Below are 56879 nucleotides of genomic sequence, written 5' to 3' on the forward strand. Positions count from 1 at the left end.
GATCGACGAACGTCGACCGCGGCCCTTTCGGATCAACCCCAACCCCGCCAAACCGTCCTCGGCATACCGGTTGCGCCACGCCCGCACCGTGGCCGGGCGCACCCCGACCTCCTCAGCAATCCGAATGTTGGCCACCCCATCGGCGGCCATCAACAACACCCGAGCCTGCAACACCTGCTGATGCGGCACCCGCTGGCTACGGGTCAACTTCTCCAACGTCTCTCGCTCACCGGCCGACAAAGCCAACGGTGCTGCAGGCGCGCTCATACTGAAATCATACCTAACGACTAGACGATTATTTACGATACACACCACTAGGTGATCCGGCCAACCCGCCAACTCTGCCGGGGGCGAGGTAAAGCTGATGTCGAACCGGCCCACGAACCGCGAGGACGAAATCGAAATGAACCATAGACCTGAGTACCTGACTGTCACGCGTGTACGCGAACACCGAACTGCGCGTCGCGGGTGACGCACATGGACAAGCGTTTCATCGGGAAAGAGTCACCGTTCATCATCGTCGGAGCCATCGTGCTCTGCTGGCTGGCGATCCAATTCCTCTGGGGCCTGGGCTTGTTCATCGACGTCCTGATTCTTGTGGTCGCTGCGGTCTGCATGATCATTCCCGGGCCGATCCGACGGGCCGCAACTGCCGTCGTGATCGGGTGCGCGCTGACGTTGGGAGGGTTCGCCGTCGCCGTCGTGGTGTCATGAGCGGACTGAGAGCACAATGAATCCGTGCACATCCGCCCCGCCACGCCCGCCGACGCCATGCCGGTGGCGGAAATGCATGTGCGTTCTTGGCAGGTCGGGTACACAGGGCTGCTGCCCGCCGACGCACTCGCCGCCATGCGACCCGAGGACCGCGCGTCGAGTTACACGTTCAACCAGCCCCATAGTCCGCGCGCATGGGTCGGCGTCGACGGCGACGCTGTTGCTGGTGTCGTGGTCATCAGCCCGGAAGGTGACGACGAGGCCCTGCTGATGGCGCTGTATGTCGACCCCGATCGGTGGCGCTCCGGTGTGGGGACGGCGTTGATGGACGTGGCGTGTGCGCAGCTGCGCGCCGACGGGTACACGTCGGCGACGCTGTTCGTGCTGGTCGGCAACGAGCGGGCCGAGGCGTTCTACCTTGCGCACGGGTGGACGCCGACCGGCCGCACACGCCGCGACATGGTGTGGGGCCTCGAGGTGGACGAGGTCGAGTACCGGATCGACTGGCCCGAACAGCCGGGCTGACCGCTTCGCGAGAACGACACAACTTCTGCTTCCGATGCATACGGCCTGGTGACGCCTACCCTGAGGCTAGGTTCGACACCAAGGATGGCCCAGCATGAGCAAGAAGCGCGACGCAACAGCCCGCCTCGAAGACGAGATGGCACGGTTTCGGTCGGATCTGTCCCAGTTCGACAAGGTGGCGCAGAAACGGATCAAGCGGCTCGAGAGGGAGACCGCCAAGCTGCGTGCAGAGGTCGTGCGAATCGTTGGCGTGCAGCGTGCGCCCACGAGCGTCGGCGGAGTCGAACCTGTCAACGCCGACACCGGCGATTGTTCGGAGCGAGTCCACATCCCGCATGGCGCGTCGCCGCATCCGCGGGCGCACCGTCGGATGCCGAGGCGAATCGCCGACGAGTCACCGGCTCGCAAGGCCGTGGCCAACTGGCCCAGCGCGATAGCGTCTCCCGCGTTCGGGCTGCGTTCGCAATCACGGGAGACGTCGGGGATCTCTCGTCGCACCGGCTGACCACAAGATTCGTGGACCACTGTAACGGTCAGCGGGTGAGACCGGACTGAAGCTACGGGCGTGATGCGTAGCTGAGTCTTGAGCGCTTTCGCATTCTTGGGGCAGTGTTGTCGGAGGAGTGATCGTCAGCTGCCAGAAGTATTTGACGCAGAAGGAGTTCGACGCCGTCAAAGAGGTTGAGCGATGGCGGCAGCAGCAGGCGAACGAACCCCTAGATCGGCGATGAGCAGGTAGAGAAACGTGCCCTCGATCGCTACCGCGAAGGCGCAGGCAATAAGCGTGTAGCCGGCGTAGACCGCACGCCTGAGCCAATATGCGAAGCCCCTGTCATACCAGGTGGTTCCAAGACTCCTCATCGCCTTCACCGGGGGTCGTCGGGCCGTGCGCGCCATCAGAACAGCCCGTGCTAAACGCTTTCGCGCTGCGCGCTAAGTCTTTCGCGAAGCCGGCTGTGTCGTCCGCTTTCTGGTGGCCGGTATTGCCTCCGACCGACTTCATGCCATGCCCGATTCTCGCGACGACGCCATGCTCGTGAATGTCTTCGCCGCAATGCTCGTGGACTGTCTGGTACGCGAGGTCCCCGACACCCATGCCGGTAGCAGTGGCTACGACGGCCACCGTACCGACTGTCAGTGTCTCAGGCGCGGTGGCAACCAGCGGCGGTGGGACTCGTTCCACCGTGACAACAGGTAGTCCTGCTGGTCTTGGCTGAGCGCGGGCACGGCGACGTGAAAGTCATTCATGGAACTGGCCTTTCGGGAGCCGCGGCCGTGCGGCGGCGGGCCAGTCTGCGTTTGTGACGACCGTCCACGTGTCGGGTGTGGAGGTGAAGTCCATCCAGCGGCCATGACCCAAATAGAGCGAATAAAGGTGTTCATCGGGGAAGTTGCCCATTCGAAGGTAGAGCGTTGCCGCGGCTGCTCTGCCACGAAACCACCCGGTATCGGCGGGATCTGGTGTGAAGGTCACCTCTGTTGCAAGTGCGGCTTCGAGGTCGGGAACTGTGGTCGCGCGAGTCACCATCGAAAGCTCCCCTCAGTCGTCCAGGTGTGCGGACTGCACGGTCCGAATCAGCGATCCCCGGGTGTCCGTGCTCTCGGACGATGTAGTACCGGTGCACTGGAGCAGGTACACGACGTTTCCCCGTTGGTACAGAACGTATTTGTTCACCGTGAACAACCAGCGCGCAGACGTGTCCTGGAACGAGCCTGCCTGAATGGTGCCACCCTCGTTTCGGTCGGTGATGGGGAATCGCTCGGCTCGTTGTTCTGTCCAGTGAGGCAATTGACGAGCTTCGTTAAACGCTTCGTCCAGCGAATCGTTGACGTCAACACCGCAGTCAACGACGAACCGAGTGACCACCACAAAGACGTTGTCACGGAACGATGCCATCAGCGATTCGGGTGCAACCAGGGTCATCAAATAACCGAGTTCCCGGCCGCTGTGATCCTGCTGCCATTGCAGCTGATCAGAATCCAGTCGAACCTCACCGGGAATGGTCCGAGGGTCAACAACGCGAGCCGCCGATACCGACATCAGCCGTACTCGTTCATAGATATCGATCTGGCTCAACCGAACAGCCCTCCAATTTGCTTCCCGAAGCTCCCGCCGATCAGGCCGCGATACCACCAATCACCGCTCCGGCGGCAACGCCGACGGGGCCGCCGTACACGCCCACCATCGCACCGTACTCGGCTCGCGCCCAGGCGCCTGCCACTGCGCCTGTCCCTGCGCCTGCCGCTTCAGGTACCGTTTCCGTGCCTTCTTCGACCTGGTGGTACCCGTCGTAGGCCTCGTGTGCAATGGCCGCGGGCAGCGCTGCCTTGCCGACAACGCGGAGCGCGCCGCGGCCGAATTCCGGCGCAGTATCGACGGGGACACGATTCTCGGTTCGTCGCGATTGGCCGGCCGGAACCGAAAGTGCGCTGCTGATGGTGCTGTACGTCGATCCGGGTCGGTGGCGCTCCGGTATAGGGACCGCGTTGCTGGAGGTGGCGTGCGCGCATTTTCGCGCCGACGGGCACACATCGGCGACGTTGTTCGTGCTGGACGGGAACGCTCTGGCTGACGCGTTCTACCCCGTCCACGGCTGGGTACCGACCGGGGCACACGCCGCGACACCGTGTGGGGCATCGACGTCGACGAGGTCGAGCGCCTCCACTGGATACGGCGTGCCGGCGCCTACCCTGAGGCCGGGTGCAGACATCAGGGATGACCCGCAAGAGCAACAAGCGTGACGCGACCGTCCATCTCGAAGGTGAAGTGGCGCAGTTGCGTACTGACCTGTGCCGGTTAGACAAAGCGGCTCACAAACGGATCAAACGGCTCGAGAAGGACATTGCCAAGCTGCGTGCCAAGCCGGCGAAACTCTACGGCACGCGCCATGATCCGGTCATGGCCGTCGCCGTCGCCTTGGCGAGAGGCCGAACCCGCGGTTCACGCGGAGGATGCCGAGTCGTCACGTCAACGGGCGTCGCAATGGCCGGGACATCACCTGGCGAGGCGCCGCGCGGCGCTGCGGACGGTTGAAGGGTCGCCGGTGCGGAAGGCAATACCCAACTGGCCCAACGTGATAACCTCCTCGGCGTTTGGCATGCGCTCCCGATCCCGCGGGGTCTCCGACGCCCCGTCCGACCGGGCTGACTTGGGCCGTACCGTCTCCGTATCGTGGGTGTCGCCTCAGCAGGGGATGGCTGTGGCGGCGTCCTCGCAACCACGTGCGCTTCTCGTACCCGGCCGACCCCCGCGGACTGCCGAGGTGGCTGCAATTACGAGACTATCCGCGTCGCTGGGACGGCCTGCTTGCCGCGGCCAGCCGTGCACACTCTCACGCCACTGCGAGGGCACTGCACTCGCACCCCACCGGCCGCCGAGCAGTCCGCCGGCGATCGCCGCGACGGTGTCGGTGTCGTTGCCGATCCGGATCGCAGTGTTCAGGGCTTCCGTCAGGTGCGCGGAGTCCGTTGACCCGGCAACGGCGGTCTGGGTGATCGCCGCAGCAGCGGCTTGCAGAGCGGTCACGGTGAAACCATTCGGGGTGAACACCTTCGGGCCTTGGGTTTCGGCGTCGTCGAGCCACCGCACCCAACGGCCAACGCGATCGGCCGGCAGCAGGTCGAGCCCGGTGCGAAGGTCGATGTGCCCGGCGATGACGGCGACCCGGATCGCCTCACACCAAACGACGCACGTGTCGCCGGCGAGGGGATCGGCATGTGTCAGTTCTGCAACCAGGCGTGCAGCGTCGGCGAGTCGGTCACGATCGTCGAGATGGGCGAGTGCGACCGCCGCGGTCCGCATCAGGGCGCCGTTGCCCGCGGAGTGCGGGTGTGCGGCGGCGTAGCGGGCGGCCTCGTCGCGCATCACCCGGCTTACGCCGTGCTCGCCGGCCTTCAGCCGCCGGCGGGTAGCGCTGAGAACTGCGCGGGTCTGCGTGCCGACGTCGGGCGGGCCGCCGTCGAACCAGCGCAGGAAATTCATGGCGATGGCGTCGAGCGCGTCGTTTGTGGTCAGGTCGGCGCCGGTGGCCGCGACTTCGGCGATCGCCATGGCCATCGACGTGTCGTCGCTCCATTCGCCGGGGGCGAAGTCGCCGAGACCGCCGCCGAGCATTTCGGGTTGCTCATCGTCGCGGAGAATGCGGGTCTCGAACTCGTACGGGACTCCGAGGGCGTCGCCGATGGCGGTCCCGAGGAGGACGCCGGCGGCGCGGTCGAGTTGGGTTGGGTTGAGGTGCAAAGGGGGTTGGCCTTTCGGGTTCTCGTGGTCGGCGGTCTCGATACGTCCTCGCCTAGCGGCTCGGACTACTCGACCAGTGGGTGGGGAGTGCGGCTCGGACTAGTTGACCAGCGGGTGGGGGTGGGCGGCTCGGACTACTCGACCAGCGGATGGGGGAGTGCGGCTCGGACTAGTTGACCAGCGGGTGGGGGTGGCTGGGGCTGGTTGGTTTGCGGGGTCTCGATACGTCCTCGCCTAGCGGCTCGGACTACTCGACCAGCGGTTGGGGGAGTGCGGCTCGGACTACTCGACCAGCGGAGGAGGCACGGCTGGGACTACTCGACCAGCGGGAACGGTGTGGTTGCGAGGTCGATAGGTCAAGGGCGCCGGCGGCCGCGCTTGCGGTTCTGCTGGTGGAACGAGTCGCGGGTCATCTTGGACATGTAGGCCGCGCCGTTCGTCTGGGACATGTCGCCCATCCGGTCGACGTCGGTGAGTTCGGCGCGGATCGCACCGACGATACCGGCCGGGGCGATGCCTGCGGCGTCGGACAAGCGGCCGCGGGACTCGGCCAGTAAGGCGTCGCCGGCAGCCAGATCGCCGGACTCGTAGGCCCGCGACGCTGCCAACTTCGCCGACTGCGCCTCCTGAAACAGCTTCTCCGACTGCACCGTCGGGTCGGGGATACGATCGCCGAGTTCGTCGCCCGGCACCACATTGACCGCGATCGGCAACGACACGGTGTGCTCCACCGGATCGGGCATGTCCACGTATTGCAGCTCCAGGCGCGCCACCTGGGCCAGGCCGAGCGCGGCCATGTTCTCGATACCCAGGCGCAGCAACAGCTTCCGCTCCTCCTGGGCATAGAAGTCGCCGAGCTCGATCATCACCGTGCCGTCGGCGATCTGATGCGCCGGCAGGTCGTTGTAGAGCTGCACCATCTGCACGTCGGGCTCGCAGTGCACGGTGACGCTGACCGCTTGCGCCACTTTCGACAGCAGGCCGTCCACCTCACCGGCGATCGCCGTGCTCGCTGCATCCGGGTTCTCGGCGAACACATGATTGCCGTTGCCGGAGCGCGCCATCGCCGACAGCATGGTCTCGTCGTAGCCCCGCCCATAGCCGAGCGCGGAGGTGATGATGCCGTCCTTGGCGGCCTGCGCGGTGACGTCGGCCATCTCGTCGGCATCACGGATACCCGAGTTGACGTGGCCGTCACTGATGACGAGGACCGTGCCGCCGTGCACACCGGCGTCGGCGGTGGCCCGTCGCATCTCGCGCAGCCCGCGGAGGTAGCCCGACGAGAGGTCGGTGCTGCCGCCGGAAACCACTGCGTTGATGCGGTCGGCGACTGCCGCCTTGTCGGTCAGCGGACCGGCGGGCACCACGACTTGCGCTTCGTTGTCGAAGGTGACCAGACCGAAGATGTCGGCCGGGTCGAGGCGCTGCACCAGCGCCAGCAGCGACATCTTCGCACCGTCGAGTGGTGCGCCGGTCATCGAGCCGCTGCGGTCGAGCACGACCTGCAGGGCGGTGGGTGCGCGGTGCTCGGTGACCGGTGCGGCGGGCGCTTCGATCTCGAGTAGAACGGTCACCTCGTCGGTGGCCTCGTGGGCGACGACGTTGACATCCAGAGCGGCGGAGAACTTCATCTAGTAACTCCCTTCTCCGCCGAGCTTGCAGCCAGCGGCTTTTCGTGAAAGCAAGAATAGCACTTTGCGCGTGACCTCGAAAAGGTCGTCGCTGGCCGAGGCCCGGCTGACATCCTTGGGCGTGGTCTCAACGACGTTCACTGACACCACCGGATGTCAGTGAACCTGATCGAGAACGGTCATAGGACGATCTCGATCGAACGTTCACGAGCGCTGCGGGTCATCAGCCGCGCCGTGTGTTCATATGGTGGCAGAGGGCACCGACAGAAACGCGCAGTCGACGGAAAAGCCAGTTCAGGAGGGTTGGGGCGGACTGTGCGACTGGGCTCGTAGGGCGCGCCTACGACCGAACAGCGTCGTAGAACGCCCGGGAGCTCGGGTGATGCAGCAACACGATGATGCCGAGCGCGAGAACGGCCATGACGAGGTTGAGCGCCACGGTGAACCCGGTGTCGGCGCGTATCGCCGAGAAGGTCGCAAAACCGGCGCCGAGCACCCCGAGAGTCGTGGCGACGGTCCGTGCCCAGCGCAGTCCTCCGCTGTTGGCGCGTGCCATCCAGAGCCACAGCCCTACAGCGACCACACTGAGGGCGATGGCGATCGCGATGCCGACACCCAGTCCGGTGTCGACGGCGTCGCCCACATCCGGCGGTAGGCCTTGCGATCGTGCCCACTCCTCATGGGCGGTGCGCAACTCGAGGGCCGCCGAGTTCATCATCACAAGCGCCGACACCAGCCCCAGCATCTGTACGAAGGCTCCGCAGTACATGAGAACGACCGCGGCCAAGACCGGAACGGGCAGTTCATGTGCCGCATAAGACGCGCGTGTGTGTAACGCGCCGCTTCCGCTGACCCCCGATGTCATGCGTCGAGGGTAACGGAGGTGGTCCTGCGCCGGGAACGTCGTCATTCGCGTGACCGGTTCTTCGGGTCGGAGGACGGGATGCCACGATCTGACGGCAGGACGTCCTGTCGAATGGGATGGCGTGCGTCCGACGGGTCGATGGCCTGCACATGTCGAGAATCGAGGTGACCTGTGAAACCGGTGGACCGGTACTTCTCCCGAGAGCATCGGGTATGCGCTGGGGCTGGTGCCGACACCGACAGTGTCTATATCGACCACTCGCAACTGGGATTGACCGGTCGATGAGACCTCTCGAGTCCGGCTGGGACAGCATCCGCGCCAAGACGAGAGTCCTCGCGGTCCTCGCCGCGCTCTTCGCTGCGTTCGGGGCCTTCTGGGTCTATCACGGCATCCGTGCGCTCATCGACGCCCGATTCCTGTACGCGCTGTTCTACTTTCCGGCTGCGATCGGCTGTTTCGTCGTATCGATCCTGACCGTGGTCGTCATGCGTCAACGGCTGAGCAACTCCGCTGTGCCTCGATCGGTGATCACCCTGGGCCCGAGCTCGATCTCCTTCGCGATGCCGAGAACGCTGGTCTGCGGGTACTGGCTCATCTTCGGACTGGCGTTCGTCGCGAGCATCGTGCTGGCGGTCGGCATGTGGACGGATGCGTTGACATTACCGATGAGCGCGGGTTTCGACGTGGTGTTGCCCTTCGTGGCGCTGGCATTGGCACTCTATGCCGGACTGGCGTTGATCTGGTTCGCCTTGGGCTACGCTCGCTTTCCCCGAATCGACTGCACACCTGAGTCTCTCGTTGTACAGGGATTCAAAGCGCGCCAGCAGATCGGATGGTCCGATCTGGCCGCCGTCGAACCGGTCGGTGTCAACAACAACCTGGGCCTACTGATCACGCTGGCCGACGGCGCCCGCGCACAGGTCGACATCAACTACGTCGGCCCGCTCGCGCCGACGGAACGCGATCTTCGGCAGTCGATCACCGTTGCCGCCGACCTGTTCGCCGTCGGTGCCGAACAGCTGCTCGATTTTCTGTCGTTCTACGTCGAGAATCCCTCGGCACGAGACGAACTGGGGGATGGGCGGGCGGTTGACCGGTTGGGTGTTTGAGGGAGCTGAGCGGAATTCTGCGCAGACGGCGTCATCGGCCAGGCAACCTCTGTTTCATGTGAAACCGACCTCGGCTGGGCCGCGCGGAAACCCGGCCGGCGTGGAGGTTATTGATCCGCGAGACGTCGATTCAGATCCGCAGACCACGCGGCGGCATCTCGGGCCGCGCTCTCGACACGCCGGTCATGCTCTGCCTGCAGATTTGCCCAGAAGGTTGGCGACTGCCCGAACAGGTTGCCGAGCTGCCGAGACATGACCGGTGTGATGCGCTGACGGCCTGCGATGAGGTCGGCGACCACTCCCGGGGATACGCGGAGCTGACCCGCGGCACTTTCGATCGTCAGTCCGAGGTCGTCCATGAAGTGGCGGAGCTGCTCGCCGGGGCGAATATTCGTTGGTTCATCGCACATGGTCAGCACCGTAATCCTGGGTATGGGTCGGCTGCGACAAGTTTTCGCCGAGACAACATCGATGCCTCGCTGAGCACCGGAGTCGGTGTCCATCCTTATGCTGGGCACAATCGATCACCCGACGAAGGAGCACCCATGGCAGGGCATCGAATCTTCACCACGAGCTTCGCCAGCATCTACCCGCACTATGTTGCGAAGGCCGAGCGCAAGGACCACTCCAAGGACGAGGTCGATCAGGTGATCTCGTGGTTGACCGGCTACGACGCGGCCGGCCTGCAGAAGACCATCGACGACGAGATCGACCTCGAGACATTTTTCGCCGATGCCCCGGCCTTCAACCCGAACGCCAAGCTCATCACCGGTGTCATCTGTGGGCACCGCGTCGAGGACATCGACGAGCCGCTGATGCAGAAGATCCGGTACATGGACAAACTCGTCGACGAGGTGGCCAAGGGCAAGAAGATGACGTCGATTCTGCGGGGGTGACGCGCCGGCTCGGTGAGCCGGTCACATCGCGGCGCGCTGCCACAGCAGCACCGACAATCACTCCGGACGCACCAGTCTCATCCCCACCGTCGGACGTGGCCAACATGGTGCCTGACCTGTCGAAACGCCTACACAAGTCCCGACATTCGTGAGCGGGGAACGTAGTCTCGTCGCGTGAGGAACGGTGCCCTGCAATTCCACGACGCCGAGCTGAATCGGATGTTCAGCGGCCCCACGATCGTGCGCGGCCGCAGCTACGCCAAACAGCGCAGGATTCTCGACCATTCCTGGACCGAGAACGGCACCACGCTGGCCGGGGCGTGTCTCGGCAGTCGCGGTGAGCAGTATCGCCAGCACGTCCGCTTTCGTGGAGAGCCGACGATAGCGGGCATCGCGCACGCCGTATGCACCTGTCCGGTTGCGGCCAATTGCAAACATGTTGTGGCGCTGCTGTTCACGGTGAGGGTTGCGACCTCTGAGCCGTCCGCGACGCCGACGCCGATGGCGTCCGTTGTTGCTCCCGTTTCGACGACCATCGCCACGGATTCGGCACCGATCCCACCGTCGTGGCGCACGACGATCGCCGCCATCCTCGACACCCCGACTACCGCGACGACCCGGACAAAGCCGCTGGCCCTCGCGGTCGGTCGGGCCGCGCCCACCCGGTATTCGCGGAACCCATCGCTCACGCTGCGGCCCATGATCCAGGGGAAACGCGACAAGTGGATCAGGACCGGTGCATCGTGGCGGGAGATTGCCATGCCGGATCATCCCGCCGCCGACCCCACCCACCATGCGGGTTTGCGCGCGATCCATCGCATGGTGGTGGGCAGCGTGTACTCGGCGAACCACGACTACATCTCGCTGGCATCACCTCCCGCGGCGCTGTGGCGACTGCTGTCCGAGGCGATCGCCGACGGCGTCGCACTGATCGCCGACCCGAACCTGCTCTCCACCACCGTCCGCCTCGGCAGCGCCGACGTGCGCTATACCATCACCGCGCATCCCGACGGTGCGCACCTGGCAACCGAGGTCGTACTCGACGATCACCCCGTAGACGCATCCGACCTCAACTTCATCGGCGCGCCCGACGCGCACGGGCTGTGGACCGTCGGCGACGGAGTGCTCACACTGGCGCCCTTGGAGCACCCGATCCGACGCGACGAACTCACTGCGCTCCGGCACGACGCCGACATCGTCATCCCCACGGCCGACCTGCCCGAGTTCTCGGTCGAGGCGCTGCCACGACTGACGCAGCAGCGCACGGTGCAAGTGGACGAGGGTCTGCTGGAACCTCCGAGCATTGATGGTCCGGAAGCGGTACTCACGCTGAAGGATTCGGAGCGTGGCGCCCGCTACTACTGGAGCGTCGGGTATCGGGTCAACGATGTGCCCGTCGTCTTCGACCCGTCGGAACCGACGGGAACCACACCCTATCGCGAAGCGGGCATCGAGAATCAGCTGTGGTCGGAGCTGCTACCGCAGATGCGGACCATCGCGCGCCACACGGCCACCTGGCGACACGACGCCTCCCTCAAGCTGGTCGCCGAGTTCCGGCGCCACCCGGGGTCACGGGATCCCTACGATGCCCATGAACGGCTTCTCGCCGCCGCGACCAACGACGACGCCATCGACGACGCACCATTCTTGGCGCTGCGGCAGCCGGCCACCTTCTCGATACCGGAGCTCGCCATCGTGTCCGGTGAACTCCTCCCACAATTGCGCACCCACCCCGGCATCCGTATCGACTACCAGTGCACCGACGAGTTCCATCCCGCCACCGACCTCCCCGAGATCGCCTTCACCTCCGGTGAATCCGAGCGCAACGACTGGTTCGGCCTCGAGATCACCGTGACCGTCGGAGACGTGCAGGTCCCGATCGCCGATCTCATCTCCGCGCTGTCGGCGGGCGAGAAGCACATGATCTTGCCCAGCAACGCGTACTTCTCGCTGGACACACCGGAATTGCAGAAGCTGGCCGACCTGCTCGCCGAGGCACGCACGCTCGGTGAGATCGACTCCGGTCGCGTCAGCAGACACAGCCTCAATGCGACGTTCTGGGAGGAGCTCCTGGCTCTGGGAGTCGTCGACAAACAGCTGACCCAGTGGCGTAAACACATGGCGCAGTTGGCCAAAGCGGCGCCACCGCGGCCGGTGAAACCGTCTCGCCGACTCAAGGCAGAGCTGCGCGACTACCAGCACCACGGCCTCAACTGGCTGACGTTCCTGTGGAAGAACGGACTCGGCGGCATCCTGGCCGACGACATGGGACTGGGCAAAACGGTGCAGACGCTCGCGCTGGTCGCGCGCGCCGCCGACGCCGACCGAACGGCACGATTCCTGGTGGTGGCACCCACCAGCGTTGTGCCCAACTGGGTGGCCGAATGCGGCAAATTCGTTCCCGGACTGAGGGTGTCGGCGATCACGGCCACCGAGGCGCGGACCGGCATCCCGTTCGCCGAGCAGGTCGAGGACGCGAACATCGTGGTCACCTCGTACACATTGCTACGCTTGCTGTTCGACGATTTCGACGCGTACGCGTGGGACGGCGCGGTCTTCGACGAAGCCCAGTTCATCAAGAACCACACCGGCAAAACCCATCAGTGCGCACGCCGCCTCGACGCGCCGTTCAAGCTGGCGATCACGGGCACGCCGATGGAGAACAACCTGATGGAGCTGTGGTCGCTGCTGTCGGTGACCGCTCCCGGGCTCTTCCCGTCACCGACCGCGTTCGCCGACTACTTCCGCAAGCCGATCGAATCGGGCTCGGCCCCCGAACGACTCGACACCTTGCGACGCCGGATCAAACCGGTGATGCTGCGGCGCACCAAAGATCAGGTGGCCATCGACCTCCCCGCCAAGCAGGAACAGGCGATGGTGCTCGACCTGTCGACCAAACACCGCAAGATCTATGACACCCGGCTGGCCCGGGAACGGCAGAAGGTGCTCGGCCTGCTGGGCGACTGGGAGAAGAACCGCTTCCAGGTGTTCCGCTCGCTCAGCATGCTGCGGCAGCTGAGTCTGCATGCGGCGCTGGTGGATACCACGCACAATGCGGTCAACTCGGCCAAGGTGGACTACCTGTCCGACCAACTGCCCGCGCTGATCGACGAGGGGCACAGCGCACTGGTGTTCAGCCAGTTCACCGGATTCCTCGATATCATCCGGGCCCGCCTGGACGAGGCGGGCATCGTCTACAGCTACCTCGACGGATCGATGACGACGCGCCAGCGGGACACCGCGGTGCGACGCTTCACCTCCGGTGCCACCCAGGTGTTCCTGATCAGTCTGAAGGCAGGCGGATTCGGGCTCAACCTCACCGAGGCCGACTACTGCTTCGTCTGTGATCCCTGGTGGAATCCCGCTGCCGAGGCGCAAGCCGTCGATCGGGCGCACCGCATCGGCCAGCAACGCCCGGTCAACGTCTACCGTCTGGTCTCCGCGGACACCATCGAAGAACGCGTGGTGCGGCTGCAGGACCGCAAACGTGCACTGTTCGACGCCGTCGTCGACGACGGCGAACTCTTCGGCACTGCCCTTAGCGCCGACGACATCCGGGAGATGCTGGCGTAGCCGGTGGCGCGGTCACCGCGGACCTGGTTCGACCGAGATCATCGTGTGTGAACCCGTTGACGGCCATCGCTCCAGCGTGCGAACGGATTTCGCCGACCCCGTCCCCGAGCGATGCTCGGCACATAGCATTGAGTCGGTGTCGCGTGCACGCGCGATTCACGCCTGGCCCGGTTCGGCCAGGTCGGCGACCACCTAAGCGCGAATCGAGAGCGATCATGCCTGAGCCGAGCGACGAACCGCCCGCCGACCCGAACGCGACGGCCGGGCAACCGCAGTTCGCCGAGCCGAACATCGTGCCACCACCGCCCACCGAACAGCCGGGCTACCAATCGGGCCCGACCGCCGCGATGCCGCCGCAACCGCCGCAGTTCCAACCATCACAGCCGCCGCCGTTCCAGCCCGTCGCCTCCGGGTTGGCGATGAAGCGCCGCAACCCTTTTGCCGCCTGGATCGGGTTGCCGCTCATCACCCTCGGCATCTACTTCTACGTCTGGTACTACAAGATCCACAAGGAGATGGCCGAGTTCGATCCCCGTCGCGAGATTCCGGTGGTCGGGCCGATGTTGGTGATGCTGTTCCTGTTCTGGACCGTCATCTGCCCGCTGGTCAGCTTTCACAACGCGGGCAAACGCATCCAGGATGCGCAACGTGCCGCCGGTCTTCCGCCCACGTGCTCACCGACGTGGTGCTGGGTGCTGGCCTTCCTGGCGAGCACCAACATCTTGTACATGCAGTTCGAGCTGAACAAGGTCGTCGACCGCTATGCGGGCGCGCCCCCGCAGAGCCAGGTGCCGCTGTTCGTGTGACCACGGGAGCGGTGCCCCCGTGCGGTCGAACCGGGCGCGACCTGCTCACGCCCACGGCTGCCGCCGGTGCCACCACGGCAGTGTCCTCGGGGCATCGGTCGGCACGGTGACGTCGCGATAACGTTCATCGAGGTGGGCGACGGCCGCGCGCAACTGCCGAGCTCGGCGTCCACGACGTCGCATGAAGGTGTCCAATCGTGCCCGGGGCTCGGTCCCGAGGGAGGCCATCACACACGCGGGATGGGTGCACCACAGCGGTTGCGGGCTGCCCTGCAGGACGAGACTGTGAATGTCCACGGGCATCCGATAGTCGCCCAGCCGGACTCGTCGTTCGAGGTATTCGACCTGCCGACGCCACTGCTCCAGGCTGCGGGTGGCATGCGATTCGCGGCGCCGTCGGCGACGGCGGTGCGGGTTCACGAGAACCGAAGGGACGACGCCCTTTCATCTGAGTGATTCATGATCTCCATGCGTCGTGACGTGACGCCGACGGTGTGTATCGGCGGTGCGCCGACCGTTGAGATTCTACCCGGCGACCACTTGTCGGTACCCGTGAACGCAGCCGGCGCAGACTCAGCGTCGCCACGATGACGAACATGACAATTGCCACACTGGGTAACGCCAGCCACAGCATTGCCGAATTACAGCATGGACCTGCGACAATCCCCGGGGGCGAAATCCCGGAAGCGGACCTTTCCGGCGCGCCCGGTGACTGTCGGACCCCACCTCTACGTTGCGTGTGGGCGTGATGGTTCGGACAGTCACGTATGCACTACTTGATCGGGGACACACATGGGCGACTTCGATGTCGACGCGTCGATCGACGACGCGTGGCGACTGTTTCGCAACGACTTGGCCGACCGGCTCGCAATCCTGCAGGTCGGCGACCGATTTGTGGTCGAGCAGGTCCCTGTCATCCCTGATGGACCCCGCGTAGTCCTGACGTTCACCGTCACCGGCGCGCGCCGTATCCGCTGCACGGTCCCCGACGAAGCGCTGCGCACCACCACCGCGTCCCACGACGAGCAGATCGAGGCGATGACCGCCGGCGGGTGGCGCAGGCTGCGGGACGGCCGGTTGATCTACGAGGTGAGTCGTCGCCGCGTCGATGAAGTCGCCCACATCGCGGTCGACATGCTGCGAGACATCGGGGAGGTCGTGCACCCGGCGTTCCTCGGCGACTCCCGTCCGGTGCGACGGGAGGCGACCATCGCGGTCGGCGCGGTCACCCAATCCCGCGATCACCTGCTGAACCTGATCACCGACGTGCTCGAGGGCATCGCCGGGCGCCGCATCGCGGCCGACGGCGACGGTGACATCCCCCTGCCGACCAAGCACGCCCCGACCTGGCTACGCGTCCTCGACGGTGAGGCGACCATCGAGTTCTTCGGCACGCTGGTCGATGAGGTGGCCGACGATGCCGTGGCCGCCGAGTTCGTCGCCCGGGAGTCGGTGCGCTGGCCCGGCATCACACTGATCCTGCACGAGTCGGCTCTGATGGTCTTCCATAGCATCGACATGCCGGCCTTCCATCGGGAGAACCTCGTCGCCGCGCTCGGTCGCTGGTTCGACTTCATGCACACCTGCGCCGCAGACGTCATCTCGGCGATCGCCAGTGCGGACGCGAATCCGCCTGCGCCCGAACGGGATCAGTTGCCTGATCCGCTGCAGACGCTCATCGTGCTGGACGAAGACGGCACCCTCGGCGCGCACGAGGTCGCCAAGATCTGCCGCTTCGATCAGTCGGCGATCCTGCAGTACATCCGCACCACCCAGGAGCAGTACCTGGAGTGGATGAAATCCGCCTTCGAGGCAGAGGCGGCCGGCGACTCGGATCATGCCGAGGCATGCCGTCGTGAGGAGCAGGTGTGGCGCGCGACGACCCGGCAACTGCAGGACGCGCTGCGGGTCGTCGTGTTCCGCGACGACGACGGACCGGTCACCGACCGCAGCGGACGGCCGTCGGCCACGTAGGGAACATTCCCGCCACCCGGGTGCATCCCACTCATGACCGCGCGAGAAACCGAGCTCGCGCACCACTCATGAAGGACCGCCCGCCATGCGAACCAGCACCCTCAAGCGCATCTCCGCCGCCGGACTACTCGCCGTCGCCACCGGCGCGACCCTGCTCACCGTTCCCGCCGAGGCCTCCGCGGACACCGGCCACATCTTCGGTGCCATCGCGATCTCACCGCGCACCGGCAACACCGCGTACGCCATCAACTACTCGACGGCCGGTGCCGCCCATCGCGCCGCGGAAGCCAAGTGCGCCGCATCCGACTGCCAGTGGGTGGTGCAGATGGACCGCAGCTGCGGGGCCGTCACCCAGAACCCGGTGACCCGGCGCTGGGGGTGGGCCTATGCGCCCACCAAGCGTCGAGCCGAGGTCGCGGCCGCCGGCAAGTCGGGACCCGGGTCGCGCACCATCATCTGGGCCTGCACCGTAGGCGCGTGACTCGCCGGGCGCTACTGGTGCCGTTCGCCGACCGGCGTCCGCAACGTCCCGATTCCGTCGATGCTGATGTCCACCACGTTCCCCGGCCGCAGCACCGCGGCCGTCTCGCCGGGCGGGAGATAGTCCGGCGTGCCCAACAGCAGCAGGTCGCCGGCATGCAGCGTGAGCTGCCGCGACATCCACAGCACCAACTCCTCGGGACCCACATACGCGTCTGACACCGGCGACTCCTGGATCAGCACGCCGTCGACGCGGGTCCGGATCATCGCCTCCGACCAGGGCGGCGCGTCGGCGGGGGCCACGATGCGTGAGCCGAGCGGGCAGAAACCGTCGAGGCCCTTCCCGCGCGACCAGTGGTCGTCGATCCGCTGCAGGTCGCGGGCGGTCACGTCGTTGGCGACGGTGTAGCCGGCGATCACCGCACGGGCGTCGCCGACACTCTCGAGCCCGCGACAGTCGGCGCCGATGACGATGGCCAGCTCGCCCTCGCACACCACCTCATCGGCGATGTCGGTCGGCAGGTGCAGAGTCTCACCGTCACCGATCACCGCATGCGGATTCTTCAGGAACAGCTGCGGACGGTCGGGCTTGCTGGGTGCGCCCGGGGCCGGAAAATTGCGCCCGGTACCCCAGATCGCCGACGGCCGATACGGCTGGGTCATGCCTCTCACCTCGTGGTTTCGATCGTTTACCCAGTGGTTACAGCGAACGCTTGTGGTTGTGGACGTCGCCATCTAGGTTCTTGGTATACCGACTTGGTATACCAAATCTTGAAGGAGTTCTCGCGATGTCCAACACCCGTTGGCGGATGTTTGCCTTGCTGCTCCTCTTGGTCACCGTCAATTACGTCGACCGCGGGTCACTGTCCGTGGCGCTGCCGATGATCAAAGAGGACTTCCACATCAGCGCCGAGGTCACCGGTCTGTTGCTGTCGGCGTTCTTCTGGGCCTACGCGGCGATGCAGATCCCGGCCGGCTGGCTGATCGACCGCTTCGGACCCCGCAAACTGATCACCGCCGCCTGCATCGGCTGGGGTGGGGCGACGGCGGTATCGGGCATGGCACCCAACATCGGCACCATGGCCATCGCCCGCGGCGCCATCGGCATCGCCGAAGCGCCCATCATGCCTGCCGGCGGCAAGCTCAACGCGGCGTTCCTGACCGAGAAAGAACGGGGCCGCGGCGCCACCATCCTCGACGCCGGCGCACCGCTCGGCTCGGCCATCGGCGGCATCGCCATCGCCGGACTCATCGCCTTCACCGGCAGCTGGCGCTGGGCCTTCCTCGCGGCCGGGGCGGTCACCATGCTGCTCGGACTGTGGGCGTGGCGCGCGATCCGCGACACCCCGTCCGAACATCCCAAGGTCGACGCCGCCGAGCTCGACTACCTGGAAACCGCCCACGCCGACGAGAACACCCGGCACTGCTCCACCGGCCAGCGCGCCGGCCTGGTGCACTACCTGAAGTACCGCAGCTTCTGGGCCATGTGCTTCGGCTGGCTCGGGTTCAACGGCGTGTTCTACGGCCTGCTCACCTGGGGACCGCTGTTCCTGTCGGAGAGCAAGGGCTTCGACCTCAAGACGATCGGCTGGTCGACGTTTGTGATCTTCGGTGCCGGGTTCGTCGGCGAGATCATCGGCGGACAGCTCGCCGACCGCCTCAAGGAGCGTGGCTACCGCACCAACCTCGTGATGCGTTCGCTGCTCGGCATCGCCGGCGTCTGCGTTGTGCTCGGCCTGCTCGGCGTGGTGCTCATGCCCGGCCCGGTCGCGGCGATCGCGCTGTTGTCGGTGGTGCTGTTCTTCCTGCGCTGGGTGGGCCTGTTCTGGTCGGTTCCGGCCATCCTCGGCGGCCGCGAAGACGCCGGCGTCCTGGGCGGCGCCATGAACCTCGCCGGAAACATCTCCGGGTTCATCACGCCGATGGCGGTCGGATTCATCGTCGGCGCCACCGGCGGATACACCTGGGCGTTGCTGTACTTCGTCGGGGCAGGCATCGTGATGACCATCGCCGTGCTCACCCTCGACTACGCGAAACGCCTTGCACCCCGAGCAACCCAGCCGACCACCACGACACCAGGAGTGAGGGTATGACCCGCATCGGCATGATCGTCCCGTCGTCGAACACCACCGTCGAGGACACCACCACCCGACTACTCGCCGGCCGCGACGACGTCACGTTCGTCTCCACCCGCGTCCGCGTGCAGGCCATCAGCGCCGACGGCACCGGGGCGTCGTTCGACGTGGACTCGATGGTCGCCGCGGCCGCACTGCTCGCCGACGCCAAGGTCGACGTCATCGTGTGGAACGGCACCGCCGGATCCTGGCTGGGGGTAGAGCACGACAACGCCATCGTCGCGGCCATCACCGACGCCACCGGCATCCCGGCGACCACCTCCACGCTGGCTCTGCTGCAGGCCTGCCACGACTTCGGCGTCAGCTCGCTGGCCGCCGCCACCCCGTACACCGGCGATGTGGTGGAGAAGATCGTCGCCGAATACCGCAGGCACGGAGTCGAGATCGTCTCCCACGCGGAATGGCACCTGACCGACAACTTCTCGTTCGCCGCCGCCACCGAGGACGCCGTGGCCACGCTGCTGACCGACGCCACCCAGGCCGGCGACGCCCAGGCGGTGGCGCTGATCTGCACCAACGTCGACGGCACCGGAGTGACCGCGGCGGTCGAGCAGAAGCTCGGCGTCCCCGTCATCGACAGCATCGCCGCAACGTTGTGGTGGGCCATAGAAACCGCCGGGGGCGACGGTCGCATCCGCGGCTGGGGCAGCTTCGGCGACCAGGCATCGTTCCGGCATCGCGCCAAGCGGATCGTCACCGGACTGCGGGAACGCACCGGTTGTGATCGCACCACCGTTCGCGTCGACGACGGCGATCTTGGGCTGCACGTCGACCTGTGCGTCGCCGAATCATGCGGTGCCGGAATCCGTTCCATCCAGCACGATCCGTCGCTGGATCAGCGTGCGCTGGAAACCGTACGCTGGCTTGACGAGACCCGTCGGGTGCTGGTCCAGCCCGCGTTCGTCGAGCCGCCGTTTCCGCCGCAGGCGCTGCGTGATTTCTACGGGGTGAGCGCCCAGGTGCTGGGGCCGGTGGAACGCGACGGTGAGGTCGCGGCCTGGTTGTCGGCGCACAGCATCGCCGAACGGGATTGGAGCGATGGCGATCTGGCTGCGATGGACGATGCGCGGGTTGCGATGGGGGAGTTGTTGGGGCGCCCTTCGTGACGGCCCTCCGCTAGCGCTCCGGGCCTCCTCAGGGGGCGGGAAAGGACACCCCCCTCCGCTAGCGAGCGTCACCACCCGATCCCTGAGGAGCGAGCTTGCGAGCGTCACGAAGGGAGCCTCCGAGCTTGCGAGGATGCGTCACGAAGGGAGCCTCCGAGCTTGCGAGGATGCGTCACGGTACGCCCAGCATGGGCATTCGCTTGGAGGTGGAAGTCCTCCGGAGGGGAAGGTGGTTTAACTCTTAGTCGAGGGCAACTGCGTCATCGTGAGGTGGGGTGGGAAGGAAGCCGGAGACGAAATCCTGCACCGAGGTATACGAATCGCATGTGAGGCATGCCGGTTGGGGTGAGTCAGCCGTGTGTGATGAAGCCCGTTCCACCGAAACGGCTGGTGTGTATATGCGGCGGTTGTAGGAGGACAGTGGATGTTCTTATCTGGGGAGGTCTGTCTTGGTGCGTCGGCGAGGGTTGTCGGAGCACGGCTGTCCGGGAGGGCGGTCGGTGACGGGGCAGAAGTCAGCAGAGGTCGTAGTACCAGTGGGAATCGGGTGTGCTGGGAAGGGCTGAACGTTGGGAATTGATGGTGTGAAGCAGTGTTTCTCGGAGGGTGCGGTGATCGCAGCCAACCCCGTGGTGGGGCAGACGAAAGGGGTTGAGCGGTGAATCCGCGAGAGCCGTCGTCTGTGCGTAGTGACCGTCCGGCGGATGCTGGGGAGGACCTCAGGGGCAGCGATGATTTGTGGGGGCAGGTGTTTGACTCGCAGAATCTGGCTGCCGCGGTGAGACGTGTCGAACGTAACAAGGGCGCGCCTGGTGTCGACGGGATCAGCACGGATCAGTTACGTGGCTGGTGCGCTGAGCATTGGGGTGAGGTTCGTGCGGCGTTGGATGCGGGTACCTATCGGCCGTCGCCGGTGCGTCAGGTGATGATTCCCAAACCTGATGGTGGGCAGCGGAAGTTGGGGGTACCGACGGTGTTGGATCGGTTGATCCAGCAGGCTGTCGCGCAAGTGTTGGTCCCGGTGTTTGATCCGGGGTTCGCCGAGGTCTCGTATGGGTTTCGGCCGGGCAGAAGCGCTCATGATGCGGTGAAAGTCGCTCGTCTGCTCATCGAGCAGGGTTATGCGTGGGTGGTCGAGGTGGATCTCGATGCGTTTTTTGATCGGGTCAATCACGACATGCTGATGTCGCGGGTTGCGCGGAAAGTCCAGGATAAGCGGCTACTCAGGCTGATCCGTGCCTATGTGCAGGCGGGGATCATGGTAGACGGTGTGCGGCATCCGTCGGCGCAGGGCACCCCGCAGGGGTCGCCGTTGTCGCCGTTGTTGTCGAATATCATGCTCGATGATTTCGATCAGGAGATGTGGGCGCGGGGGCATCGGTTTGTCCGCTACGCCGACGATATCCGGATCTTTGTGAAATCCGAGCGGGCTGCCGAACGGGTGCTCGTATCGAGCACGGTGTTGCTGGAGAAGCGGTTGAAGTTGAGGGTGAACCGCAGTAAGTCCTCGATCCATCCGGCGTTGGCAGCAACGTTGTTGGGGTTCGCGTTCTTTCTGCGTGACGGGGCGTTCGAGATTCGGGTGGCGCCTACGGCGTGGGCCCGGATGTTGGCGCGGGTCCGCGCGTTGACGTCGCGGACGTGGAGTGTGTCGATGGGTTTCCGGATCATGCGGCTCAACCAGTACATCCGAGGGTGGATGGGGTATTTTCGCCTCGCCACGACACCGGGAAAGTTTCGCGGACTCGATGGCCGGCTGAGGCGACGGTTACGGCAGATCCGTTGGGTGGAATGGAAGGGTGGCCATACCCGGGCCGCGCAGTTGCAGGCTCTGGGTATCGCGGCTCGCGAGGCTCAGCGCTGGGGCCACAGCAGTCTCGGGTATTGGCATGTGGCCGACACCTTCCTCAACCTGGCACTACCCAACAGCTACTGGCAACGCCAGGGGTTGCTCACCTTTCACCAGGCCTGGACCCGATTTCACTGACCCAGCGAACCGCCGTATGCGAGACCCGCACGTACGGTGGTGTGAGAGGAGGGCCGGGAAACCCGGCCCTCCTACTCGATAAGGGCGGCCCTTCGTGACGGCCCTCCGCTAGCGCTCCGGGCCTCCTCAGGGAGCGGGAAGGACACCCCCTCCGCTAGCGCGCGTCACCACCCGATCCCTGAGGAGCGAGCTTGCGAGCGTCACGAAGGGTCGACCACAACACAGAAAGACAAACACCATGACAAACAAGAAGATTCAGGTCAGCGTCGGTATCGACGTGGACTCATGCGCCGGTTGGCTCGGCTCCTACGGCGGGCAGGACTCGCCGAATGACATGCAGCGCGGCGTGTTTGCCGGGGAGGTCGGGGTGCCGCGGATGTTGCGGCTGCTGGAACGCCGCGACATCCGATCCACCTGGTTCTGGCCGGGGCATTCAATCGAGACGTTCCCCAAGCAGGCGCAGATGTGTGTGGATGCCGGTCATGAGATCGGGGCGCACGGCTACAGCCACGAGAACCCGCGATCCCTCACGCTCGAACAGGAACGCGACGTGATGGCCAAGAGCGTCAAGCTGATCGAGCAACTGAGCGGGGAGCGCCCACAAGGCTATGTGGCGCCGTGGTGGGAGATGAGCGAGCACACTGCGTCGATCCTCGCCGAATACGGTTTCGCCTACGACCATTCGCAGAACTACAACGACTTCGTCCCGTTCTATGCGCGGGTCGGTGATGAGTGGACGCCGATCGACACGTCCAAGCCGGCGGCGCATTGGATGACCCCGCTCAAGCACGGGCACGAGATCGATCTGGTCGAGTTCTGCGGCAACTGGTATGTCGATGATCTGCCGCCGATGATGTTCATCAAGGGTCACCCGAATTCGCACGGTTTCGTCAACCCGCGTGACATCGAGCAGCTGTGGAATGACCAGTTCGACTGGGTGTACCGCGAGCTCGACTACGCCGTCATCCCGATGACCCTGCACCCGGACGTGTCCGGTCGCCCGCAGGTGCTGCTGATGCTGGAACGTCTGCTGGACCGGTGGGGCTCGTTCGAGGGCGTGGAGTTCGTGACCATGGCCGATGCCGCCGACGAGTTCCGCCGTCGCTTCCCGTTCGGCGGGACCGAGCGGCCGGAGTTCGTGGGCCGTTGACGTGAGGACGAGTGGCGTGGCCGGGGGTCGTAAGCTGTGAGCGTCATGGCACCCACCACCCCCGAGGCATCGCCGACCAGCGCCACCGACAGCGTCTCGCTGAGCGGCCGGCTGCTCGATGCCCTGCGCTCGGACGTGATGACCGGTCGGTATCCGCCGGGATATCGGCTGGTGGAGCGTGACGTCGCTGACGCGTACGGGGTGTCGCGGCTCCCGGCCCGCGAAGCGCTGCAGGCGCTGCGCACCGAGGGTTTCCTGGAGGTCCGCAAGACCCGCGGGCTGGTGGTGCGGTCGTGGACCGAGCGGGATGTCGCCGAACTGTTCGACATCCGGCAGGCGCTCGAGGCGATGGCCTGCCGCGAGGCCGCCGATAACCGTACCGACGAGGACGTCGCGGCTTTGCGGGCGGCCGTGGTCGCGGCCGACGATGCGGTGGCGGCGGGTGACACGGCAGCGGCGCACGACGCGAACGCGCTGTTCCATCAGCTGCTGGTGACCACGTCGCACAACCGTACGTTGGGGGAGATCATGTCTCCCATTCTGTTTCGGGTGCAGTGGCTGGTCCGTCAGATCCCCGACCCGCAGACGGTGTCGCACGATCATCATGAGATCGTCGACGCCATCGCCGACGGTGACGGCGAGCGGGCCGAAACGTTGGCGAAAGAGCATGCCGAGCGGAACCGGTCGACGACCCTGACGGCCATGTTCGGGACGGGACAGTAACGCGAGGAAGGGGATCGCCCGATTCTCTGGTCTGCGGCCGGTGAGGCGGGGAGACTGACCCTGACACCGTCGACCGCCGGAGGGAGGACGCATGCGATCCGTCCGATCGGTAGCCGTCCTCGTGATCGGGCTGATGGTGGGGATCGGCCTGACCGCCTGCGCGACCGACGGTGAGCCGACGGCCGAGCCGGTACCGGTGACCAGCACGGTCACTGTGCAGGCGCCGAGCCAGGCGACGCCGGCACCCACCTCGGTCCCGACCATCACCGCAACCGAGACGCCGGAAACGTGCTCCACCGACGGCAGCGCGGCCATCTCGGCGGCGATGGCGCAGATCCCGCCGCCGTTGCCGTCGCTGCTCGACGCGCAATGGATCTTCCAGGGCAACACCAATTACAACACCTGCAACGACCTGAGCTACGCCGTGCTGGAAACGTCACGGGGCACCGCGTCCTCGCCCTCGCAGCTGCTGATGTTCCACCTCGGCCAGTTCGTCGGCCCCGCCATCGCCTGCAACCTCGGATTCCAGACGGTGACCGGATCGTCGCCGACCAGTGTCGACGTCACCTACCGCTGGCCGCTGCCCGGCGAACCCAACGCGGACCCGAGTGGCCGGGTCGACGTCTCGTTTGTCTGGGATGGCTCGCGAGTCGTGATGAACGGGTCGCTGCCGTACGAGGTGACGCGGGGGCAGTGCTGAGTCGGTGAATGGCGTTGGCGCAACGAGTCACCCGATTCGTGGAACAGTTCACCCGAGACGTGCGTCCGAGGAGCTATGACGCCGGACCGCTTGGCTGTGCTCGGGGAGTCGCTCTTTGACGTGGACAGAATGGCGCAATTCGACGTCGAACTGCCCGACGCGGTGGACGCCGATCTCCGTCGCGCTGCCGAGTTGCGGGCAGAATCGCAGCGGGCCAATCGTGAGGTCGCCCTGGCACAGCGGCGGCGCGGCGCGAGGTCTGCGCGATAGGGGACTGACCGTGCGGGATATCGGTGCAGCACTGGGCATCAGCCACCAACGTGCCGCCCAACTGCTCGACGATCGCGTGGCGGCGGAGGCCGGCGCCGGGACCTGAGCGGTTCCGGCCCGGCATCTCGCCGACCATTCGTCCGATCACCACTGATCGAAGCCGACGTTCACGTTCGGGTAGCGGCTGCTGATCTGGTGATTCATCCAGTAGTTCTGGGCGTGCGGTCCCCAGATGCCGCTCATCGACGTGTTGGTGTTGCCCTTCATGTCCTCGATCTCGTAGTTGGCCGTGGGTCCGAAGTGGCCGATCTTGTACTGGGCGTTGACGGTCAGGTAGTTGCTGAACGGCGCGACGGCGGTCACGGTCTCACTGGCGCCGGGGTAGAGCACCCGTTGCGGCGCGTTGACCCACTGGCCGGTCGAGCCGGTCGTGGCGCCGAGGAGGTATTCGGGCTTGTCGGTGTGGTTGGTGATGGTCATCGCGACGGTCGGCTCGCCGGGACGGGTGACGGGCATCGTGCCGGCGTGGGCGGCGCCGGCGACGGCGAGTCCGACGCCTGCGGTGGCGGCAACGGCAACGAGTCCGGCGGTGATGCGGCGGCTGGTGGTGTTCATCGGTATCTCCTGGGTGTGGGGCCGGGACGCTGTTCGTTCCGGCGACACCCATGACTTTGCCCTGGTCAGGGGCACGGCGAACTCCGCCGACCGGGTGATCCACCGGTGGACTGTCGGGTCCACCGATCGGGGGACACCGGGCGCCGACTTAATCACGTGACCGCACAGACGGCGACTGTTACTGTGACTGTCGACCGTGCAACACCGCGAAGGGAGGTGGTACCCGTGATCGGTTCAACCCAGTGGGTACTCCCTTCGGTTCGCGGTCGCCGCTGACACCAGGTGTCGCCGGGAGTGCCTCCACAGCAAGGCATTTCGAAAGGCAACACCATGCACTTCACATCAACCGATGACACGACGGCCGGCATCGTCGAACGCTCCTTCACCGTCGACGACATCCCCGGCGTCCTCTGGTCACCCGTCGACACACCGCCGACCCCGGCCCTGATCCTGATGGGCCACGGCGGCAGTCTGAACAAGCGGCATCGCGGCATCGTCCACCGCGCGCACCACTACGTCACGAACCACGGATTCACGGTCGCGGCGATCGATGCCCCCGGGCACGGCGACCGTCCCCGGTCGGCCGAGGATCAGCGTTGGGTCGCGGCGTTGCGTACCGCCCGCGCCAATCGCGAACCCATCGCCCCGATCATCCCCGACTTCAACGCCTCGCTGGCCGAGCGCGCTGTGCCCGAATGGCGGCGGGTGCTCGACGAGTTGTGCGCCCTGCCCGAGATCGCCGGATACCCGATCGGATACGCCGGGCTGACGCTGGGCACCGCCATCGGAATTCCTCTGACTGCAGCCGATTCACGAATCTCGGCGGCGGTGTTCGGCGGCTACTTCGCCTACGCGTCGCTGCTCGACGCGGCGCGGCAGATCACCGTGCCCATCGAACTGTTGCTCTCCTGGGACGACGTCGAGATCCCACGTGACGAGGGTCTGCTGCTGTTCGACGCGTTCGCCTCGGCCGACAAGACGTTGCGGGCGCACGTCGGCGGGCACAAGCGGGTACCGGCAATCGAGGCGGACAACACGGCGAGATTCTTTGCGCGGCAATTGATGGATCAGCCAGTGCGGGCGTAGCCGGACAAGTACCGGCGTCGCGTGACATCACGCGACACGCGACGCCGGTGGGTCGCCGCGTCGATGGTCATTAGGATCGAGGGATCGGACCGAACACCAGAGAAGGCGGCAACGATGGCGCATGCGGACCGGATCGACCCAGCAAGTGGGGCAGAGTTCACCTTTGCCCCGCTCAGTCCGGTCACTTTCCTGGGCAGGGCGGCGGCGGTGTTCGCCGACCGCACCGCCATCATCGACGGCGACCGCACCTTCACGTACGCGCAGTTCCACCAGCGAGTCGGGCAGTTGACGGCGGCGCTCGACGGGCTGGATATCCGGCCGGGCGACCGGGTGGCGGCCTTGTGCGCCAACAGTCACGTCATGCTCGAGCTACACAACGCGGTCCCCGGCATGGGTGCGGTATTGGTGCCCCTCAACATTCGGCTCTCCGAGGCGGAGCTGACCTACATCCTCGAGCACAGCGGCGCCACGTTGTTGATCGCGACCGTCGAATTCGCGGAGCGGGCACGCTCGGTTGCGCAGGCGGCCGGTATCCGGGTGATCGTGGCCGGCGACGCGTCCGACGAGTATGAGAACGCGCTCACCGGCGGCGGCGAACCCGTCTGGCGAGACGCGGAGGAACGCGGCCTGCTGGCCATCAACTACACGTCGGGCACCACCGGGCGTCCCAAAGGGGTGATGTACCACCATCGCGGCGCCTACCTGCAGTCGTTGGCGATGGCCTATCACTCCGTACTCGGACCGGCCTCCAACTATCTGTGGACGCTGCCGATGTTCCATTGCGACGGTTGGTGTTTCACCTGGGCGATCACTGCCGCCGGTGGCACCCATGTGTGCCTGCGAAGCATCGACACCGCGCAGATCTGGCGGCACCTCACCGATGACGCCATCTCCCACTTCAGTGCGGCGCCCACGGTGTTGACGATGATCGCCGAGGACCCCGCCGCGGCACCGCTGGAACAGACCGTGCAGGCGGCCACCGGCGGCGCACCGCCGTCACCGGCATTGCTGGCTCACATGGCCGATCTCGGCATCGAGGTCACCCATCTGTACGGCCTGACCGAGACGTTCGGCCCGATCGCCGTCAACCAATGGCAACCCGAATGGGATACCGGCAGTCCCGACGAACGCGCAATCCGCAAGGCCCGGCAGGGGATCGGCAACATCTCGGCCGGGGTGATTCGCGTGGCGGCACCGGACGGCGACGACGTCCCGGCCGACGGCACCACCGAAGGTGAACTGGTGGTGCGCGGCAACAACGTGATGCTCGGCTACTACCGCGATCCGGAAGCCACCGCCGCAGCGACGCTCGACGGGTGGCTGCGCACCGGTGACGTCGCCGTCATGCATCCCGACGGATATGCCGAGATCCGTGACCGCAGCAAGGACGTCATCATCTCCGGTGGTGAGAACATCGCCTCGGTGGAAGTCGAGCGTGTCCTCGACGCCCACCCCGACGTCATCGAATCCGCGGTGGTGGCCCGTACCGACGAGCGCTGGGGTGAGGTGCCGATCGCGTACGTGACCGTCCGCGCCGGTGCCGAGGTGACCGCCGCCGACCTCGTCGAGCATGCACGGAAAACGCTGGCACGGTTCAAGGTTCCCAAGGACATCGTGTTCGCCGAACTCCCCAAGACGTCGACCGGCAAGATCCAGAAGAACGTGTTGCGGCAGCGAGACACCGGGCCTAAAGAATGACAACTGTCAACTAATTGACAGTTGCAATTAATGTGACCTGGATCTACTGTCACTGACATGCGGGGGCAGGTCACAGTCGATTCCACGGTTGATCGCCGTGTCCGTCGTTCCCGTGCCGCGTTGTTCGACGCCGCGGTGCGGGTGGTATCGGAGCGGGGAACGACCGCGGTGTCACTCACCGAGCTGGCCGAGGCTGCCGACCTCAGCCGGCAAGCCGTGTATTCGCATTTCACCGACCGGGATTCGCTGATCGTCGCTGCCGGTGTCGACCTGATCGAGCGAGAGGTGTTCCCGCAGTTAATCGACTGCGACGATCAGGACTGGCGTGCGATGACCCTGTTGGCGACACGTCACCTCGCGCACTATCGGCAGTTCTACCGTGCCGTCGGCACCGGCCCGTGCGCCTACCCGGCGAAGCAGGCAGTGCTCGCGGCCGTCGCCGCCCTGCGGGATCGTCCCGGCGGACACCTCATGGTCGCGAGCGGCGACGACGCCACCTTCGTTGTCGGTGGATGCTTCTCGGTGTTCACGCAATGGCTCGACGAGAGCGACGATCCTCTCGACCCGGAGGCGATGGCTGATCGACTACTCGCCATGGCCGACCGGCTGCTCGGCGGGATGCTCTCCGATTAGTCGGGTGCACAACAGAAATCAGAGGAGGCCGACGATGTTCAGGTACCCGATAGTGCGCGTCGTGAGCGTGCTCATCGCGGTGGTCGTGGCGGTGATGACGACGCATGCGTCCGCGTCTGCAACTCCGGCCGGCGGCACCAGTGCCGATGCCCCGGTACCGTCGTCGGGGTGCCGAACCGCCACTCCGGCGGGGACGTCCATACACGCCTTCTCGGCCGCCGGCAGATCGGGCGACTATCTCCAAGAGGTTCCCCGCGTCGCGACAGGAACTCCCATGCCGGTGGTGTTCGATGTCCACGGCTATCTGCAGCCCGGCATCATGCAGGACTCGTGGAGCGGGATGGGGGAGTACGGTGCGCGGCACGGCTTCGCGGTGATCGTGCCGGAAGCCCATGTCCTGCCACCGAAATGGGACTACCGAAAGAACAGCGGCGACATCCGGTTCTTGTCCGAGATGCTGACCCACGTCGAGCAGACGCTGTGCGTCGACAAGCGTCGGGTGTACATGACCGGACTGTCGATGGGCGCCTTCACCACTTCGTCGGTCGCCTGCCAACTCGCCGACCGCTTCGCGGCGGTCGCGCCGGTGTCCGGACTGCAGAACTTCGCGTGGTGCCGGCCCGCCCGGCACGTCCCGGTGGTCGCCTTCCACGGCACAGGTGACGAGATCCTCTCCTACACAGGCGGAACGGGACCACGAGGCATGCAGCTGCCGGCGTCGGACGGAACGCTGCGAACCATCGGCCAGCAGATGCGTGAAGACAAGCATCCACAACTCGTCCCCAACGCGGCAAGCATTCCGGCCCAGACCGCTGCCTGGGCGCGGCGCAACGGATGCGCACCCCGTCCGATCACGAAGCAGATCACGCATGACGTTGCGCGAACGTCGTATTCGTGTGCACCCGACAGTTCCGTCGAGCTCTATACGATCGACGGCGGTGGCCACACCTGGCCGGGCGGAGACCCCGCTCTCGTCACCACTCAGATCACCGGGCCGATCACCCAATCGATCAGCGCCACCGCGATCATCTGGGATTTCTTCCGGGCGCATCCGCTGCGCGGCCCGTTACATGGGTGACGGTTGTGACGACTTGCGACGTCGGGCTATGCGTCCAACTGCCGCAATGCGTCCGCCGCATCCAGACTGCCGGCCGGACGTTGTTCCCGCACCAGTCGCGACGTTTCGGTCTGCACGAGCTCGTTGACCGGCGTCGGCACACCGTGCAGCCGCCCGAGCAGCACGACCTCGCCTGCCAGATAGTCGATCTCGACATTTCCGGCGCCGCGGGTGACGCTCTGCCACGTCGAGCTGCTCACCGCACCGGCTTCTTCCGGGCGCAGATCAATATGGGAACCCCGGCGTTCGCGGTCGGTCGCGTCGCTGACCACGTCGATGGCAGCTGCCGCGAGCACCGCCTCGCCCTCGGCGCGTGCCCGTTTCACGAGTTCGCGGTAGGCCTCGCCGTCGCGCCGGAAGGTGGCATCGACGCCGTTCACCAGATTCATGATGAGCTTGCGGTATTTCCACGCCATGATGTCGTCGCGGGTCTGTGAGACGAACCCCGCGGCCCGTAGGTCGGTGGAGATCGCTTCGGCGACATCGTCGACGCCGCTCGGGAACCGGCCGACGTCGAGAATGCCGGGCGCACCGGCAGATCGTTGCACCACCACACCCGGGTCGAGGTGACGCGCCGGCAGCATCACACACAGCGAATAGACGTGGCCGAAGCGCCGCAGGATCTCTCGCTCGTTGGCGACGCCGTTCTGCGCCGACACGATCGGCGTGGTGGGCGGCGCGTGTTCGACGAGGTCATCCAGCGCGGCGGCGGTCTGCTGCGACTTCACGCACAGCAGCACCACGGTGTCGTCGGTCCAGGCCACGTCGGCCGCTCCGGACACGGCCGGGACCTCCAGGGTGTGCGTTCGGGCCGCGGTGTCCAGGACGAGCCCACGATCACGGATCGCCGCCAGATGTGCGCCGCGCGCGACCAGCGTCGTCGAAACTCCGGCCCGGAACAGGTGACCACCGATCACACCGCCGACCGCGCCGGCGCCATAGATGACGAAGTGCATGCCGCCCAGGGTAGGCGCCGATGGCCGACGCACGAGCCTTGACCTCAACTGAACTTGAAGTTCTAGCGTCGACCTGTGACCAATGACATGCAGCCGCCCCTGCGGCAACCGATCGGATTCTGGACGGCCCGCGCAGGCGAGGCCATCCGCTCCCGAACCCGTTCTCGTCTCGCCGAGGCGGGCATCACGCAGCCGGAATGGTGGGTGCTGCACCAACTGTCGCTACACCGAGACGGTGTCGCAGAGCACGATGTGGTGGCGACGGTCGGACCGAACGAATCCGACACAGCGATCACCACAGCCATCGACGCCGCGATCGACAAGGGATGGATCGTGCGGGACGCCGGTGTGCTGACGCTGACCGCAGCAGGTGACGAGCGGTTCACGGCCGGGGCCGGCGTTCAGGGTGAGCTGGAAGCCGAACGTCGCCAGGGTATCTCCGATGACGACTTCGCGACCACCATCACCGTGCTGCAGCGCACCATTCGCAACGTCGGCGGCCAGGCGTGGCACTGGTGAGTGACGCCCGCGCCGGACACTGAACGTCCGGGAAGCAGAAAAGGTCCACCAACTCGCCCGTTGTTGTACGTTGGCCTACGCGATGTCGGCGACACAGTGGTCTGGTGAACCTGTTGTCCGTCTCTGATCGGTGAGTACATGCACCAGATTCATGATGAGCTTGAGGTACTTCCACGCCATGATGGCGTCGCGGGTCTGTGAGACGAACTCCGCGGCCCGCAGATCGGTGGAGATCGCTTCGGCGACACCGTCGACGCCGCTCGCGAACCGGCCGATGTCGCTCGTTGGCGACGCCGTTCTACGCCGACACGATCGGCGTGGTGGGCGACGCGCGTGACCAGCGTCGTCGGAACTCCGGCCCGGAACAGATGACCACCGATCACACCACCGACCGCGCCGGCGCCATAGATGACGAAGTGTATGCCGCCCAGGGTGGGCGGGGTGGCTGACGGGACGGTTACTCGGCGAGGGTGCGCCGACCGATGGCCGCCGAGAGCGAGTCGAGTTCCGCGAGGACGTCGGTGGCCGCCCAGATCTGGTTGCGGCGACTCGATCTCAGCGGCTCCAGGACTCCGGCACCCGTCAGTCGGGCCAGGGCGCGGTAGGTGCTCACGTCCGATGTCATCGTGATGCGTTGCGCAGTGTCGGCATCCATGACAGGTGTCGCGAGCAGCGCGTCGATCAACGCGGCATCGGCCGAATTCGCGCGAGGCCGGGCCCGGTCACGCCACTCGGTGGGGAGTTCGGCAAGCACGCGGGCGGTCTCCACGGAACCGGCGACCGCATGCACGGTCCCGGATGCCACATAAGCGACGAAGCCATCGACATCCCCGGTGCGATAGTCGTCGAGCTTCGCGAAATAGCGGGTCGTGTTCGCCAGCATCGCCGACGCCAGGGGAATCGTGACACGCTCGGTGAGACCTCGGCGTCGCAGGATCGCGCTGATCACTGCGCGACCGATACGGCCGTTGCCGTCGACGAACGGGTGGATCGAGTCGAATTGTGCATGGGCAATCGCGGCTTGGGCTAGGATCGGCAGATCACGCCGATCGCTGAATCTGATCAGATCGTCCATCAGCGGGGCAACCGCTTCGGGCGGGGGAGGGACATACCGCGCACCGAGCGGTGAATGATCGCTACCGCCGATCCAGTTCTGCACATCGCGAAGAGCCCCGGCCTCGCGAGCCTGATAGTAGTCGGGCGCCATGAGCGTCCGGTGCGCCCGAAAGAGAAGATCAAGTGTGATGGGGCCATCGTTCGCCGCGTCGACCATCGTGATCAGGGCTCGCACTGCGGCGAGCTGCGATTGTGCTTCAGTACCGGACTTCGCCCCCGCCAGAGCCTTTCCGAACGCGCGCAGTCCCGCGTCGATATGTTCGATCTTCGATGACGCGATCGCTTCGCTGCGGAGCAGGAAGTCCGCGAGCGGCGCCAGGTGACCGCCATATCCGGCCTCGAGTCGGGCGACCGCGATGACGGCATCCTCGTGACGTCTGGCCACGGCGGCAGTGGGGTTGTAGTCGAGGTCCGCGATCATCGGTGGGATCGACACATCGATGGCACGCAGCGTGCGGTCCGCGCGTGATCCCGACCGCCCGCGGGGCTCCCATGGACGTTCCTCGATGCGGCACGCGGGCCAGGTCACGGAATCTCCCAGAACTAGAAAAGTACACCAACGTGCCTGATATCGTACTTTGGTACCTATAAAGTTAGCTATGCGGCTGTGTGGGTGAACCTGAGCCCCTCCATGATCGGTGACTACATGACCTCGCGTGTCCGCCTGCCACGTCGGTGGCCGCTGTGGGGTATCGTCATCGCGGTCGTCGTGGTGATCCTGGTGATCGCCGCACTGCATGGGCGCACCACGATCCAGAATCGCGAAGACAGCGAATCCGCAGCCACCGATCACTGCGTCACCGCGATCCGCGACGACGTCCGTGACCGACTCGAGAGCAACGGCGGCAGCGGAACCCAAGCCGACACCGCCGAGTTCTCCGACGTCAAGACACGCACCTCGGGTCTCCGCGACGCCGAGCTGACCGCGCTCCGTGAGGCCGGGCGTGACCGGTCGACGGTGGCCACGAGCTGGGCGGTCACCGGAACCGTCCGCATCGAGGGCGATCTGCCGAGCGGTTCCGGCCTCGGACCCAACAACACATTCCGATGTACCGCAGCCGTTTTCAAGGACGGCGCCTTGCTGGTCACCGGTCGGCAGATCAATTGAGCGCGGAATTGCGCACCACTTCGACCACCCGCTGCGCGGCCGCAGAGATCCGATCGGCGCGCCACGCCAACGCGATGCGCAGCTCCGGAACGTCGCCGTCGATGGGGCGGTAGACGACGCCGTCGACCGTGATGTGAGTGGTGGCCTCCACCACCACCGCCACCCCGATCCCGACGCCGACGAGCGCGAGCAGACTGTACGGATCCGGAGCTTCGCGCGCGATCTGCGGGATGAAGCCGGCGGCCGAACACAGCGCGAACGCGGCGTCGCGCACGCGGGAACCATGTGCGGAGGGGTACACGACGAACGGGTCGTCGACGAGGTCGGCAACCGACACCCGCTCGTGTGCGGCCAGCCGGTGCTCGGCGGGTAGGGCCACCACGAGCGGCTCGGTACGTACGGTCACCGTGGACAGGTCCGGCGCCACCGGCAAGGCGACGATCCCCATGTCGATCGCACCGTCGTCGAGCAGGTCCACCACCTCGCCGGAATAGGTCTGCGGCCGCAGGTCCAGATGGATGCCGGGATGTCGTTCGGCCATTTCGCGTGTCAGCGCGGACAGCGCCACATAGCCACTCGCCCCGCCGAACCCGATCCGGACCACCCCCGTCTCACCGGCCGCGGCTGCCCGGGTCACCGTCCGCGCCGCCTGTATCTGTGAGTCGATGATGCGGGCCGGGCCGAGCAGGGCCGTCCCGGCGGGGGAGAGCTGCACCGACCGGGTGGTGCGGATGAACAGCTCGACATCCAGTTCTTTCTCCAGGGAACGGATCAGCTGACTCAGCGGTGACTGCGCGATGTGCAGCTTGGCGGCCGCGCGACCGAAGTGCAGCTCGTCGGCGACCGCGAGGAACGCCCGGATCTGACGCAACTCCACAGGTCACCGCCTTTATGTATCGATCACCACATAGTCATGTGGAATTAGGTCCTGGACTTTACATGATGCTGGTCGGAGAGTGATGGGAGTCTCACCACATCGACGCGAACCGGCGCGTCACACGAGAGGAGCACGAGTGACCTCGACAGTCCCGAGCGCGGACCCCGGCGGCGACGCCGACCAGCCGCCGTACGACGTCCGGCAGGCCCGCAAGGCCGGCATCACCGCCTTCGTCGGCACCACCATCGAATGGTTCGACTTCTACATCTACGGCACCGCCTCGGCACTCGTCCTGGGGCGCCTGTTCTTCCCCGACGTCTCGCCCGCCATCGGAACGCTGGCCGCGTTCGCCACCTTCGCCGTCGGATTCGTCGCCCGTCCGCTCGGCGGCATCATCTTCGGTCACTTCGGTGACAAGTTCGGCCGCAAGAACGCGGTCATCATCACCCTGGCGTTGATGGGTGCCGGCACCATCGGCGTCGGGCTGCTGCCCACTTACGCGACCATCGGTATCTGGGCACCGATCCTGTTGGTGCTGCTCCGGGTGCTGCAGGGCATCGCGATGGGCGGCGAGTGGGGTGGCGCGGTGCTGATCGCCACCGAGTTCGCACCGAAGGACAAGAAGGTGCTCTACGGCGCGTTCGCCCAACAGGGCTCTCCTGTCGGCAATCTGCTCGCCACGCTGGCCTTCTTGGCGCTGTCGGTGCTGTCGGACAACGTCTTCGACACCTGGGGCTGGCGACTGCCGTTCCTCGGCTCCGCAGCCCTGGTCATCGTCGCGCTGTACATCCGGTTGAGGATCAGCGAGACGCCGGAGATGCAGAAAGCCGCAGCGGCGCAGGAGCGCAACCGCATCCCCATCGTGGAGGTACTGCGCTCGCACGGCGGCAAGGTGTTGCTCGGTATCGGCGCGGTCGTCGCCGGCGTGGCCATCACCTACATCAAGACGACCTTCGCGCTCAGCTGGGCGACATCGGATCTCGGCTTCGGCCGCAGTGAGTTCCTGCTCGTGGTCACCATCTCGCTGGTGGTGCAGGTGCTGGTGCAGCCGTTCGGTGCTGTGCTCGCCACCCGCATCAACCCACGTCGCGCCGTCGCCGTGATCCTGCTGCCCGAACTCGTGCTGCTGCCGATGATGTTCCTTTTGGTGAAGACCGGGTCGTTGACGTTGGCGATCGTGGGTATGGCGCTGGCCACCGCACCGCACGCCATGTACTACTCGGCACTCGCCGGTATTCTCGCGCAACGGTTCCCGACGCACATCCGCTACACCGGCATCTCCCTCGCCTATCAGGTGTCGACGGCGATCTTCGCGGGAACGGCGCCGATGATCAGTCAGTTCCTGCTCACCAAGTCCGGATCGATCTGGCCGGTGGTCGGTCTCGCGCTCGGCTACGTGCTGCTGTCCCTGATCTGCATGCGCATCCTGCTGCGGCCGGATGGGGTTGAGGCGGTGGATGAGGTGCCGGAGCGGCTGGAAGCGGTTGCGAGTACGTCGTGAAGTGTCGCCCCTTCGTGACGCATCCTCGCAAGCTCGGAGGCTCCTCAGGGAGCGGTGAGGTGACGCTCGCAAGCTCATCGGCGCACGGGGAGGGCGTTACCCGATCCCTGAGGAGGCCCGGAGCGCTAGCGGAACCGTTACCCGATCCCTGAGGAGGCCCGGAGCGCTAGCGGAACCGTTACCCGATCCCTGAGGAGGCCTGGAGCGCTAGCGGAGGGCCGTCACGAAGGGCGCCAACAACAACTGACCTGAAAGGCATTTGATGAATTACGCACACACCGATCCCGCACTGACCGCGGTCGTCGACCGGTGGATCGACGCGGACGACCGCGACCGTACCGACGCACTGCTCGACCGACTGGGCGCCGATGCCGCCGAGCGGCTCACCGATCTGGCCGCCATCGCCGATCAGCATCCGCCGGTACTGCGCCAGTTCGACCGGGACGGCAACCGGATCGACGAGATCGACTATCACCCCGCCTACCGCGAGCTGTGCGCCGCCGCCTACTACGAGTACGGGCTGTCGGCGCTGTCGCACAAAGCGATTCACGGATGGACCACCAAGCCACCGCATCTGGTCAAGTACCTCGCGTCATACCTGTTCGTGCAGTCCGAATTCGGTTTGGCTTGCCCCGTGTCGATGACCGACGCCGCCGCTCGCACGCTTCGCATGTTCGGGGACCCGGAGATTTTCGGGCCGTGGATCGACGGGCTCATCTCCTCCGACCCGACGACGTCGCTGACCGGCGCCATGTTCATGACCGAACCGCAGGCCGGCACCGACATCGCGCAGACCTCCACGACGGCGGTCCGCGACGGTGGCACGTGGAGGTTGTCCGGGAAGAAATGGTTCGCCTCCAATCCCGACGCCGACGTCATCATCACCCTCGCCCGATTCCCCGGCGGAGCCGAGGGTTCCACCCGCGGTGTCGGAATGTTCATGGTGCCCAAGCACCTTGCCGACGGCAGCCGCAACAGTTACACCATCGACCGGCTGAAGGACAAGCTCGGCACCCGGTCGATGCCCAGCGGCGAGGTCACCCTCGACGGGGCCGTCGGCATCCAGGTCGGAGCGCTCGACCGCGGTTTCCGACAGATGGCCGAGATGGTCAACACCTCGCGGCTGTCCAACGCGATGCGTTCGACTGCGCTGATGAGACGGGCCGTGCGCGACGCCGTCGCGCACACCCGCGAGCGGGTCGTGTTCGGCCAGAACCTGTTCGATCAGCCGCTCATGCGGGCCACCCTGCTACCACTGTTGCTCGACGCCGAGGCCGCGCTCGCCCTCGTCGGCTACAGCGCCGACTGCCTGCGCCGCGCCGACGACCAGGACAGCGACGCACGCAACCTCATACGCATCCTCACCCCGATCGCGAAACATCATGTCTGTAAACGTGCCCGGCACGTGACCGGCGAGGCGATGGAGATCCGAGGCGGGAACGGCTACATCGAGGAGTGGGGATTCGCGAAGCTGCTGCGCGACGCCCATCTCGGCTCCATCTGGGAGGGATCGTCGAACGTCATCGCCCTCGATGTCCTGCGTTGTATGCGCAAGCAGAACGCACATCGGCACCTCGCGGACACGATGATTGCCACCCTCGCCGGCCTGGGCCCCGACTGCACGCCCGGAGCGGACATGTTGACCGAGCGATGGCATCGGCTCGTCACACGCGGGGACGATCTCCTCGCCGCCGATGACGCATCCGCTCAGATCGCCTGTGCCCGTTACGCCGACGACCTTGCGCAAGCGGTGCTGGCGACCCAGCTGTTCGACATCGCCGCCCACCGCCTCAGCGCCGGCCGCGGCTACCGTTCGCTGCTCGTCGCCAACGCGTATCTGGCCGGCCTCGACGGCGAACACTCAGCCTCCGCCATCGAGCACCTGGGCGCCATCGCCGACGGCACCGACGTCACGCCCGAGGTGGCCCACGCCGCCGCACCCCGCACACTCGCAGGAGCAGACGCATGAACACCGACGCAACCACCAAGTCCGGTCCGGCGCCACTGGCCGGGATCAAGGTCATCGACCTGTCGAAGATCCTGGCCGGCCCGTACGCCACCATGTCGTTCGCCGACCTCGGCGCCGAAGTCATCAAGATCGAACACCCCGACGGCGGCGATCCCACCCGCACCTGGGGCCCGCCATTCGTCGGCGACGACGCCACCTACTACCTTGCCGTCAACCGCGGGAAAAAGTCCGTAACCGTCGACCTGAAAAGCGAAGAGGGGCAACAGCTCATCGACCGCATGCTCGCCGACGCCGACGTGGTGGTGGAGAACTTCCGGCCGGGCAGCAGCCTGCAGAAGATCTTCGACTACCGGGATCTCTCCGCCCGCCACCCGCACCTGGTGGTGTTGCACATCTCAGCGTTCGGCGAGGAAGGTCCGCTACGCGACGAACCCGGCTACGACATGATCGCCCAGGCGGCCGGCGGACTGATGTCGCTGACCGGTGAGCCCGGCGGGGCGCCGATGAAGGCCGGCTATGCCATGGGCGACCTCGGGGCCGGGCTGTTCGGTGTCATCGGGGTGCTCTCCGCGCTGGTCGAGCGAGCCCGCACCGGACGCGGCCAGTACGTCACCACGTCACTCTATGAATGCCAGCTGGCCATGCACGTCAACTGGGCGACCAACTACTTCGCCGACGGTCACCGCCCGCACGGCATGGGCTCGGCGCACCCCAATCTGGCTCCTTATCAAGCGTTTCCGGCCTCTGACGGGTACTTCGTGATCGCGGTTGGCAACGACGCCCTGTGGGATTCGTTGTGCGCGGCCATCGGACGCCCCGAGCTGGCACAGTGCGAGGAGTTCTGGCGCAACCGCGATCGTGTGGAGAACCGGGAGAAGTTGGAACAGGTCCTGTCCGAGGTGTTCGCCGCCGGCACGGTGGTGCACTGGTGCGCGCTTCTCAAACAGCACGGGGTGCCGGTCTCGCCCATCCGTCATCTCGACGAGATCTACGCGGACCCGCACACCGAGGCGATCGGAATGATCGGCACCGTCGCTCATCACACGGGAGAGCTGCGGCAGATCGGCTTTCCCGTGAGCTACTCCGGTGTAAGGCCACCGCTACGGACCGCGCCGCCGCAACATGGCGAGCACACGCGTGAGGTGATCGACCGGTTGCGCGACGACGCCGAGGACCAGTCCGCGTTGATGGCGATGTGACGGTCGAGCAGGCCTCATCGTCGGCTCATTCAAGGGGCGTGTGATGTCACCGATGTCCTGATGCAGAACTGTCACCGATGTCCTGAGAGATGACACTTGCGGGACGCCCGAATGAGGTCTACTCTCGAACGTATATTCGAACGATGGTCCGCTGGGGGGTGGGTATGGCCGAGCCGAACACGCAGGACGCGCAGGAGTCGTTGTCGGAGGTGCCGGGTCTGCTCACCGAGTTGCATGCGGTGTTGGATCGGTTGGCGGCGGCGGATCTGACGCGCTGTAGTGATGCGGAGGTGCTGGCGGTGGCGCGGGCCTCGGAGCGGGCGGTCAATCGGCAGTTGTTCGAGGGTAATCGCCAGATTCTGGAGTTGTCGGATCGGGGTGTGCCGCGGGCGATGGGGTTTCGGAGTTTGACGAACTTCCTCAATGTCGAGGTGCGGGTCTCCGAACCTGGTCGGCGGAAGGATCAGATCGCGGCGACCGGGCGGATGCGGCAGTTGGGTGGGCAGTGCGCCGAACCTCGCTTTCCGGAGTTGGCGGCGGCGTTCGCGGCCGGTGAGGTCGGGCCGGCGCATCTGAGTACGGTGATCGACATTCTGGAGACGATCCCGCAGCAGGCGCCCCACGACAAGAAGGTGGCCGCCGAGGCGTCGTTGGCCGAGTTGGCGGTCAAACACACCCCGGATGAGATCGTGATCCTGGGTCAGCGGGTGTTGGCGCATCTGGATCCGGATGGCGAGTTGACCGACGACAGTGATCGGAAACGTAAGCGGAATCTGTGGCTGAATCGGCAGAACGCGCAGCAGATGTCGAAACTGACCGGCCATCTGGATCCGGAGACCCGGGCGTTGCTGGAGATGATGCTGGCCGCGTGGGCCAAACCCGGTCTCAACAACCCCGAGGATCCCGACGCCCCTTCGGGTGCCGAGGAGGACGCCGACCCCGAGGCGTTGAAAGCGGCCGCCGCCCGCGACACCCGCACCCAGGCCCAACGGAATCATGATGCGTTGGCGGCCTTGTTGCGGGCAGTGTTTGCAGATGGGTTGCTGGGCAAATCCCATCGGGGGTTGCCGGTGCAGCTGATCGTCAAGGCCGACCTCACCGATCTGATCCGGGAGACCGGATTCGGCACCACCGCCACCGGGTCGCTGTTGCCGATCACCGATGTGATCCGGTTGGCCGCCGAGGCCCAACAGTATTTGGCGGTGTTCGCCGACGCGAGCCCGCAACCCTTGTATTTCGGGCAGGCCAAACGGTGTGCCACCCGGGCTCAACGGTTGGCGTCGTTCGCCCGCCCGGACGGGGAGGTGTGCTCGGCACCCGGCTGTGATCAGCCGGCCTCCCACGTCGAACTGCATCACGCCCGCCGCGACTTCGCTGATGGCGGACTGACCGACATCATCGATCTGACCCCGGCGTGCCCGAAACACAACCGGATGGTCGGACCCGGGATCGGCCAATTCACCACCGGCATCTACGAGGACGGCCCCCACACCGGCCGCACCTGGTGGCGCCGCAACAGCGCCGACGGCGCACCGCCGAACCCGCAGCAGTTCAACCGGCGCCCCGACATCGCCGTGCTGTATGCGCAGCACCTCGAACAGGTCCGCGCACAACTCCACCCACCACCGCAACCAGACGCGCCGCCGCCCGACGACGGCCCGCACCTGCATCTCACCGAGACGATCCCCACACCGATCTCGGTCATCGAAGCACGCCTCGCACTCGCGCTGCTCAAGGCTGCGAACTGAGGCGGGGCCTCCTGGTCCCCGTGTTGCGGCTTTCCGACTGCCCGGTATTCTGCTGACGGCATGCGCTGGAGGGTGCGATGCCGGCCAACGGTCGTTGGCGTCGGGGTTTTCGGGTCGGGGGCTGAAGAATGGTGGAATACGCGGAGAAACACGGTGGCCGTCATCGTCTGCAATCAGAGGACCGGCGTACATCGTTGAAGCTCACCGTGACGTCGGCCGCATTGGCGGCGTCGATCGCCACCGGTGTCGGGGCCGGCCTCGCCCAGGCCGCACCCGAGCAGGGCGGAACCAGCCCGAGTGACACCGCGCCGCAGCAGGGCGGAACCACACCGGGCCAGGCGGCACCCGAACAGGGCGGCACGACTCCCACCCCCGAGATCGCACCCGTCGCAGTTCCCGGTCCGGGCACGCTGCCGGCACCGCCGCAGGAGGCCCCGTACCAGCCGTACGTGGAGCCCAGCACCTATGACGCGCCGACCTATGACAACGCCTACGATCCGGTCCCGGCTCGTCCGCTGACCGCGCCCAAGCCGACCGCCCCGGTACGGCCGATCGCGCCACCGCCGGACAAGATCCGTGTCGGCAACTACATCACCGACATCCCGGCAGGCATGTCCGACAAGGACGTCAACTCCATCAACGCCTGGTCGGCCTATGGCGAGGCGAAGATCGCGCAGGGGTTGATCTCCGTGGGCGTGCCCGCGGACGAGGCGTCGCGGCAGGCGGCGTCGACGATCATCGGCGTGATGACCGGCGCCACAGCGGGTGCGGTGACCCTGGGTATTCCAGCAGCGGCCATGGGCGCAGTGGGCGGTGCGATCATCGGCGTTCCGGTCGGCGCGGCCATCGGTGCCGTCTACAACGGCGTCACGTTCGCCTGGATGTTCGCGGCGCCACCGCCATTCGGGGAGGCAGCCTGGCTCAACATGGTTGGCGTCGGTGCCGGAGCCGGCGCTCTGATCGGCATCCCCGCGGGCGCTGCCGTGGGGGCCGTCGCCGCAGGCGCCGCCGGTGCGGCCATCGGCGCCGTTGCCGGTGGGATCGCCGGTGGCGCATTGGCCTACGCCCTCGGCGCGGGCGACCCCGGCGCCAACCCGGACGAGCCGTGGAAACAGGATGATCCCGAGGCCAAGCCCCTTCCGAATCCGGGTGCCAATCAGTTCGAGCTGACACTCTCACCAGCGGACGCGCAGAAGGCCGGGCTGCCGCCCGTCGACTACATCGTCAACGCACGTGGCGACGTCCACCTGTCGGTGGCCGGTGTGCAGGCGAACTGGTCGGTGGAGCAGGCCATGGCGCCATACGGTCTGCTCGGTGCCGGGGCCCACGGGGCCGAGGACTCTGCGCGGCAGGGCACCAAGCAGCGGACCGGCGAGGCCGGGGACGCGATCCGTGGTCTGCACGTGGCATGGCCGCAGGAGACCGCGCCGACGGTCTGATCGGTGCCCTCAGCAGGCCTGCACCGACAGCACACTTTCCCGGTGGTACCGCGCCAACGACTCGGCCACCTCCGTCGCCACGACCGCGTGCCCGGCCATCGTCAGATGGATGTAGTCCTGACTCAGCCAGCTCGGTCGCAGCCGCGCCGGATGTTCCCAGAACTCGGTGAGCACCGCATCGTGACGTCGGGCCACGCGACGCACCACGTCCGCGAACTCCATGAAACGTGGCCGCATCCAGAGGAATTCGCCGGTGAACGCATCGGCGAGGGTGAACAACGACAGCGTCGCGCCGGTCGCGCCCAGTGCCGCACACAGATCATCGAGGTCACCCTCCAGGGTCCCCAGGGCGGTGTCCGAGCGCAGCAGGTCGTTGCCGCCGCACGACACGTGGATCAGGTCGGGTCGGAAGTCGAGGACGGACTGCAGCTGCTCGGCGTGCACCTGGCCGATCGTCGCGCCGATCTTCCCGGTGTTCAGATAGCCGAGGTCCGGATGAACGGACTGCAGCATGCCGGCGACCCGGTCGGCCCACGGAACGTCGGCGTAGCCCGGCCATGAATCGCCCGTGCCGGCCGCGATCGAGTCGCCGATCACCGCGAATCGCTGCCACGGGACACCGACCAGCATGTCTCGGGCGGCAGCCGGCGACAGCACCATGGGATCGTCCTTCTCGCAGTCGATTTCGGTGGCAGTGAGGTCGTAGTTCATGACGGTGTCTCCTCGTTGCGGGTGGGGATGGCTGCGCAGGCGGCGGCCGCGAGAGCGATGGCCGAACACACGGCGAACAGGGTGTGAAATGCGGTCACCGGCTGGTCGGGGATCGCGGCGAAGACGGCGGCGAGCACGGCGATGCCCAGTGCGCCGCCGGTCTGGCGAGCGGTCACATTCATCCCGATGCCGGCGGCGAACTGATGTGGCGGTGAGGATTTCGCCACGGCCGTGCCGAGGACGGTGATGATCATGCCGATCCCGGCGCCACCGAGGATGCCGCCGGGCACCCACGCGAGCCAGAACGCAGGATCGGTGCTCCAGACGTCGGTGCTCATGTACAACGTCGACGCGGCGAACAGGACGGCGCCGACCACAGCGAGGCTGCGCTGCAGATGCTCTGGTGCCCGTCCGGCGGCCACCGCCGCGACCATCGACGCGAAGGCGCCGATCGTCATCGCACCCGCGGACTCCAGCACTGAGTAGTGCCAGATCGTGTCGAGCCACAACGGTCCGGCCAGGAGCCACGCGAACATGGTGACGCCGAAGACGAACGAGGCGGCGTTCGCGAGCGCATAGTCCCGATTGCGCCACAAACCGACCGCGATGGCCGGCCGCGGATGCCGACGGGACCGCAGCAGGGCCACCGCCAGCAGGGCCGCTCCGCCCATTCCGCACACCAGCGCCCGCCAGTCCCAATCCCAGTGCTGCCCTTCGGTGACGGCCGCGACCACGGCGCCGATCCCGACAGCCGTGGCGACGGTGCCGAGCAGGTCGGGCCAGCCACGATCACCCGTCCGCGTATCGGGCACGGTGATGATCGCGCCGAGGGCGATGAGGACCGCGGCCACCGGAACGTTGATGACGAACACCGACCGCCAACCGAACCACTCGACCAGAGCACCGCCGACCGCTGGTCCCACGGCTGCGGCCAGCCCACCGGCCGCGGTCCACGCCGCGATGGCGGTCCCGGCCCGCTCGATCGGAACCGCGCTGAGAACCAGGCCCAGACCCGCCGGGATCATCAGCGACGCCGATGCGCCCTGCATAACTCGACCGGCGATCAGCCACCCGATGTCGGGTGCGAATGCGCACAGCAGTGATGTCAGCGCGAACCCGGCCAACGCGCCCAGCAGGATGCGCCGCCGACCGATCACATCGGCCAATCGCCCTGCGGGCGTGAGGAACGCGGCGAACGCGATGGCATACCCGCTGACCACCCAGGTGAGTGTCGCCGAGGGGGTGGCGGGGAAATCGCGAGCGAGGACCGGGAACGCGATGTTGACCACGGACAGGTCGAGAAACGAGACGAACGCAGCGCCGCATGCGACTAGCAGCGCGAGCCGGGCGGTCCGGGGATTCGAAGGGTGTGTCGTCGGTGCGAGACCCGACACTCGCACGTCGGACGCAGGGACATCGGGCGGAGGGGCATCAGGCGGAGGTGTATCGGTCAGGGGGAGATCGGTCATCGGACTTCCTTCGCGACGATAATAGTCAACGGACGGTCGTACGTTTTGTTCGAGATGTGGAAAACAATACGACCGATCGTTCGCCTTTTCAAGACCGAAGTGTCACGATGGAGGGGTGAGTGACATCGAGCAGACCACCGACAAGCGACTGATAAAGGGGCAGCGAGCTCGCGCGACGATCGCGCGCCACGCGGCCGACGTGGCTTCGGCGGAGGGCCTCACAGGTCTGAGTCTCGGTCGGCTGGCCGACGACCTGGGGATGAGCAAGAGCGGTGTCTCGACCCTGTTCGGTACCAAGGAGAAGCTGCAGCTGGCTGCGGTGCAGTCGGCCCGCGAGGTGTTCATCGACAATGTCGTGACGCCGTCGTTCACCGAACCGCGAGGCATGCGGCGGCTAACGACACTCATCAGCCGGTGGCTGGATTACGTCAGCGAGCCCGTCCTGTCCGGGGGATGCTTTCGAGTGGCCACCACGGCCGAATTCGACAGCCGCACAGGCGCGGTGCACGACGCCATCCAGGCTGACAACCGAGAGTGGTCGGACTGGTTGGAGAACGAGATCCGCGAGGCGCAGGCCCAGGGGCACCTCGAGGGGCGTGACCCCCACGAACTGGCCTTCGAACTGAACGCGCTGGTGACGGCTGCCAACACGGGCGCGCAGATGGGTGACGACACCGCCCTGCCCACCGCCCGATCGATCATCGACGGGCTGTTGGCAGAAGCTAACTGACGTTCCGGTTTTCCGCGAGGGCCCGCAGATACACCGACGCCCACGTGCGGAACGGGCGCCACAACTCCGCGACGTCGGTCAGGGGACGGTCAGGACCGTAGAGGTGCGCGACCTCGGCTTCGAGCCGTCGTTCGTGGGTGGGCACCACGTCAGGTGCGTTGGCGCCGCGCAGGACGATGAGCTCGGCGGCGAACGGGCCGATGCCGGTGATCTGCTGGACGCCGTCGATGGCCTCCTCGGGCGGTTGCGCGCGCAGTGCCGCGGTGTCGAGGATGCCGGCGAGCGCGGCCTCGGCGACCGCACGCAGGTACTCGCCCTTGCGGCCGGGCAGATCGAGCTCGGCGCGTGCCAGCCGCTCGGGCGCCGGAAACGCGCCGTCGTCACCGTGATTCGCGATGAGGGTCTCCCGCAGCTGCGCGGCCTGCACGATCCGCACCCGCTGGCTCAGTACCGACCACGCCGCAGCCTCATAGGCCGAGTGAAATCCACACGGACGCAGCCCGGGCAGCTGATGCTGCGCGCGGCCGATCACCGGATCGCGCTCACCGACGCCGGGCCAACTCCGGGCATCGACGTCGAGGGCGAGAAACCGTGCGGCCTGAACGGCGGCGGCATCGAGATCGCCGTCCCCGTCGACCGACAGTTCGGCCACCTGATCGCGCTGCATCGCCGACAGGTGAGCCACCGACCAGTCGGCGTCGACCCGGAACACCGTGGTCAACGTCGCGTCCTTCTTCTGGTCCCGCAGCGCCGCCGGCGTGAATCCTTCCCAGAACTCGCGACTGGTGTCCAGGGACCACGGTCCGAGGACCTCGCGCCGCACCGTGTGCGTGGTCATGTTCTCGAGTATGCACCCCGTGCCCGACAGTCCTCCTATCGTGAACCCATGGGTTCCACCGACGACCTCGCCCGCCGCCTCGACGACCTCGACAGTATCGACGCGATCAAGCAACTCAAACACCGCTACTGGCGTGCGTGTGATGCCAAGGACCCCAAGATGTTCCGTGAATGCTTCATCCGGTCCGGCGCCCGCATCGACTACGGCCCGCTCGGCGCCTACGACGACGTCGAACCGATGGCGAAGATCTTCGAGCAGGTCGCACTGCACACCGTCGACGGCGAGTACGTCATCTTCGACATGCACCACGGCATGCATCCCGACATCACCCTGACCTCCGAGACCACCGCCACCGGACGGTGGACGCTCAAGTTCCGGCAGGTCAACCTGCTCGACCGCACCGAAGCGGTCATGACGGGGGAGTACAGCGACGACTATGTCGTCGAGGACGGTGTCTGGAAGATGGCGGCCTCCACCCTCACCGAACGCTGGTCCATCCGGAGACCACTGGGCGACGGTGCCGAGGTACGGGCCGGGGCGTTCGACCCGCCGCGCCAGTAGGTCCGGGCCGACTCAGGGCGCGGTGGCCAGCCCCGCGCCGGCGTCGATCTGCGGAAGGGGCAGGACCTCCGCATCGGTCACGAGCGCCTTCCACAGTTCCTTTCCGGTCTTGCCGGTGCTCTGTACCACGAGCGCGGCGATCCCGGCGACGTGCGGTGTGGCCATGGAGGTTCCGCTGATCGTGTTGTACCGGGTCGGCATCGGCCAGGACGAATAGACGTCCAATCCGGGTGCGGCGATGTCGATGGCCCCGCCGGGTACCACGGTTGCCCGCGCCGAGAACGCCGCCATCTTCAGGTCCGAGGCCAGCGCGGCCACCGACATGATCGACGGTGAATTGGCCGGACTGCCGATGAACCCGGGGTTGGCCGGGCGCTGGGCGTTGTTCCCGGCCGCCGCGATGATGAGCGTGCCCGCGGCCAGCGCACGCTGCCCGACGACCTCATAGGCGAGTACCGGTTGAGCAACGTTGGCGCCCAGGGACATCGACACCACCTGGCATCGGTTGGCGATGGCCCACTCGATGCCGGCCAGGATTCCGGCGTCGGCGCCGGAGCCCTGATTGCTGAGCACCTTGCCGGCGAAGATCGCGGCATTCGACGCGATGCCGTAGCCACGCGCGTTGGTGATCCGCCGCGGACCGCAGGACGTTCCGATGCAATGGGTGCCGTGCCCGTTGCCGTCCTGGACGTCTTGCCCGGCGACGAAGGACTTGGTGGTGATCGACCGTCCCGCGAAGTCCGGATGAGTCAGGTCGAAACCGGTGTCGAGCACCGCAACCCGGACGCCGGTGCCGTCGAACTGGGAGAGCAGCGCACGGGTCGCCTGGAGGCCCCAGGTGTAGAGGCGTCCGTCGGCCAGATGCGTCTCGAGCGCCAGTGGCGCGGCGAGGGCGTGCACGACGTGTTCGGGTTCGACGGCCACGATGGCCGGATTCTGGTCGGCCACCTCGCTGAGAGACTCGAATGCGGTGCCATCGACCGTCGCCACCGCCACGCCCAAGCGCTCGAAAATGGTGGCGTCGGACGCGTCGAGGTCGTCGGCGGAGGTCGACTCGATGCCGGCTTCGTCGCTGGATGCGATCGAACTGATGCCGCTCACGGAGTTGAGTGCGGCTACGCGTTGCTCGTGGGTGCTGTCCTCGGTGAACGTGATGATCTGACGCCCGGTCGTTTCTGCGGCGTCGGGTGTGCTGGTGTCGTCGTCGGAGATCATGGTGGGTCCTTGAGATATGTTGGGGTGGAGGCGAAGCTGAGCGAGCTCCGCGCACGTCAGAATGAGCCGCGGGTGGCTCGATGGCACGAGTAGCCGGCTACGCCAGATTGCTGCTCGGAAATGGGGTAGCCGACCTGCGGCTAATCGGGTAGCCGGCTACCCGGGTGGTCGAGCGCCCGAGTGTCTAGGGTCAGCGGGAGGGGTGCTCGGGATCGAGGTCTGGTGTGGTGGTCTCGATACGCGACTCACTGCGTTCGCTGCTACTCGACCAGCGGCGGGTTGGGTGTGGTGGTGTCGATACTCGACCAGCGGCGGGTTGGGTGTGGTGGTCTCGATACGCGACTCAGGCAGTTGACCCCGGATCTTGGACACGTTGAATCCCGCATCTGTGCGGGAGGAAGCGAGATGATCAAGAGATGGCCCGAAAGCACTATTCGGAGGAGTTCCGCAGAGACGCGGTCGAGTTGTATGAGTCCACGCCGGGCGCCACGGTCCGCGGCATCGCCGCCGATCTCGGCGTCGAGCGCGGCACGTTGCGTGGGTGGTTGACCACCTACGGCACCGGCCGCAAGAGGGCCGCGGACGGCAGCGCGACGCAGAGCCCGCTCAAACCCCGTCAGGAGCCGGTGGTCACCGAGGATGGCCCGGAGACTGTGGAGGCCAAGGTGAAGCGTCTGGAGGCCGAAAACGCCGCGCTGCGCAGCGAGCGGACGAAGTTGACCACCGAACGCGAGATCCTGCGTCAGGCGGCCAAATATTTCGCCGGGGAGACGAACTGGTGAGCCGCTTCCAGTTCGTCGCCGACCACCTCGACACCTACCCGGTGAAGTGGCTCTGCGAACTCCTCGAGATCGCATGTTCGTCGTTTTATGCCTGGCGTAAAGCTGCGCCGACCCGGGCGGCTCGTGAGGAGTCTGATGCTGTTCTGGCACAACGTATCCGCGAGATTCACGATGAGGACCGCACCTGTGGTGCGCCGCGGATCACTGCCGAGCTCAATGATGGTGTGCCACCGCAGGAGCGGGTCAATCACAAGCGGGTGGCGCGGGTGATGGCCGAGCACGGCATCGCCGGCTATCGCCGGCGCCGTCGGGTGGTCACCACGATCCCCGAGCCGTCCGATGCCAAGGTCGCTGACCTGGTCAAACGGGACTTCACCGCAGATGCGCCCAACGAAAAGTATGTCGGAGACATCACCTACCTGCCGTTGGAAGATGGGACGAATCTGTACCTGGCCACGGTCATTGACTGCTATTCGCGGCGTCTGGCCGGCTGGGCGATCGCTGATCACATGCGTACCGAGCTGGTCACCGAGGCGCTGATCAACGCCGCGTTGACCCGGGGTAGTTTGGCTGGCGCGATCTTCCACAGTGACCATGGAAGTGTCTATACCAGTAGGGATTTCGCGAAACACTGCGCCAGGCTGGGGGTGACCCAGTCGATGGGGGCGGTGGGGACAAGTGCCGACAACGCGTTGGCCGAATCATTCAATGCGACTCTCAAGCGGGAGGTCCTGCAAGATGACCGCTTCTGGCCGGATGCGGTGACGTGCCATCGCGAAGTGTTCGGCTGGCTGGTGCGGTACAACACGCGCCGCCGCCACTCCTGGTGCGGCTACATGTCACCCATCAACTACGAAAAGCACTCTAGTGCTACACTATTGACCGCTGCATGAATCCCACCCAGTGTCCAAGATCCGGGGTCAAGGCCCTCACTTCGTTCGCTGCTACTCGACCAGCGACGACGGGGCTGGGTTGTGGTGGTGTCGATACTCGACCAGCGGCGGGGCTGGGTGTGGTGGTCTCGGTACGCGAGCAGCGGCCGGCTGGGTGCGGTGGTCTTGATACTCGACCGGCGGCGGGTTGGGTGTGGCCGGTCAGCCGGCGTCGATCTGCGCGAGACCGCGTCGGACCTTCGCGTCCAACTCCGCCGCCACATCCCGGTGGCGCTGGGCCGCTGCGGGATCGCCGATGAGGTCGGCCAGCTCTGCGAGGACCACATCGACAGGACCGAAGGTGACGCTGCCCGAATCGAATCCGGCGATCACGCCCGACCAGTTCTGCAGCACTGCATAGAGATCGCGCGCCTCGTCGACCATGCGCAGGCGCACCAGGGCCCGCGCGTGGAAGACCTCGACCGTCGTCCAGTAGTAGTCACGGGTCACGTACGGATCGGTATCGGCGATGGCACGGGCCTCGTCCTCGCGGCCCGCGTCCAACAGGGCGACGACGTAGATCCAGGCGACGGAGTGCGGTGCCCGTTCGTACCAGCGTGCGGCGTGATCGACGACGTGCTCGATCGAGCCGCGGACCCAATCCACCGACAGGCGACCGACCTGGGCGAAGTCCTCCCCGGACGGTAGCCCGGCGGCCGAGAGCTGCATGGCCAGAACAGTGTAGGACTGCTCCGCGGCCTCCAGTCGGCCGCGCATGACGTCGAGGACGGCGTTGAAGGCCGACAGCACCACCACGAGTTCACCGACGCGCCCGCTCGTCGCGCACGCCATGGCTCGCTGCACCTCGGCGGCCGCACCTGCGGGATCGATCGCGCGGGTACGGGCCAGGAACATGAAGAATCGCGCTGCCGCTTCGTATTCGAGGCTGCCCGCCTCTTGCGCCGTCGCCAGGAAGGTGTCCACCAGCTCGGGATAGTCGCCGCGGTGGTCGGGACCGAGTGAGGCGTACACCAGACCGTTCAGTGCGGCGCAGCGCAATTCGATGTCGCCGAGTGTATCGGCCAGGTCCATCGCCGCGCGGGCGCATTCGTACGAGCGATCCTCGTTGATTCCCTCGTGCTCGAACACTGCCGTGACGAGCAGCCGCACCCGATCGGCGCCGGTGCTGGTGGGCAGCGCGCGATCGAGTGCTTCGACCATCACCTCGTCGGGCACACCCTTGGTGCGGGTGGTCCAGATCGTCGGAGTGCGCCAGCAGGTCAACGCCGATACCACCGTCGCCTGATCACCGGTGGCCTCCGCGAGCCGAACCGCATCGGTCCGCCGGCTCCGCGCCAGTGAGATCTCACCACGATGGGCGAGGGCGGTGACGAGGTCGCCGAGCGCGTGCACCATCGCGGAACGATCGGCCAGCGGGGCCGTTGGCCGATCGTGTCCGGCCAGGGCATGGAGATCCACGGCGTACTGCCACAGCTCGGCGGAGTCGGCGGCCAGGTCGCCCGAGCGGTGACGCGCTGCCGACTCGACGACCTCGAGGGCCTGTTCGGCGGTGGCCCCGGCCGCTCCCAGCGCGGCATGGATCGCGAGCTCGTCGGCAGCCGAGATGGCACTGTGCTGGAGGAATTCGAAAGTGCGCCAATGAAGTCGGCGCCGCCGCAGTACCGGGATGCTGTCGTAGACGGCGTCGCGCATCAGGACGTGATTGAACCAGACCGTGTCCACCTCGGCGGTGAGCAGACCGGCCACCACCGCGGTGTCGATCGCATCGAGCACCGTGTCCTCGGCGTCGGACGCATCCGGCCAGAGTGCGATGAGGGTGTCGATGTCGGCGCGCCGACCGCAGACGGCGAGCAGTCGGAGCACTGAGATGGTGTCGTCGGGGAGCCGTTCCACCCGCCGCAGCAACACTTCCCGGACACCACTCGGAATCGTCTTCTGCGCGTCCCGCGTCCCCCGTGACGCAACCAGTTTGGCCAATTCCCGCACGAACAGCGGATTCCCGTCGGTCCGGGATCGCAGCAACGCGAGGGTGGTGTCGTCGACGGGGTCCAGGCCGACATCGGCGGCCAGCGCCCGGATACCGTCGTCGGAGAGACCGGCGAGGGCGAGGAGGTCGGCGGTGGCCGACACCAGCGAGGCACCCGTCGCCAGCAGTTCGGTACGTGCCTCCGACGGCCGGTACGTCGCGAGGATCAGCACCGGCCGGTCGGCCAGCCAACTGACCGTCTGCCGCAGCACCTGCAGGGTGGCGCTGTCGGCGCGGTGGACGTCGTCGAGTGCGATGACGATGCCGGCATCGGCCGGTCCCGACTCGCAGGCGCTGCGGATCTGTCGGGCGATGAGGAACGGGTCGTCGAGTTCGTTGTCGCCGCCCAGTTCCCCGACGATCTCTCGCCACGCCCAGGCGGTGGGCGCACCCTCGACCTCGGGACAGTGTCCGATGGCCGTGGCCCACCCGGCCGCGCGGAGCCGACCCACGGCGAGCTGGGTGAGTGTTGACTTGCCGCCACCGGCCTCGGCGGTGATCCAGACGACCCGCAAACCGGTGTGGCGCACGGTGTCCGCGTGCTCGAGCAGTTTCTCGATCTCGGCTTCTCGTCCGGCGAATGCCGGATCATGCGCGATGTCGGTGCGCAGGGACTCGGCGGGCTCGGATCGGTGCACCGGCGCCGACGGCGCGGCCGGTAGCTGCAGATCCGGATCCTGCTGCAGGATGGCCGCTTCCAACTCCCGTACCGGCGGGGACGGGTCGACGCCGAGTTCGTCGGCCAGATACTCACGCACCGTCCGGAGCGTTTGCAGGGCGTCGGCCTGCCGGCCCAGACGGTATTGCGCCAGAGCGACCAGCCGAAACAGTTCTTCCCGTGCGGGATGACGCTCGCACTGCCCGGCGAGCGAGGCCACCACCTCGGCTGGACGGCCCAGTTCGAGTGCGGCCGCGGCCCGTTGTTCGATGGCGGTCAGATGCAACTCGTCATACCGCGCCACCTCGGCGCGGGCCCAGTCGTCGGTGGCGTGCGGCCCGAACGGCTCCCCACGCCACAAGGTCAGCGCATCACCCAGCCGTGCATGGCGGGTGGCGGCATCGCCGTCGACGGCGTGGACGATGTCGGCGAATCGCCACAGGTCCACCGCATCCCGTGGCACGCGGAGTGCGTAACCGGGCGGCTCGCTGACGAGGATGCGGGCCGGCGACCGCGGGGCCCGGCCCGGTTCGAGGATTCGACGAAGATTGGAGATGTGGACCTGCAAGCCGCCCAACGCTTTCGGCGGAGGCTCGCCGCTCCACAGGTCTTCGATGAGCCGGTCGGTGGACACCACGTGGCCGTCGGCGGCGATCAGGCGTGCCAGCACCGCCCGCTCGCGGCGCGACTTCACCTCCGCCGGGGCCCCGTCGAGGTCCACGCGGGCCGTGCCGGACATCCACATCGTCACGGCCGGGCTGGTGCTCACGCGATCTCCGCCAGACCGCGCTGCAGCTGCAGTTCCACCTCGGCGGCGATCTGCCGATGCCGCTGTGCCGCAGCAGAATCGCCGAGTAGCTCGGCGACCTCGGCGAGAACCGTGTCCATCGGACCGAACGAGACGCTGCCGGCATTGAGGCCGATCACGGTTCCCGACCACTCACGCAGCGTCGCATAGACTTCCGCGGCCTCGGCGACCATGCCGAGCCGCACCAGGGCGCGGGCGTGAAATGCCTCGAGTGACGTCCAGTAGTAGTCGCGACAGATCGGCACCCCTGCGTCGACGAGAGCGCGGGCCTCGTCGACCCGGCCGGCATCGATCAGTGCGACGACGTAGAGCCATCCGATCGCCCGCGGGGACCGTTCGTACATCGGCCGGATGTCCTCGACGAGATGGCCGATCGATCCCCGATGCCAGCCGATGCAGAGTTGACCGATGTTCCGGAAGTCTTCTCCCGCCGGGATACCCGCTGCCAGCAGTTCCCTGCTCAGCGCTTGATAGGTGTGATCCGCTGCTTCCAGATCTCCGCGCAGGACATCGGTGACGGCCGCGAACGCCGACAGCACCACCACCAACTCGCCGACCCGGCCGCTCGTGGCGCTCTGCAACGCCAACTGCATCTCGGTGACGGCGCCGGGTAGATCGTTCTCGGACATCCGCAACATGAACAGGTAGAACCGCGCCGCAGCGACATACTCGAGGCTGCCCGCCTCCTCCGCGACGGCGAGGAACTCCTGCGCCAGGCCCGGATACTCGTCCCGACTGTCCGGACCGAGCGCGGTGAAGACACGGGCGTTGAGGGCAGCACAGCGCAATTCGATGTCGTTGATCCCGGAGGCGATCTCGACGGCCTCACGCGCGAGATCGATGGCGAGCTGATCGTCGCTGCCCTCGTACTCCATGACCGCCGCGGTCAACACGTAGGCCCGGGCCGCGCCGGAGATGGTCGGCAGGACTGCCTCGATCGCGGCCGCCATCACGTCGTCGATCACCCCCTTGCTGCGCGTGCTCCAGATGAACGGAGTGCGCCAACAGGACAGGGTCGTGACGACCAGTGCGGGGTCGCCGATGTCCTCGGCGAGGTGCATCGCCCGCTCCCGGCACTCACGTGCGGCTGTGGTCTCGCCACGATGTGCCAGTGCCGTGACGAGGTTGCACAGCGCGTCGACGAGGGCGACGCGATCGTCACGGGCCGCGGTCGCGTCCTCATGCCCGGCCAGCAGGTGCAGGTCCACCGCGTGCTGCCACAAGGGTGCCGAGTCCGCCGCGAGGTCGGCATCGCCCTTGGTCCGAGCGGCCGCCTCGACGATCTGCAGAGCCTCGGTGGCGGTCGGCGCCGAGGCGCCCAGCGCCGCATGCACCGCGAGCTCGTCGGGCGACGATCGGGAGCTCGACCGGAGGTGTTCCAGTGTGCGCCAGTGCAGCCGCCGCCGACGAAGCGCCGGAATGCCGTCGTAGACGGCGTCGCGCATCAGCACATGGCTGAACCGGGCCCGTTCGATGTCGGTGGTCAGCAGGCCGGCGACGACGGCGGAGTCGATCGCATCGAGCACGGTGTCCTCGGCGTTCGCGTCGTCCGGCCAGAGCGCGATCAGGGTGTCGATGTCGGCGGTCCGGCCGCACACGGCGAGCAGGCGCAGCACCGAGACGGTGTCGGTCGGTAGCCGCTCGACACGTTGCAGCAGCACCTCGCGCACGCCGCTGGGCACCACGGTCCGGGCGTCACGGGAACCGCGGGAGGCCACCAACTTGGCCAGTTCCCGCACGAACAGCGGATTGCCGTCGGTGCGGGACCGCAACAGCGACAACGTCGAATCGTCGACCGGCGCCAGCCCGGCCTGGGCCGCGACCTCCCGGATGCCGTCATCGGACAGGCCCGACAACGTGAGATGGTCGGCGGTCACCGAGATCAGCGACGCCCCGGTGGCCATGAGTTCGGCGCCCGCCTCCGACGGACGATAGGTCGCCAAGACCAGAACCGGCCGATCGGCCAACCAGGTCACCATCTGCCGCAACACCTGCAGGGTCGCGCTGTCGGCGCGGTGCGCGTCGTCGAGCACCACCATCGTGCCGGTCCCGGTGGGGCCGGACTCGCACAGGCCCCGCACCTGGCGGGCGATGAGGAACGGGTCGTCGAGCTCGTTGTCGCCGCCGAGCTCGCCGACGATCTCCCGCCACGCCCACGCGGTGGGCGCACCCTCGACCTCGGGACAGTGCCCGATCGCTGTCGCCCAGCCCGCGGCCTGCAGATGTCCGACGAACATCTGTGCCAAGGTCGACTTCCCGCCGCCGGCCTCCGCGGTGATCCAGACGATCCGAAGTCCGGTGCGCTGGACCGACTCCGCGTGCACGGCAAGCTTCTCCACCTCGGCTTCGCGCCCCGCGAACTCGTGGCTGGGACGGTCGACGGCCGCCCTGAGGTCGGCGGTCCCGGCCGGGGCCGGCGCGTCGATCGACCCAGCGGTCGCCTCCAGCGACGGATCCTGCTGCAGGATGGCCGCTTCCAATTCGCGGACCGGCGGCGCCGGGTCCACGCCTAGTTCGTCGGCGAGATAGCCGCGGAGCGTACGCAGCGTCTGCATCGCATCGGCCTGCCGGCCCAGTCGGTACTGGGCCAGCGCGAGGAGCCGGAACAACTCCTCGCGTGCCGGATATCGTTCGCATGCCGCGGGCAGCGTGGCCACCGCCTCGGCCGGCCGTCCCAGGTCGAGCGCGGCCGCAGCGCGCTGCTCGACCGCGATCAGGTGCACCTCCTCGAGCCGCGTGACCTCGGCGCGGGCCCACTCGTCGGTGGCGTGCGGGCCGTACGGCTCGCCCCGCCACAGGGCGAATGCTTGCCCGAGCCGTTCGTAGCGGGCTGCGGCGGTTCCGTCGGCGCCGGTGACGAGATCGGCGAACTGCCAGAGATCCACCACATCGCGCGGTAGTCGCAACGCGTACCCGGGTGGCTCGCTCACCAGGATTCGTGCCGGGGTGCGCGGGGCACGGTCCGGCTCGAGGATGCGCCGCAATTTCGAGATGTGCACCTGCAGGCCGGCCAACGCCTTCGGTGGGGGTTCGCCGTTCCACAGGTCGTCGATCAGGCGGTCCGTCGACACGACATGCCCGTCGGCAGCGACCAGTCGGGCCAGGACCGCGCGCTCACGCCGGGACTTGACCTCCGCGGGGTGGCCGTCGACATCGACACGGACGGTCCCGGACATCCTCACCGAGACCGTTGGTCGGGTGGCCTCGACGCGTGCCGACATCTCGCTCCCGTTTCTCGCGCCCAGATCGTGTAATCGTCTGAGCTGAGATTAGCGTCGTCATGCGAGGTCCGTGAGGTTTGCGAGCTGTTTGGACGACACGTCGTCACGGCAGCAGCATCGACGCGAACACCCGAGGGATACGTCCCCACCCGGGCTTGGCCGCGTAGTGGGTGAGTGCCTTCGACGCCGACGTGTTCGCTTTGGACGTCACCAGCCAGGGCGCCTTCGGTGCCATCGAGGCCTCACCGCTCATCCACGAGCGGGGGAACGGGCGGAACGGGCCGCTCACCACCGACCGTTCGGGGTCGGCGATCAGGTGCGCGTTGTGGACGACGCCGATGCCGCTGCCCACATGCCCGATGGTGTTGCCGGGGTAGGCGCCCCACGGCAACGCCGGAGCCAGATAGGCGGTCGCCGACCAGCAGTTGATACCGATCGCACCGTAGCGCAGGTCGGCGATCGCCTCGCCGAACCGTACGCCCATCTCCTTGCGGTCATGGGG

At 66.7% G+C, this 56879-nt stretch carries 55 protein-coding genes (2 of these 55 cut by a window edge); 32 read left to right on the plus strand and 23 right to left on the minus strand.

What is annotated here, in order from left to right:
• Positions 1-267 carry the beginning of an IS630 family transposase gene (locus AC4AMJ_RS26040; RefSeq protein WP_489895452.1) on the minus strand. 819 nt of this gene lie to the left of the window's left edge, so 267 of the gene's 1086 nt are visible here — the first part of the coding sequence; the start codon lies at positions 265-267; its stop codon lies off the left edge, out of view.
• A gap of 210 nt (positions 268-477) precedes the next feature.
• Here AC4AMJ_RS26040 and AC4AMJ_RS26045 point away from each other — a divergent pair, with 210 nt between their 5' ends.
• The 3 genes from AC4AMJ_RS26045 (at position 478) to AC4AMJ_RS26055 (ending at position 1744) form a co-directional block, all read left to right on the plus strand.
• On the plus strand, positions 478-714 hold the full coding sequence (locus AC4AMJ_RS26045; RefSeq protein WP_489898286.1) for a hypothetical protein: 237 nt from the start codon (positions 478-480) through the stop codon (positions 712-714).
• Positions 715-738: 24 nt separating this feature from the next.
• The gene (locus AC4AMJ_RS26050; protein WP_489915727.1) at positions 739-1239 is read left to right on the plus strand and encodes a GNAT family N-acetyltransferase; all 501 of its coding nucleotides are present in this window, start codon (positions 739-741) and stop codon (positions 1237-1239) included.
• Between the two features lie 94 nt (positions 1240-1333).
• Positions 1334-1744 (plus strand): hypothetical protein, encoded by a 411-nt coding sequence (locus tag AC4AMJ_RS26055; protein WP_489915729.1) that lies wholly within the window; start codon positions 1334-1336, stop codon positions 1742-1744.
• Positions 1745-2071: 327 nt separating this feature from the next.
• Here AC4AMJ_RS26055 and AC4AMJ_RS26060 read toward each other — a convergent pair whose 3' ends face one another.
• The 3 genes from AC4AMJ_RS26060 to AC4AMJ_RS26070 all read right to left on the minus strand — a co-directional run bounded on the left by AC4AMJ_RS26060 (position 2072) and on the right by AC4AMJ_RS26070 (position 3316).
• Complete coding sequence (locus tag AC4AMJ_RS26060; protein ID WP_489915731.1) at positions 2072-2362, minus strand: hypothetical protein; 291 nt, start codon at positions 2360-2362, stop codon at positions 2072-2074.
• A gap of 117 nt (positions 2363-2479) precedes the next feature.
• Positions 2480-2767: a hypothetical protein gene (locus AC4AMJ_RS26065; RefSeq protein ID WP_489915733.1), complete on the minus strand. Its 288-nt coding sequence runs from the start codon at positions 2765-2767 to the stop codon at positions 2480-2482.
• 12 nt (positions 2768-2779) lie between these two features.
• Positions 2780-3316: an LpqN/LpqT family lipoprotein gene (locus tag AC4AMJ_RS26070; protein WP_489915735.1), complete on the minus strand. Its 537-nt coding sequence runs from the start codon at positions 3314-3316 to the stop codon at positions 2780-2782.
• 230 nt (positions 3317-3546) lie between these two features.
• Between AC4AMJ_RS26070 and AC4AMJ_RS26075 the strand changes: the two genes are divergently transcribed.
• Together AC4AMJ_RS26075 and AC4AMJ_RS26080 are read left to right on the plus strand one after the other, a co-directional pair.
• Positions 3547-3981 carry a GNAT family N-acetyltransferase gene (locus tag AC4AMJ_RS26075; RefSeq protein ID WP_489915737.1) on the plus strand — a complete coding sequence of 145 codons (435 nt, stop codon included), beginning with the start codon at positions 3547-3549 and terminating at the stop codon, positions 3979-3981.
• Complete coding sequence (locus tag AC4AMJ_RS26080) at positions 3956-4273, plus strand: hypothetical protein (protein ID WP_489915739.1); 318 nt, start codon at positions 3956-3958, stop codon at positions 4271-4273. The genes AC4AMJ_RS26075 and AC4AMJ_RS26080 overlap by 26 nt, the downstream gene beginning before the upstream one ends.
• Before the next feature lie 150 nt (positions 4274-4423).
• On the opposite strand, the gene AC4AMJ_RS26085 is transcribed toward AC4AMJ_RS26080, so the two are convergent.
• The 3 genes from AC4AMJ_RS26085 to AC4AMJ_RS26095 form a co-directional block, all read right to left on the minus strand.
• Positions 4424-5479 carry an ADP-ribosylglycohydrolase family protein gene (locus tag AC4AMJ_RS26085; RefSeq protein ID WP_489915741.1) on the minus strand — a complete coding sequence of 352 codons (1056 nt, stop codon included), beginning with the start codon at positions 5477-5479 and terminating at the stop codon, positions 4424-4426.
• Between the two features lie 356 nt (positions 5480-5835).
• Positions 5836-7110, minus strand: a complete 1275-nt coding sequence (locus AC4AMJ_RS26090) for a vWA domain-containing protein (protein ID WP_489915743.1) — start codon at positions 7108-7110, stop codon at positions 5836-5838.
• 340 nt (positions 7111-7450) lie between these two features.
• Entirely contained in the window at positions 7451-7975 is a 525-nt protein-coding gene (locus AC4AMJ_RS26095; protein ID WP_489915745.1) for a hypothetical protein, read from the minus strand.
• 281 nt (positions 7976-8256) lie between these two features.
• Between AC4AMJ_RS26095 and AC4AMJ_RS26100 the strand changes: the two genes are divergently transcribed.
• Positions 8257-9084 carry a hypothetical protein gene (locus tag AC4AMJ_RS26100; RefSeq protein ID WP_489915747.1) on the plus strand — a complete coding sequence of 276 codons (828 nt, stop codon included), beginning with the start codon at positions 8257-8259 and terminating at the stop codon, positions 9082-9084.
• 107 nt (positions 9085-9191) lie between these two features.
• On the opposite strand, the gene AC4AMJ_RS26105 is transcribed toward AC4AMJ_RS26100, so the two are convergent.
• A complete protein-coding gene (locus AC4AMJ_RS26105) occupies positions 9192-9494 on the minus strand; it encodes a HigA family addiction module antitoxin (RefSeq protein WP_489915749.1) in 303 nt (100 codons plus the stop codon).
• 135 nt (positions 9495-9629) lie between these two features.
• On the opposite strand from AC4AMJ_RS26105, the gene AC4AMJ_RS26110 reads away from it, so the two are divergent.
• The 3 genes from AC4AMJ_RS26110 (at position 9630) to AC4AMJ_RS26120 (ending at position 14359) form a co-directional block, all read left to right on the plus strand.
• Positions 9630-9980: a DUF2200 domain-containing protein gene (locus tag AC4AMJ_RS26110; RefSeq protein ID WP_489915751.1), complete on the plus strand. Its 351-nt coding sequence runs from the start codon at positions 9630-9632 to the stop codon at positions 9978-9980.
• A 174-nt stretch (positions 9981-10154) separates the two neighbouring features.
• Entirely contained in the window at positions 10155-13553 is a 3399-nt protein-coding gene (locus AC4AMJ_RS26115) for a DEAD/DEAH box helicase (RefSeq protein ID WP_489915753.1), read from the plus strand.
• A 215-nt stretch (positions 13554-13768) separates the two neighbouring features.
• Positions 13769-14359 carry a DUF4234 domain-containing protein gene (locus AC4AMJ_RS26120; protein WP_489915755.1) on the plus strand — a complete coding sequence of 197 codons (591 nt, stop codon included), beginning with the start codon at positions 13769-13771 and terminating at the stop codon, positions 14357-14359.
• 45 nt (positions 14360-14404) lie between these two features.
• On the opposite strand, the gene AC4AMJ_RS26125 is transcribed toward AC4AMJ_RS26120, so the two are convergent.
• Positions 14405-14779, minus strand: a complete 375-nt coding sequence (locus AC4AMJ_RS26125) for a hypothetical protein (protein WP_489915757.1) — start codon at positions 14777-14779, stop codon at positions 14405-14407.
• Positions 14780-15151: 372 nt separating this feature from the next.
• Here AC4AMJ_RS26125 and AC4AMJ_RS26130 point away from each other — a divergent pair, with 372 nt between their 5' ends.
• Complete coding sequence (locus AC4AMJ_RS26130) at positions 15152-16333, plus strand: TY-Chap domain-containing protein (protein ID WP_489915759.1); 1182 nt, start codon at positions 15152-15154, stop codon at positions 16331-16333.
• Between the two features lie 85 nt (positions 16334-16418).
• Complete coding sequence (locus AC4AMJ_RS26135) at positions 16419-16814, plus strand: DUF4189 domain-containing protein (protein WP_489915761.1); 396 nt, start codon at positions 16419-16421, stop codon at positions 16812-16814.
• A gap of 11 nt (positions 16815-16825) precedes the next feature.
• Here the strand turns inward: AC4AMJ_RS26135 and AC4AMJ_RS26140 are convergent, their stop codons facing one another.
• On the minus strand, positions 16826-17476 hold the full coding sequence (locus tag AC4AMJ_RS26140) for a fumarylacetoacetate hydrolase family protein (RefSeq protein WP_489915763.1): 651 nt from the start codon (positions 17474-17476) through the stop codon (positions 16826-16828).
• A gap of 125 nt (positions 17477-17601) precedes the next feature.
• Between AC4AMJ_RS26140 and AC4AMJ_RS26145 the strand changes: the two genes are divergently transcribed.
• The 7 genes from AC4AMJ_RS26145 (at position 17602) to AC4AMJ_RS26175 (ending at position 24884) form a co-directional block, all read left to right on the plus strand.
• Positions 17602-18906 carry an MFS transporter gene (locus AC4AMJ_RS26145; RefSeq protein ID WP_489915765.1) on the plus strand — a complete coding sequence of 435 codons (1305 nt, stop codon included), beginning with the start codon at positions 17602-17604 and terminating at the stop codon, positions 18904-18906.
• The gene (locus tag AC4AMJ_RS26150; RefSeq protein WP_489915767.1) at positions 18903-20054 is read left to right on the plus strand and encodes a maleate cis-trans isomerase family protein; all 1152 of its coding nucleotides are present in this window, start codon (positions 18903-18905) and stop codon (positions 20052-20054) included. Before AC4AMJ_RS26145 ends, AC4AMJ_RS26150 begins: the two co-directional genes overlap by 4 nt.
• A 748-nt stretch (positions 20055-20802) precedes the next feature.
• A complete protein-coding gene (gene ltrA, locus AC4AMJ_RS26155) occupies positions 20803-22041 on the plus strand; it encodes a group II intron reverse transcriptase/maturase (protein ID WP_489915769.1) in 1239 nt (412 codons plus the stop codon).
• 238 nt (positions 22042-22279) lie between these two features.
• Positions 22280-23191, plus strand: a complete 912-nt coding sequence (locus AC4AMJ_RS26160; protein ID WP_489915771.1) for a polysaccharide deacetylase family protein — start codon at positions 22280-22282, stop codon at positions 23189-23191.
• Between the two features lie 45 nt (positions 23192-23236).
• Positions 23237-23914 (plus strand): GntR family transcriptional regulator, encoded by a 678-nt coding sequence (locus AC4AMJ_RS26165; RefSeq protein ID WP_489915773.1) that lies wholly within the window; start codon positions 23237-23239, stop codon positions 23912-23914.
• A gap of 91 nt (positions 23915-24005) precedes the next feature.
• On the plus strand, positions 24006-24614 hold the full coding sequence (locus tag AC4AMJ_RS26170; RefSeq protein ID WP_489915775.1) for an LppP/LprE family lipoprotein: 609 nt from the start codon (positions 24006-24008) through the stop codon (positions 24612-24614).
• A 129-nt stretch (positions 24615-24743) separates the two neighbouring features.
• On the plus strand, positions 24744-24884 hold the full coding sequence (locus AC4AMJ_RS26175) for a hypothetical protein (RefSeq protein ID WP_489915777.1): 141 nt from the start codon (positions 24744-24746) through the stop codon (positions 24882-24884).
• Between the two features lie 144 nt (positions 24885-25028).
• Here the strand turns inward: AC4AMJ_RS26175 and AC4AMJ_RS26180 are convergent, their stop codons facing one another.
• The gene (locus AC4AMJ_RS26180; RefSeq protein WP_489915779.1) at positions 25029-25499 is read right to left on the minus strand and encodes a copper chaperone PCu(A)C; all 471 of its coding nucleotides are present in this window, start codon (positions 25497-25499) and stop codon (positions 25029-25031) included.
• Positions 25500-25829: 330 nt separating this feature from the next.
• Between AC4AMJ_RS26180 and AC4AMJ_RS26185 the strand changes: the two genes are divergently transcribed.
• The 3 genes from AC4AMJ_RS26185 (at position 25830) to AC4AMJ_RS26195 (ending at position 28916) form a co-directional block, all read left to right on the plus strand.
• A complete protein-coding gene (locus AC4AMJ_RS26185) occupies positions 25830-26585 on the plus strand; it encodes a dienelactone hydrolase family protein (protein WP_489898259.1) in 756 nt (251 codons plus the stop codon).
• 114 nt (positions 26586-26699) lie between these two features.
• Complete coding sequence (locus AC4AMJ_RS26190; protein ID WP_489915781.1) at positions 26700-28283, plus strand: AMP-binding protein; 1584 nt, start codon at positions 26700-26702, stop codon at positions 28281-28283.
• Between the two features lie 57 nt (positions 28284-28340).
• Positions 28341-28916: a TetR/AcrR family transcriptional regulator gene (locus AC4AMJ_RS26195; RefSeq protein ID WP_489915783.1), complete on the plus strand. Its 576-nt coding sequence runs from the start codon at positions 28341-28343 to the stop codon at positions 28914-28916.
• Between the two features lie 18 nt (positions 28917-28934).
• On the opposite strand, the gene AC4AMJ_RS26200 is transcribed toward AC4AMJ_RS26195, so the two are convergent.
• The gene (locus tag AC4AMJ_RS26200; protein WP_489915785.1) at positions 28935-29117 is read right to left on the minus strand and encodes a hypothetical protein; all 183 of its coding nucleotides are present in this window, start codon (positions 29115-29117) and stop codon (positions 28935-28937) included.
• 73 nt (positions 29118-29190) lie between these two features.
• Here AC4AMJ_RS26200 and AC4AMJ_RS26205 point away from each other — a divergent pair, with 73 nt between their 5' ends.
• Positions 29191-29994, plus strand: coding sequence for a CE1 family esterase (locus AC4AMJ_RS26205; RefSeq protein ID WP_489915787.1), 804 nt, complete (start codon positions 29191-29193; stop codon positions 29992-29994).
• A gap of 26 nt (positions 29995-30020) precedes the next feature.
• Here AC4AMJ_RS26205 and AC4AMJ_RS26210 read toward each other — a convergent pair whose 3' ends face one another.
• Entirely contained in the window at positions 30021-30989 is a 969-nt protein-coding gene (locus AC4AMJ_RS26210) for a ketopantoate reductase family protein (protein ID WP_489915789.1), read from the minus strand.
• Positions 30990-31064: 75 nt separating this feature from the next.
• Between AC4AMJ_RS26210 and AC4AMJ_RS26215 the strand changes: the two genes are divergently transcribed.
• On the plus strand, positions 31065-31508 hold the full coding sequence (locus AC4AMJ_RS26215) for a MarR family winged helix-turn-helix transcriptional regulator (protein WP_489915791.1): 444 nt from the start codon (positions 31065-31067) through the stop codon (positions 31506-31508).
• A 149-nt stretch (positions 31509-31657) separates the two neighbouring features.
• On the opposite strand, the gene AC4AMJ_RS26220 is transcribed toward AC4AMJ_RS26215, so the two are convergent.
• Together AC4AMJ_RS26220 and AC4AMJ_RS26225 are read right to left on the minus strand one after the other, a co-directional pair.
• Positions 31658-31891 carry a hypothetical protein gene (locus AC4AMJ_RS26220; protein ID WP_489915793.1) on the minus strand — a complete coding sequence of 78 codons (234 nt, stop codon included), beginning with the start codon at positions 31889-31891 and terminating at the stop codon, positions 31658-31660.
• Positions 31892-31965: 74 nt separating this feature from the next.
• A complete protein-coding gene (locus AC4AMJ_RS26225; protein WP_489915795.1) occupies positions 31966-33153 on the minus strand; it encodes a Fic family protein in 1188 nt (395 codons plus the stop codon).
• A gap of 117 nt (positions 33154-33270) precedes the next feature.
• Between AC4AMJ_RS26225 and AC4AMJ_RS26230 the strand changes: the two genes are divergently transcribed.
• A complete protein-coding gene (locus AC4AMJ_RS26230) occupies positions 33271-33732 on the plus strand; it encodes a hypothetical protein (RefSeq protein WP_489915797.1) in 462 nt (153 codons plus the stop codon).
• Here the strand turns inward: AC4AMJ_RS26230 and AC4AMJ_RS26235 are convergent.
• A complete protein-coding gene (locus AC4AMJ_RS26235; protein WP_489898252.1) occupies positions 33725-34609 on the minus strand; it encodes a LysR family transcriptional regulator in 885 nt (294 codons plus the stop codon). The genes AC4AMJ_RS26230 and AC4AMJ_RS26235 overlap by 8 nt on opposite strands.
• Before the next feature lie 136 nt (positions 34610-34745).
• Here AC4AMJ_RS26235 and AC4AMJ_RS26240 point away from each other — a divergent pair, with 136 nt between their 5' ends.
• The 5 genes from AC4AMJ_RS26240 to AC4AMJ_RS26260 all read left to right on the plus strand — a co-directional run bounded on the left by AC4AMJ_RS26240 (position 34746) and on the right by AC4AMJ_RS26260 (position 42465).
• Entirely contained in the window at positions 34746-36110 is a 1365-nt protein-coding gene (locus AC4AMJ_RS26240; protein WP_489915799.1) for an MFS transporter, read from the plus strand.
• Between the two features lie 262 nt (positions 36111-36372).
• Entirely contained in the window at positions 36373-38079 is a 1707-nt protein-coding gene (locus AC4AMJ_RS26245; RefSeq protein WP_489915801.1) for an acyl-CoA dehydrogenase family protein, read from the plus strand.
• Complete coding sequence (locus AC4AMJ_RS26250) at positions 38076-39278, plus strand: CaiB/BaiF CoA transferase family protein (protein ID WP_489915803.1); 1203 nt, start codon at positions 38076-38078, stop codon at positions 39276-39278. The genes AC4AMJ_RS26245 and AC4AMJ_RS26250 overlap by 4 nt, the downstream gene beginning before the upstream one ends.
• Before the next feature lie 143 nt (positions 39279-39421).
• Entirely contained in the window at positions 39422-41026 is a 1605-nt protein-coding gene (locus AC4AMJ_RS26255; RefSeq protein ID WP_489915805.1) for an HNH endonuclease signature motif containing protein, read from the plus strand.
• 128 nt (positions 41027-41154) lie between these two features.
• On the plus strand, positions 41155-42465 hold the full coding sequence (locus AC4AMJ_RS26260; RefSeq protein WP_489915807.1) for a hypothetical protein: 1311 nt from the start codon (positions 41155-41157) through the stop codon (positions 42463-42465).
• A 9-nt stretch (positions 42466-42474) separates the two neighbouring features.
• On the opposite strand, the gene AC4AMJ_RS26265 is transcribed toward AC4AMJ_RS26260, so the two are convergent.
• Both AC4AMJ_RS26265 and AC4AMJ_RS26270 read right to left on the minus strand, forming a co-directional pair.
• A complete protein-coding gene (locus AC4AMJ_RS26265) occupies positions 42475-43176 on the minus strand; it encodes an SGNH/GDSL hydrolase family protein (RefSeq protein ID WP_489915809.1) in 702 nt (233 codons plus the stop codon).
• Positions 43173-44645 carry an MFS transporter gene (locus AC4AMJ_RS26270; RefSeq protein ID WP_489915811.1) on the minus strand — a complete coding sequence of 491 codons (1473 nt, stop codon included), beginning with the start codon at positions 44643-44645 and terminating at the stop codon, positions 43173-43175. Before AC4AMJ_RS26270 ends, AC4AMJ_RS26265 begins: the two co-directional genes overlap by 4 nt.
• 115 nt (positions 44646-44760) lie before the next feature.
• Here AC4AMJ_RS26270 and AC4AMJ_RS26275 point away from each other — a divergent pair, with 115 nt between their 5' ends.
• Complete coding sequence (locus AC4AMJ_RS26275; protein ID WP_489915813.1) at positions 44761-45375, plus strand: TetR/AcrR family transcriptional regulator; 615 nt, start codon at positions 44761-44763, stop codon at positions 45373-45375.
• On the opposite strand, the gene AC4AMJ_RS26280 is transcribed toward AC4AMJ_RS26275, so the two are convergent.
• Positions 45368-46213 (minus strand): DNA-3-methyladenine glycosylase family protein, encoded by an 846-nt coding sequence (locus AC4AMJ_RS26280; RefSeq protein ID WP_489915815.1) that lies wholly within the window; start codon positions 46211-46213, stop codon positions 45368-45370. The two genes, AC4AMJ_RS26275 and AC4AMJ_RS26280, sit on opposite strands and share 8 nt — an antisense overlap.
• Before the next feature lie 48 nt (positions 46214-46261).
• Between AC4AMJ_RS26280 and AC4AMJ_RS26285 the strand changes: the two genes are divergently transcribed.
• Entirely contained in the window at positions 46262-46774 is a 513-nt protein-coding gene (locus AC4AMJ_RS26285) for a nuclear transport factor 2 family protein (protein WP_489915817.1), read from the plus strand.
• 12 nt (positions 46775-46786) lie between these two features.
• Here AC4AMJ_RS26285 and AC4AMJ_RS26290 read toward each other — a convergent pair whose 3' ends face one another.
• Positions 46787-47989, minus strand: coding sequence for a S8 family serine peptidase (locus AC4AMJ_RS26290; RefSeq protein ID WP_489898241.1), 1203 nt, complete (start codon positions 47987-47989; stop codon positions 46787-46789).
• A gap of 416 nt (positions 47990-48405) precedes the next feature.
• On the opposite strand from AC4AMJ_RS26290, the gene AC4AMJ_RS26295 reads away from it, so the two are divergent.
• Positions 48406-49664, plus strand: a protein-coding gene (locus tag AC4AMJ_RS26295; protein WP_489915819.1) for an IS3 family transposase whose coding sequence is annotated in 2 segments (ribosomal slippage) — positions 48406-48751 and positions 48751-49664 — 1260 coding nt in all. Because the reading frame shifts where the segments join, the coding sequence is not laid out codon by codon here.
• A 201-nt stretch (positions 49665-49865) separates the two neighbouring features.
• Here AC4AMJ_RS26295 and AC4AMJ_RS26300 read toward each other — a convergent pair.
• From AC4AMJ_RS26300 to AC4AMJ_RS26310, 3 genes are all read right to left on the minus strand, one after another.
• Positions 49866-53117 (minus strand): ATP-binding protein, encoded by a 3252-nt coding sequence (locus AC4AMJ_RS26300; RefSeq protein WP_489915821.1) that lies wholly within the window; start codon positions 53115-53117, stop codon positions 49866-49868.
• Complete coding sequence (locus tag AC4AMJ_RS26305) at positions 53114-56377, minus strand: ATP-binding protein (RefSeq protein WP_489915823.1); 3264 nt, start codon at positions 56375-56377, stop codon at positions 53114-53116. The genes AC4AMJ_RS26300 and AC4AMJ_RS26305 overlap by 4 nt, the downstream gene beginning before the upstream one ends.
• Positions 56378-56480: 103 nt before the next feature.
• A protein-coding gene (locus AC4AMJ_RS26310; protein WP_489915825.1) for an aldehyde dehydrogenase family protein crosses the window boundary here: on the minus strand, positions 56481-56879 show its end. Its footprint extends 1302 nt past the window's final position; only the last 399 of its 1701 coding nucleotides appear in the window; its start codon lies beyond the right edge, outside the window — the gene reads right to left on this strand; its stop codon occupies positions 56481-56483.

The organism is Gordonia sp. LMA484, assembly GCF_058129505.1.

Excerpts from the sequence above, each read along its gene's own strand:
- AC4AMJ_RS26045 (WP_489898286.1), top strand. The coding sequence starts at position 478 with ATGGACAAGCGTTTCATCGGGAAAGAGTCACCGTTCATCATCGTCGGA.
- AC4AMJ_RS26055 (WP_489915729.1), top strand. The coding sequence starts at position 1,334 with ATGAGCAAGAAGCGCGACGCAACAGCCCGCCTCGAAGACGAGATGGCA.
- AC4AMJ_RS26065 (WP_489915733.1), bottom strand. The coding sequence starts at position 2,767 with ATGGTGACTCGCGCGACCACAGTTCCCGACCTCGAAGCCGCACTTGCA.
- AC4AMJ_RS26075 (WP_489915737.1), top strand. The coding sequence starts at position 3,547 with ATGGCCGCGGGCAGCGCTGCCTTGCCGACAACGCGGAGCGCGCCGCGG.
- AC4AMJ_RS26080 (WP_489915739.1), top strand. The coding sequence starts at position 3,956 with ATGACCCGCAAGAGCAACAAGCGTGACGCGACCGTCCATCTCGAAGGT.
- AC4AMJ_RS26090 (WP_489915743.1), bottom strand. The coding sequence starts at position 7,110 with ATGAAGTTCTCCGCCGCTCTGGATGTCAACGTCGTCGCCCACGAGGCC.
- AC4AMJ_RS26095 (WP_489915745.1), bottom strand. The coding sequence starts at position 7,975 with ATGACATCGGGGGTCAGCGGAAGCGGCGCGTTACACACACGCGCGTCT.
- AC4AMJ_RS26100 (WP_489915747.1), top strand. The coding sequence starts at position 8,257 with ATGAGACCTCTCGAGTCCGGCTGGGACAGCATCCGCGCCAAGACGAGA.
- AC4AMJ_RS26105 (WP_489915749.1), bottom strand. The coding sequence starts at position 9,494 with ATGTGCGATGAACCAACGAATATTCGCCCCGGCGAGCAGCTCCGCCAC.
- AC4AMJ_RS26110 (WP_489915751.1), top strand. The coding sequence starts at position 9,630 with ATGGCAGGGCATCGAATCTTCACCACGAGCTTCGCCAGCATCTACCCG.
- AC4AMJ_RS26120 (WP_489915755.1), top strand. The coding sequence starts at position 13,769 with ATGCCTGAGCCGAGCGACGAACCGCCCGCCGACCCGAACGCGACGGCC.
- AC4AMJ_RS26130 (WP_489915759.1), top strand. The coding sequence starts at position 15,152 with ATGGGCGACTTCGATGTCGACGCGTCGATCGACGACGCGTGGCGACTG.
- AC4AMJ_RS26135 (WP_489915761.1), top strand. The coding sequence starts at position 16,419 with ATGCGAACCAGCACCCTCAAGCGCATCTCCGCCGCCGGACTACTCGCC.
- AC4AMJ_RS26140 (WP_489915763.1), bottom strand. The coding sequence starts at position 17,476 with ATGACCCAGCCGTATCGGCCGTCGGCGATCTGGGGTACCGGGCGCAAT.
- AC4AMJ_RS26145 (WP_489915765.1), top strand. The coding sequence starts at position 17,602 with ATGTCCAACACCCGTTGGCGGATGTTTGCCTTGCTGCTCCTCTTGGTC.
- AC4AMJ_RS26150 (WP_489915767.1), top strand. The coding sequence starts at position 18,903 with ATGACCCGCATCGGCATGATCGTCCCGTCGTCGAACACCACCGTCGAG.
- AC4AMJ_RS26160 (WP_489915771.1), top strand. The coding sequence starts at position 22,280 with ATGACAAACAAGAAGATTCAGGTCAGCGTCGGTATCGACGTGGACTCA.
- AC4AMJ_RS26165 (WP_489915773.1), top strand. The coding sequence starts at position 23,237 with ATGGCACCCACCACCCCCGAGGCATCGCCGACCAGCGCCACCGACAGC.
- AC4AMJ_RS26170 (WP_489915775.1), top strand. The coding sequence starts at position 24,006 with ATGCGATCCGTCCGATCGGTAGCCGTCCTCGTGATCGGGCTGATGGTG.
- AC4AMJ_RS26175 (WP_489915777.1), top strand. The coding sequence starts at position 24,744 with ATGGCGCAATTCGACGTCGAACTGCCCGACGCGGTGGACGCCGATCTC.
- AC4AMJ_RS26180 (WP_489915779.1), bottom strand. The coding sequence starts at position 25,499 with ATGAACACCACCAGCCGCCGCATCACCGCCGGACTCGTTGCCGTTGCC.
- AC4AMJ_RS26185 (WP_489898259.1), top strand. The coding sequence starts at position 25,830 with ATGCACTTCACATCAACCGATGACACGACGGCCGGCATCGTCGAACGC.
- AC4AMJ_RS26190 (WP_489915781.1), top strand. The coding sequence starts at position 26,700 with ATGGCGCATGCGGACCGGATCGACCCAGCAAGTGGGGCAGAGTTCACC.
- AC4AMJ_RS26195 (WP_489915783.1), top strand. The coding sequence starts at position 28,341 with ATGCGGGGGCAGGTCACAGTCGATTCCACGGTTGATCGCCGTGTCCGT.
- AC4AMJ_RS26200 (WP_489915785.1), bottom strand. The coding sequence starts at position 29,117 with ATGGACGTCCCCGCCGGAGTGGCGGTTCGGCACCCCGACGACGGTACC.
- AC4AMJ_RS26205 (WP_489915787.1), top strand. The coding sequence starts at position 29,191 with ATGCCGGTGGTGTTCGATGTCCACGGCTATCTGCAGCCCGGCATCATG.
- AC4AMJ_RS26210 (WP_489915789.1), bottom strand. The coding sequence starts at position 30,989 with ATGCACTTCGTCATCTATGGCGCCGGCGCGGTCGGCGGTGTGATCGGT.
- AC4AMJ_RS26230 (WP_489915797.1), top strand. The coding sequence starts at position 33,271 with ATGACCTCGCGTGTCCGCCTGCCACGTCGGTGGCCGCTGTGGGGTATC.
- AC4AMJ_RS26245 (WP_489915801.1), top strand. The coding sequence starts at position 36,373 with ATGAATTACGCACACACCGATCCCGCACTGACCGCGGTCGTCGACCGG.
- AC4AMJ_RS26250 (WP_489915803.1), top strand. The coding sequence starts at position 38,076 with ATGAACACCGACGCAACCACCAAGTCCGGTCCGGCGCCACTGGCCGGG.
- AC4AMJ_RS26255 (WP_489915805.1), top strand. The coding sequence starts at position 39,422 with ATGGTCCGCTGGGGGGTGGGTATGGCCGAGCCGAACACGCAGGACGCG.
- AC4AMJ_RS26260 (WP_489915807.1), top strand. The coding sequence starts at position 41,155 with ATGGTGGAATACGCGGAGAAACACGGTGGCCGTCATCGTCTGCAATCA.
- AC4AMJ_RS26265 (WP_489915809.1), bottom strand. The coding sequence starts at position 43,176 with ATGAACTACGACCTCACTGCCACCGAAATCGACTGCGAGAAGGACGAT.
- AC4AMJ_RS26270 (WP_489915811.1), bottom strand. The coding sequence starts at position 44,645 with ATGACCGATCTCCCCCTGACCGATACACCTCCGCCTGATGCCCCTCCG.
- AC4AMJ_RS26280 (WP_489915815.1), bottom strand. The coding sequence starts at position 46,213 with ATGACCACGCACACGGTGCGGCGCGAGGTCCTCGGACCGTGGTCCCTG.
- AC4AMJ_RS26285 (WP_489915817.1), top strand. The coding sequence starts at position 46,262 with ATGGGTTCCACCGACGACCTCGCCCGCCGCCTCGACGACCTCGACAGT.
- AC4AMJ_RS26290 (WP_489898241.1), bottom strand. The coding sequence starts at position 47,989 with ATGATCTCCGACGACGACACCAGCACACCCGACGCCGCAGAAACGACC.
- AC4AMJ_RS26305 (WP_489915823.1), bottom strand. The coding sequence starts at position 56,377 with ATGTCGGCACGCGTCGAGGCCACCCGACCAACGGTCTCGGTGAGGATG.